Consider the following 56,558-nt stretch of genomic DNA (forward strand, 5'->3'; position numbering starts at 1 on the left):
AGTGGCGCGATCTCGGACGGTTTCAGCACGCAGGTGCAGCCCACCAGGAGCGCCGGGATCACCTTGAGCGTGACCTGGTTCATCGGCCAGTTCCACGGCGTGATCATGCCGACGACGCCGATGGGATCGTAGAGGATGCGGTCCTCGGGGGCGTGATCGCCAAGCATCCGCTCGTGCTCGAACGACTTGTACAGCTGGATGAACGTCTTGGTGTGCCCCGCGCCCGCGCCCCACTGGCTTTGCCGGGCCATGCCGATGGGCGCGCCCATCTCCATCGAGATTGCCTGCGCCATGTCTTCGGAGCGGGCCTTGTAGACGGCCAGGAAGCGTTCCAGCGCGGCGATGCGGTCGGCCTTGGACGTGCCGTAGGCCCAGCCCTCGAAAGCGGCGCGCGCGGCGGCGACGGCGGCGTCGGTGTCGGCCTGGCCCCCCAGCGAGATCGTCGCGCAGGCGTCTTCCGTCGAGGGGTCGATCACCGCGAGGTCATTGGGCGATGCGGGAGAAACCCAGGCTCCGTCGATGTAGAAATTGCGTGCGTTCTGCATGGCTGTCTCCCTGTGGCGTGGCGACACCTTGTCACCGGCCAATGGGGGCCGCAAGTAAGGGGAGAGCGGCGCGGGGTGACCCTGCGCCAAGGACCATCCGAGAAGGAGTTTCCCCATGGCACTTCGCATCAACGACACCATCCCCGACATGACCGTCCCGACGGACCAGGGCGAGATCCGCCTGCACGACTGGATCGGCGACAGCTGGGCGATCCTGTTCTCGCACCCCAAGGACTTCACGCCCGTCTGCACCACCGAGTTCGGCGCCGTGGCGCAGCTGGCCGAGGAATGGGAAAAGCGCGGCACCAAGGTGATGGGCATTTCCGTCGACGGCGTCGAGGACCACAAGAAATGGAAGGGCGACATCGAAAGCTTCGGCGGTGCGGCGGCGGGGTTCCCCATCGTGGCGGATGAGGATCTTGCGCTGTCCAAGGCCTTCGACATGCTGCCCGCCGAGGCCTATCTGCCGGACGGGCGCACGCCCAATGACACCGCGACGGTGCGCGTCGTCTACATCGTCGGGCCGGACAAGAAGCTGAAGCTGTCGATGACCTATCCGATGACCGTGGGGCGCAACTTTGCCGAGGTTCTGCGCGCGCTGGACGCGCTGCAGACATCGACCAAGCACGGCGTGGCGATGCCCGCCAACTGGGCGCAGGGCCAGGACGTCATCATTCCGGCCACCGTGTCGAACGAGGATGCGACCGCGAAGTTCGGCGAGTTCACGACCCACCTGCCCTATCTGCGGATGACCAAGCAGCCGAGCTGATCCGGGCCCCGCACGGCAAGGAAGGCCCGCCGCGATGGCGGGCCTTTTGCGTTCTCACGTCTGCGCCGCACGGCGGGATCGTGCCGGGTCTTGGGGGGCTTTCAGCAAGGCCCCGCCGACGGGTTTGCGGCGCTTGGGTGTGGCCAATAGCTGTTGGGGGACCGGGCGGATCCCCGCACGGCTTGAACCACAGACCCAGGAGGACTTCATGGAACTTCGCAAGACCGCCAGCGTGATGACCCTTGCCGCCCTGATGGCAGGCGCCGCCCCCGTGGCCGCCGTTGCCCAGATGCAGGACGGCGCGGCAGCAGGCGCCGAAGTATCCGACGGCGAGATCGACGCGTTCATCGTCGCCTACGAGGATGTGCTGGCCATCGACGAGGAATATGGCGCGCAGATGCAGCAAGTCTCGGATCAGGAAGAGATGCAGCGCCTTCAGGAAGAGGCGCAGATCCGGAAAGCGCAGGCCGTGGAAGCCGCGCCGGACATCGAGGTCGACCGCTATGTCGAGATCCTGACCATCGCGCAGAACGACCCGGACCTGACGGCGCGGATCGTGGAAGAGTTGCAGAACTGAGGCGCGTCGCGGGCCGCCACAGCCCTTTCAAGGACATGCCCCCGGCCCCCGTGATGCCCACGGGGCCGGGGGCTTTCAGTTGTTCGTGACTTTCGCCGCTGCAAGGTGCCTTTCTTCAAATCGTTACAAAGTCTACAAATAAAGTTTGCCCAGGATCACTAGCTACCGTTCGACGCGCCGACGCAGGCGCCGCCGGTGTACCCAGAATCATGATCCAGGGAGACGACCCATGAAAGACGATCAAACCCACCTGTCCGCAGACGATTGGGATGAACTGCACTTCCCGCGCCCCGAAGGAAACGAGTTCGACCGCGTGGTCGAGCGCGCGATCTCGCGCCGCGGCTTCCTTGGCGGCGCTCTTGCCTTCGGGTCCGGCGCGGCCGTGATGGGCACCGCGTTCCTAAAGGGCACGTCGGCGATTGCGCAGCAGGCCACGCGCTTTGCCTTCACGCCGATCGAAGCCCAGACCGACGACACCATTCACGTGCCCGAGGGCTACAGCTGGGACGTCCTTGTCCGCTGGGGCGATCCGCTGTTCTCGGACGCGCCCGCGTTCGACGCGACCAACGCCGTCCCCGCAGCGGGTTCGGACCGCGTGTTCGGCGAGAACACCGACGGCATGGAGCTGTTCAGCATCAACGGCCGTGAAATCCTCGTGGTGAACTCCGAGTACACCAACAACGCCATCAACCTGCCCCACACCGCAAAGGGCGTCCCGGAATCGGCCGAGGATGTCCTGACGCTGCAGAACATGCAGGGCGTTTCGGTGATGGAGGTCGCGGAAGGCGATGACGGCTGGTCGGTCGTGGTGGACAGCCCGTTCAACCGCCGCATCACCCACAACACCCCGATGCTGATCGACGGCCCCGCCGCCGGTCACGCGCTGTTGCAGACCGAGGCTGATCCGACCGGCACGCAGTCGCTTGGCACCTTCAACAACTGCGGTTCGGGCCGGACGCCCTGGGGCACCTACCTGACCTGCGAAGAGAACTTCAACGGCTACTTCGGCGCCACCGCAGAGGTCGCTGCGGATGAGATCGTGATGGAGCACTACCAGCGCTATGGCGTCTCCACCAAGGTCGATCCGGGCCGCTACAACTACCACGGCTTTGATGCGCGATTCGACGTGTCGAAGACCCCCAACGAGCCGCACCGCGCGGGCTACATCGTCGAGATCGACCCGTCCAACCCGGAGTCCACCCCGGTCAAGCGCACGGCGCTGGGGCGCTTCAAGCACGAGAACGCGGCATCCGCCGTTGCTCCTGACGGGCGCGTCATCGTCTACCTCGGCGACGACGAGCGCGGCGAGTTCATGTACAAGTGGGTGTCGCGCGACATCTACGTGCCGGGCGGCGACACCTCGACCCTGCTGTCCGAAGGCCAGCTGTTCGCCGCGAAGTTCAACGATGACATGACCGGCGAATGGCTGCCGCTCACCCCCGAGGCCACCGGCATGTCCGCCGCCGAGATCGCCATCTTCACCCGCACCGCAGCCTCGAACGTCGGCGCGACCACGATGGACCGTCCCGAGTGGATCGCCGTCAACCCGGTCGCGATCGAAGCCTATTGCTGCCTGACCAACAACAGCCGCCGCGGCGCGACCAATGACGACGGGTCGCTCCGCACCAACGCGGGTGGCGACGAGATGTCCGTCAACGCTCCGAACCCGCGCGAGACCAACAACTACGGCCAGATCGTGCGCTGGCGCCCCGAGAACGACGACCACGCCGCAAGCGGGTTCCAATGGGATCTCTACGTGATGGCGGGCAACCCGACCGTCGCCGACGGACCCTATGCCGGAAGCGAGAACATCAACGCGGGCAACCTGTTCAACTCGCCCGATGGCATGGTCATCGACTCGACCGGCCTGATCTGGATCCAGACCGACGGCGACGATTCCAACGAAGGCGAGTTCGCCGGAATGGGCAACAACCAGATGCTGGCAGGCGACCCCGTCACAGGCGAGATCCACCGCTTCCTGACCGGCCCGAACGGCAGCGAAGTGACGGGTCTGTGCTGGTCGTCGGATCGCCGTACGATGTTCGTCGGCATCCAGCATCCCGGCTCCAGCTGGCCGGACGGCGAAGGCATCCCGCGCTCGTCCGTGATCACCGTCAAGCGCGACGACGGCGCAATGGTCGGCTGACCGGCAGCGACAGACGAAAACGAAGGGCGCGCCGGATCGGCGCGCCCTTCTTCATGCCAAGCCGGTCAGGCCAGCTTTTCCGCAAAGAAGGCCAGCGTCCGGTCCCAGGCCAGCGTCGCCGCCGCCTCGTCGTAGCGGGGCGTCGTGTCGTTGTGGAAACCGTGGTTCACATCAGGGTAGAAGTGGACCGAGAATTCCTTGCCGTTCTCTTCCAGCGCGGCGCCATAGGCTTCCCACCCTGCGTTGATGCGCTCGTCCAGACCGGCGTAGTGGATCATCAACGGCGCCTGGATGGCGGGCACGTCGGCCACATCGGGCTGGCGTCCGTAGAACGGCACGCTTGCGGCGAGGTCCGGGTAGGCCACGGCAAGCGCATTGCAGACGCCGCCGCCATAGCAGAACCCCACGGCACCGACCTTGCCGGTCGATCCCTCATGGTCGCGCAGCACCTCGAAGGCGCGGAAGAAATCCTCCATCAGCTTCGCGCCGTCGATCTGGCCTTGCATCTCGCGGCCCTGCTCGTCAGTGCCGGGATATCCGCCAAGCGGCGACAACCCGTCGGGACCAAGCGCGAGGTATCCCGCCTTGGCCGCGCGGCGCACCACGTCTTCGATATAGGGGTTCAGGCCCCGGTTTTCGTGCACCACCAGAACGGCGGGCAAGGGGCCGGTCGCGCCCGCAGGCTTGGCCATCAGGCCGCTGATCTCGCCGTTGCCCTCGGGGCTGTCGTAGGAGAAGCGCATCGTCTCGATCTCGGGATCGTCCGGCGCGACCTGCTGCGCCCAGGCATAGTTCGGCTGAAGCTGTTCAAGGATCATCGCGCCGGTGACACCGGCGGCGGCATAGCGCCCGGCCTGCGCAATGAAGTCGCGTTTGGTGATCTTGCCGTGTACGTAGCCGTCAAAGATCTCGAGGATGCGAGGATCGAAGTCGCTCGCCTTCTTGCGGTTCGCGGTCATGTCTGGTCCCCCTGATGGACTGAGTCTTGCGACGCAAAGATTAGTGCCAGTTCCGGATAGGCATCTGACGATTGCGTGACCGCAGCCGCGCGCGGTTTCCCGCTTTCCCTTTCCGTGCGCTTTCGACACGATCCGCCCGATGAAAGATGACTCCCAGCAAGAGAAGGCCGCGATGCGCAAGCCGTTCGAGATCGGGACAGAGACCGTCGCCCCGGGCGAGCGCAGGACGGTGCAACTGCCCATTTCGGTGATGTCGGATCACACGCCGGTGACAATGGCTGCGCATGTGATCCACGGGCGCAAACCCGGGCCGGTGATGTTCATATCCGCCGCGATCCACGGCGACGAGGTGATCGGGGTCGAGATCGTGCGGCGGCTGCTGGCGTCCAAGCCACTGACGCGGCTGTCCGGCACGCTGATCGCCGTGCCGATCGTGAACACTTACGGTTTTCTTGCGAATTCGCGTTACCTGCCAGACCGGCGCGACCTGAACCGCTGCTTTCCGGGCAGCGTCGGCGGATCGCTTGCGTCACGTCTGGCGCAGATCTTTACCAACGAGATTCTCGCGCGATCGGACTATGGTATCGACCTGCATTCGGCGGCGGTCAAGCGCACCAACCTGCCGCAGATTCGTTTGTCGCCCAGGAATCCGCGACTTGCCGCGCTTGGCGATGCCTTTGCGCCGCCGGTGATCCTGACTTCGCCGATGCGCGAGGGATCGCTGCGTGAAACCGCCGAGAAGATGGGCGTCGACGTGTTGCTGTACGAGGCGGGTGAAGGGCTGCGGCTGGACGAGTTCAGCGCCCGCATCGGGGTGGCGGGCATCCTGCGGGTGATGGCTGCGCTGGACATGATCCCGCCGCGCGGCGTGCCCAAGCCGCGCGGGCCGTCGGTGAAATGCGGCCGGTCTTCATGGCTGCGGGCGCCGACGGGCGGGCTGTTCCGCAGCATGAAGGCCGAAGGCGACTGGGTGGACGCGGGCACGGTGCTGGGCGTGGTGTCGGACGCGCTGGGGCTGGAGGAACACATCATCCTCGCCGAGGAGCCGGGCATCATCATCGGCCGCTCGAAATTCCCCATCGTGAACGAGGGCGACGCGGTGTTCCACATCGCCGAGGTCCGTCAGGTCAAGCGCGCAGGCACCGACATCGAGGCGTCCACACACGAGAGCGAAAGCGCGCCGCTGTTCGACGAGGACGAGATCATCTGAGGGATCAGCGTGGCAGCGCCGGGTCGAGGCTGCGCAGGGTTGCGGAAATCTGCGCCAGATCGCCTTGGTCCTTCAGCCTTTTCATCTCCACCAGGAACAGAAGATCGCGGATCAGGGCAAGTCGCTCTTTCTCGCGGGTTTCAGCGCGGAGGGCGCGCGTCTGTTCCTGAACCTGCTCGACCTCGGCCAGACGCTTTTGCAGTTCGGCGGCTTCCTGCGCGGTGCGAAGCGTGGGGCGCCTGACAAAGGCATGAAGCGCCTCGAAGCCTTCGTCCCTGAACTGTCGCGCCTGTGTGACTACGGCTTCCTGCTGGCCATCGGTCAATGTGATGTCGGCAAGGCGGTCGAGAAACCCCTCGATCCGTTCAGACAGGACACGGGGCATGGTGACGGCTGCGGCTTCGGCCAGTTGTGCGTCTGTCAGGTCGTCGTTCTGCCCGTCGGCATGCTTGCGCTGAACGGCGACGAACACGCGCACGATCTGCTTGGTGACGGCCACGGCGCGATCGGTCTTGAGGACTGTCGCGCACATGATGACGCCTTCCTCGGTGTATAGGAACGGCGTGCGCAGGCGCGGTGCGTCAGGGTTCGAGGTCACAATTTGTGACCTCAGATCGCTGGTTTCGTCCAGCGTCGCCTGGAAGGCATAGCTTGGCGGAAAGCGGGTCTCGTTGCGCTTGCGCGCCTGGTTCAACGCCTTGGCGGTGGTCCCGAACAGATCTGCCACATCGCGGTCGAGCATGACGAGAAGCCCGCGCACGCGGTAGATCCTGTCCTCGTCCATCCCGGCCCCTCACAGCGTTGAGGTCACAGATTGTGACCTCAAATCCGGGCTAGGCGAGAAGGGTTAACGAAACCCTAACGAAAAACGCCCCGGCCTTTCCGGGCCGGGGCGCATCGTTCAGTCGCGAAAGGCGGGGATCACTCCTCGGCTTCGGCCTCTTCCTTGGACAGCTCTTCGCCCGTCGTCTGGTCGACCATCTTCATCGCAAGGCGCACCTTGCCGCGATCGTCGAAGCCCAACAGCTTGACCCAAACCTCCTGGCCTTCCTTCAGCGCATCCGACGGATGGTTCAGGCGGCGGTTCTCGATCTGGCTGACGTGCACAAGGCCGTCACGCTTGCCGAAGAAGTTCACGAAGGCGCCGAAATCGACGATCTTCACGACCTTGCCCTTGTAGACCTTGCCTTCTTCCGGCTCTGCCACGATCGAATAGATCATGTCATAGGCCTTCTGAATGGCATCGCCGTTCGGGCTGGCGATCTTGATGATGCCTTCGTCGTTGATGTCGACCTTGGCGCCCGACAGCTCGACGATCTCGCGGATCACCTTGCCGCCCGAGCCGATCACTTCACGGATCTTGTCGGTCGGGATCTGCATCGTCTCGATACGCGGTGCGTGGATCGAAAACTCCTGCGCGCCGGTGATCGCCTTGCTCATCTCGCCAAGGATGTGCATCCGGCCAGCCTTGGCCTGCGCCAGAGCCTTTTCCATGATCTCGGGCGTGATGCCCGCAACCTTGATGTCCATCTGCAGCGAGGTGATGCCTTCGGCGGTGCCCGCCACCTTGAAGTCCATGTCGCCGAGGTGATCCTCGTCGCCAAGGATGTCGGTCAGGATCGCGTAAGAGCCGTCATCTTCAAGGATGAGACCCATGGCGACACCGGCCACGGCCGATTTCAGCGGAACGCCCGCGTCCATCATCGACAGCGAACCGCCGCAGACCGACGCCATCGACGACGAGCCGTTGGATTCGGTGATCTCGGACACGACGCGGATGGTGTAGGGGAAATCGGTTGCGGGCGGCAGGACCGCCTGCAACGCGCGCCATGCCAGCTTGCCGTGGCCGATCTCGCGGCGTCCGGGCGGGCCGACACGCCCCGCTTCACCGACCGAGTAGGGCGGGAAGTTGTAGTGCAGCAGGAAGTTCGACTTGTAGGTGCCGTTCAGCGCGTCGATCATCTGCTCGTCGTCGCCGGTGCCAAGCGTGGTGACCACAAGGCCCTGCGTCTCGCCGCGGGTGAACAGCGCCGAGCCGTGGGTGCGCGGCAGGATGCCGGTCTCGCACACGATGTCGCGCACCTCGTCGGTGCGGCGTCCGTCGATGCGGCGGCCATTCTTGACCACGTCACCGCGCAGAACGCCCGACTCCAGCTTCTTGAGAGCCGAACCAAGGTTCGGGTCGGCAAGCTGGTCTTCGGTCAGGGTCGCCTTGATCGCGTCCTTGGCGGCGGACACGGCGTGCGTCCGCTCCTGCTTGTCGGTGATCGCGTAGGCGGCGCGCATCTTGTCTTCGCCCGCGGCCTTCACGGCGTCATAGAGCGCCGAGTAGTCGGGGGGCGAGAAGTCGAAGGGCTCTTTCGCGGCGTCTTCGGCCAGCGAGATGATCAGGTCGATCACCGGCTGGATCTGCTGGTGGGCAAAGTTCACCGCACCCAGCATCTCGGCCTCGGTCAGCTCATAGGCTTCCGATTCCACCATCATCACGGCGTCCTTGGTGCCCGCGACGACGAGATCGAGGCGCTGCTCGGGGTTCTCGCGCAGCTTGTGCATGTCATCGACAGCCGGGTTCAGTACGTATTCGCCGTTCGCAAAACCGACGCGGCAACCGGCAATCGGACCCATGAAGGGCGCGCCGGAAATCGTCAGAGCCGCCGAGGTTGCGATCATCGCGACCATGTCGGGGTCGTTCTCGAGGTCATGGCTGAGAACGGTGCACATCACCAGGACTTCGTTCTTGAAGCCGGGGACGAACAGCGGGCGGATCGGACGGTCGATCAGGCGTGCGGTCAGCGTTTCCTTTTCGGTCGGCCGCGCCTCGCGCTTGAAGAAGCCGCCGGGAACCTTGCCCGCGGCATAGTATTTTTCCTGGTAATGGACGGTGAGCGGGAAGAAGTCCTGCCCTTCCTTCGCCTGCTTGGCAAAGGTCACGTTGGCCATCACGCTGGTCTCGCCAAGCGTGGCGATGACCGAGCCGTCGGCCTGACGGGCAACCTTGCCCGTTTCCAGTGTAAGCGTTTCATCGCCCCACTGCATGGATTTCGTTGTCACGTTGAACATCTGTCGTATCCTGTCTGGAGGCACTCCCGCCCCTGCGGGTCCTCCGTTGTCATAGCGGCCCCATTGCCGCCGACCCCCTTATCATTCCATGCGCCGGGGTCAGGGCGTCACGTCTCAGATGGGGGCCGCGTATAGGAAAACCAGACCTTTGGGAACCCGGCGCGTGGGTCAGCGCGGTCAATGCCTCGGCATTCGGTGCGGATTGGGGTAGTCTGCCAAGGCAACCACAGGGAAAGCCCCATGATCGAAGAGCCGCGCATCGTCACGCAGGACAGCTTTCGCGCCGCCATGGTGCCGATCCGCGCCCCGGCCGAGCACATTCGCGACGAAATGCCAAAGGCGATCCGCGAGATCGTGGAAGCGATGCAGGCGCAGGGCACCATGCCAATCGGTCCGATGTTCGCCTTTCACGCGCATCCGCCCGGTGAGGTGTTCGATTTCGAACTTGGGTTTCCTGTCGCGGGCGACATGGCGTCCACCGGGCGGGTTCTGGGCGGCGAGTATCCGGCGCTGAAGGTGGTCCAGACCGTCTATTCCGGCCCGTATGAGGGACTACCGGACGCCTGGCTTGCCTTTGTCGAGACGCTTGAGGCACGCGATTTCCTTGCCCGCGCCGGTGTGGAACGCGATGGCCGGGTGCTGGAGAGATACCTCGCGGGGCCCGAACGCAGCGACGATCCCGCTGACTGGCGCACCGAACTCAATTTCCCGTTGCTCGGCGCATGAGCCCCTCAAACGCAAAACGCGCCCCAAGGGGGCGCGCTGCGTCTTCAATCCGGCGGCGGCTTAGCGGCGGATGCCCAGCTTGCCGATCAGGTCGAGATACTTCTGCTCGTTCTTTTTCTTTAGGTAGTCGAGCAGCTTGCGGCGCTGGGCCACCATCATCAGAAGGCCACGGCGCGAGTGGTTGTCCTTCTTGTGGGTCTTGAAATGCTCGGTCAGCGCGGTGATGCGCGTGGTCAGGATCGCGATCTGAACCTCGGGCGAGCCGGTGTCGCCTTCCTTCGTCGCGTAGTCCTTCATGATCTTTTGCTTGTTCTCGGCAGTGATCGACATCGGGGTCTCCTATCGGTTCAAGTGACAGCGCAAGCCGGGATGTCGTCCAGCAAGGCTCTTTGCCCACCACGTCAGGGCGGGATGCAGGCGTATAGGAGCAATCCCGCCCGATTGAAAGACCTTTTCCCGGCGCCGAACAGTCACATTGTTCGCAATGTGGCGCCTTTCGCGGAAAAGCCGCTGAAATGCCCAAGGCCCGTCAACGAATGCCCCCGCTTGAATGTTGATCTTGTCGATGGGACGCATCCTGGCGTTCCGCTGACAAGGACGTGTGATGTTCGCGCTGGGGTCCGCGCTTGCGATGCTTCTGGTTGGTCTTGGGGTCGATATGGCCGCCGTGGACCGATCCGCTGCGTCCAGCGGTCATGATAATGACGACGCCGCGCCGTCGGGCGACGGGTTGCAGGGCGCGCTGTCCCACGATGACGCGGAGTCTGCGTCTGGCGACGCGCCCGAAAACGCAGACGAACGCGCGGGCGAACGTGCGGACGGGTCCACCAGACAAGACGATCTGGCGCACAGGCCCACGGTTCAGGCTGCGGTTGATGTGCCGGATGCCGAGATGGATGCGCTCGTGCGCGAGATCGACGCATTCCTGGCCGAAGATCCTGCCCCGGCGGACCCAGCCGCCCGTGACACCGCAGAAGCTGCCCCCGCATCACCAGATGAGGCACCCGACGCGGAGACAGAAGCGGAAGCGTCCGGTTCCACTGACTTTCTTGCCTTCCTCGACGGGCCGGACGGGTTGTTCGATGACGAGGCCGGAACGCCCGAACCTCACGCGGCGGACGACCTGCAACCAAGGGACCTGCCGGGCGAGGACGATCTGGCCACGGCCTTCGACAATGACGAGTTGTTCGGAGAGCACAGCATAGACGCGTTGTTCGCCAAGGCAGAGGGCGGGCTGGAACCGGAACCCGAACTGGATATCGTTGATTACACCCCCGGCACCGAAAGGCTGGTGATGACCTACGATGATGATGGCACGGACGCGCCCGATCTGCAGGTCGTGAACCGGCAGGACGGAGAGACCCGCCTTGCGCTCATACAGGTCGGCGGCGAAACAGTCGCCCGCGTTGGCCTTGCGCCGGGCGCCCGCGACATGACGGCGGACGACATCGCCCTGTTCGCGGACGGCTGACGCCGGACACGCCGACGGTTGCCGATTCGTGGCGGCCCGTGCGGTATGCGCGGCCAGGCACCCCTGCTCTCTCCCATTCTTGAAAGACGGCGAAATGCGGCGTCGCTGGTCCGGCCTATTGCGGCGAAAATGCGGCACCGTCGCCAACGGGGAAACAGTTAACGGTGTATTGACCAGAACAGTTGACGTTCCCGCACCAGGGCCGAAAGGTAGCTGCAATCTGCCTGTGGGGGGTGGAACCAATTATTCTGGATTGCTGCCATGTTCGCCATTTTTGGTCTCTTCGCACTTGTCGGCTTGGGTTTTGCCTTTGACCTGTTCGGAGGTGACGACGACTCTGGCAATCAGGACTCTTCCGACACTGCGGAAAGCGGGTCTTCCGCCACCCAAGGCGACGATATCCTGAATGGCACGCCCCAGTCAGACATGATCGCCGGGCTTGGCGGCAACGACGTGATCCGGGGCCTTGGCAGCGGCGACACGTTGGAGGGCAACGACGGCGACGACCAGATCGAGGGCGGCGGCGGCCTTGACAGCATCGACGGCGGCCCGGGCAACGATGCGATGCTTGGCGGAACCGGCGGCGACGCGATCAGCGGGGGCGCGGGCAACGATACGATCGACGGAAATGCAGGCTTTGACATGCTGTCGGGCGGCATCGGGGACGACGAGATCTATGGCGGTCCTGGAGGCGATTCGATCAACGCTGGCGACGGCGACGATTTCGTCGATGCAGGCACCGGGTTCGACAACGTGGACGGCGGAGAGGGCGACGACTTCCTCTTTGGCGGCGGCGGCGGCGACACGTTGCGCGGCTGGATCGGCAATGACGAGATATACGGCGAGAACGGAGAGGACTTGCTGTTCGGTGAGAACGGCAACGACTACCTGAACGGCGGACGCGACGACGACTTCATGGACGGCGGAGCGGGCGACGACACGCTGGAAGGCGACGAGGGCGACGATGCGCTTCTGGGCGGAACCGGGTCGGATGGCCTGTTCGGTGGGGACGGGAATGACGCTCTCGACGGCAACGACGGCAACGACATCCTCGACGGTGGCGACGGCATCGACACTCTGCTTGGCGGTCCCGGGTCCGACCAGTTGTTCGGCGGCACCGGCGATGACACGCTGGACGGCGGACTTCAGAACGACGAACTGTTCGGCGGCGATGGCAACGACATCCTGATCGGCCAGAACGGTTCGGACATCCTGGATGGCGGCGCAGGCATCGACGATATGGATGGCGGCATCGGTCAGGATACGCTGCTGGGCGGCGCGGGCGCGGACATCATGCGCGGCGGATCGGGCGACGACCTCATGCGCGGCGGCGACGACAACGACCAGATGTCGGGCGGCAACGGTGACGACGCGATGTTTGGCGATCTGGGCAACGACACGATGTTCGGCAACCAGGGCGCCGACCGAATGGACGGCGGCGCGGGGACGGACGTGCTTGACGGCGGTGTCGATGCCGATGTGTTGTTCGTCAGCGGGGACGCGACGGCAGATACCGCAATCGGCGGCGCCGGGAACGACGATCTTGTCCTTGGGCAAGGCGACACGGGGACGGGCGGCGTCGGCAGCGACGACTTCTATCTCACCGAGTTCGGGGCGCTGTCGCAAGTGACCGATTTCAGTGCCGCAGACGACCGTGTTCTGGTCGGCTTCGACAGCGCGGGTCCGGCGCCGACGGTGACCGTGTCTACCGTGACACCCGGTGGCGGCGCGCCTTCGGTCAACACGATCTCGCTGAACGGAACCGCCGTGGCGACCGTCACCGGATCGCCGCTGACGGTGGGCGACATCGCCCTGATCCCGACCAGCGCCTTCCCGACCTAAGGCGCAAAGAACGGCACGAACGCGTCCAGCACCGCCTTTGGGTTCTCTTCCATCGCGAAGTGCCCGCTTTCGCAGCTTTCATCGGTGACCGTCTTTGCCCAGTCGCGCCAGATCGCGGCCGGATCGCCGGTCGAGGCGGGAAATCCGCCCTTCGCCCACAGGAAATGCACCGGCGCCGTGATCCTGCGCCCGGCTGCGCGGTCGGCCTCATCGAGCGCGCGGTCCGTGGTCGCCCCGGCGCGGTAATCGGCGCACATCGCGTGCAGCCGCACAGGGTCGGCGATCTGCCTGCGGTAGCTGTCCAGCGCGCCGGGCGTGAAGGCTTCGAGCGTTCTGGTTAAGCTCCAGCTTTTCAGGGTGTGGTCGAGATAGGCCACCGGATCGGCACCGATCATGCGTTCCGGCAGGGGATGCGGCTGCGCGAGGAAGGTCCAGTGATAGGCCTTGAGCGCGACATCGGCCGTCCAGCGATCCCAGAAAGCACCGGTCGGGATCACCTCGATGATGCCAAGCCGTCGGGTCCGTTCGGGATGGTCGAGCGCAAGGCGATAGGCCACGCGCGCGCCCCGGTCATGGCCCAGCACATGCGCGCGCGGGATGCCCAGGGCATCCATCAACCCGATGATATCATTTGCCATTTCACGCTTGGAATAGACGGTGTGGCCGGGATCGTCGGGCGGCGCGTCGCTGTCGCCATAGCCGCGCAGGTCGGGCGCGATCACTTCGAACCGCTCTGCCAGCGCGGGGGCGACGCGGCTCCAGGCGGCATGGGTCTGCGGATAGCCGTGCAGCAGGATCAGCGGCGCGCCCTGCCCGGCACGGTGCACCGACAGCGAGACCGAGCCTGTGTCGATCCGCGTCTGCGTGAAGCCTTCGATCATCGTCCCGTGTCCCTCGATCCTGGCCACTGCCACGTTAACCAACTGTTCTGAAAAGCAAAGCCCCGCATGCCCCGGAATGATACCTATGCCGCGGGGTACGTGGAGGGACGGCGATGCTGGCTGCATTGCTATTGCTGGGGTTTGTTCCGTTGGCCTTCTGGCCGGACGGCGACGAGGATCAGGTGGACGACGAAGACCAGGACGACGATCCTTCGGAGTCGTCCAGACGGGACATCGGCGACGATGCGCCCGACGAAGACGATGCGCCCGAAGACGCGCCAGACGATGATCCGCAAGACGATGACGCGCCGCAAGACGACGGCGAACCGGAGGCCTTCTGGCTGGAACCCGAGCTTGGCGATCACGAAATGCCGGAGTTCGATCCCGATGCGGACAGTTTGCAGCTCGACTTCAGCAACACCGACCTGCCGGACACGATGGAGTTGACCGAGACCGATGCTGGCGACGCGGACACGTCCCTGCGGCTGGGATTCGAAAGCGGCACCATGACGATCTCCTTCACCGGGCTGGGCAGCGTTCCAACCGACAACGTGTCGCTGTGGTTCGGGCCGGGAGATGGGCCAGACAGCGTGACGGTGGCCGAGGTGCTGGAGGTCTCGGACGCCGTCGATCCCGACGACCCCGGGATCGACCCGGTGGACCCTGATGCGCCCGATACGGATACGGGCGGCGAGGGCGGGCCGGGCATCGACCCCGAAGATCCCGACGACCCAAGCCTCGACCCTGTCGATCCGGATACACCAGACCAGCCGGAGGCGGTCGATGCGCCCGGCATCGATCCGGTGGACCCGGACCAGCCGGGCAATACCCCCGGCACCGATCCGGTGAACCCCGATGATCCGGATGCTGGCGAAGCGTCAAGTCTCGATCCGGTGGACCCCGATCAACCGGACGGCGCTTCGGGCACCGACCCGGCGGACCCCGATGATCCGGACGACCGCCCGCCGCAAGACAACGTTGGGCTGGCCCCCGCCGATCCCGACGCGCTCGTGGTAGAGTTGTCGGCGGACGGGCTGACCGAACCCGCGCACGTCTCCGGCTACGACCCGGCGACCCAACAGCTGCAGATCGACATCGAAAACGCGGGCGGCCACGTCTATGAGGTGTCGATTCGCGCCGATTCATGGGGCGAAGACGGGGTGATCCTGCTGGACGGGAACGTCGCCGTGGTGGTCGAAGGCGCGCCGCAGATCGATGCCGGCCATGTCCGTGTCAGCTATGTCTGACCTTCCGCGATCCACGGCTCTGGCTGGCGGTCGTAGCCGATGTAAAGCGGGTGTTTCGGTTGCCCGGCCTTGGTCAGTCCAAGGTGATACAGCGGGCGCCCGGTGCGGCGCAGCAGGGACTCGACTGCGCGGCCCCTGTCCAGATGCGCGCCGTGCGCGCCCCATCCGCAAATGATCTGATCCGCCCAGCCGCAGCTTTCCGCGATGGCCGCATCGTTCTCTGGCCCGACCGGATCGGCGGCGGCGCGCATCTTCTTGGGGTCCGTGTCGCGCCAGGCGAAGATGTTGGTGACGCGGAACGCGCCAAACCCCAGCGTCCGCGCGCGGCGCTCGCAACGTTCCACGGTCGGATCGTTCTGAACCTCGGTCGCGGTCGAGGGGTTCAGCATCACGAACAACGCCCGTTTGCCGCCTTCGTCCCAGACGCGGGTGAGAAGGTAACGATAGCGCTCGCAATCGGAATAGACGGCAACCGAGGGCGCGTCGCCCTTGGTGTGGGTTCTGGTGATCATGTTGTGCCTCTATTCCTCATGGCACAACATATCGATTCCAGTTTGAAATGTTCTTGTTTTGTGCAAGTCTTCTTCAGGTAGAATCATAGGAGGCCAGCATGGCCAAGAAGCAGTCCACATCGAAAGTTTCGTCGTTGGCATCGAGGGTCCTTTCCGGAAGCAAAAAAGCTTCTCCGAAAGAAGTAAAATCGCTAGCGGCATCCGTACTATCTCAAGACGAGAAAAAGGGACGTTAACCCAGATCACGCCTTGAAGACGCGGGTGGGGTGCAATTCCCCGGCGCGGTAGATGCCCACGGCCACGGCGCGGCCGTCGTAGCTGGCCCACGCCTCGTCGCCGTATTCAGCGTCCGACGACAGCACCCGGCCGGGGTTGCCGTTGCGCAGGCGGGTGACGCCGTCACTGGCACAGGGCAGTTCGGTCAGGTCCGCCAGCCCGACCTCCAGCGGCAGAAGATGCTCGTCCAGCGCCGGGTCCTTCGCCAGACGCTCGACTTCGTCCATGGTGATGCCGTCCGATGCCTCGAATGGCCCCGACCAGACACGGCGCAGGGTCACGACATGGCCAAGGCAGCCAAGCGCCTGCCCCAGATCGCGCGCGATGGACCGCACATAGCCGCCCTTGCCGCAGATCATCTCCAGAACGGCGGTGTCGGCGTCGGGGCGTTCCACCATCTCGAGGCTCTCGACGAACAGATCCCGCGCGGCAAGGTCCATCTCTTCGCCGTCTCTCGCCTTGGCATAGGCGCGCACGCCGTCGACCTTCACCGCAGAGAATTGCGGCGGCACCTGCCGGATGTCGCCGGTAAACGCGGGCAGCGCGGCGCGGATCGCGTCATCCGTCGGGCGCGTATCCGACGTGTCGATCACCTCGCCCTCGGCGTCGTCGGTGTTGGTCGCGGCGCCCCAGCGCACGGTGAAGCGGTAGGCCTTGAGAGCGTCGGTGATGTAGGGAACCGTCTTGGTCGCCTCGCCCAGCGCAACGGCCAGAACGCCCGTGGCTGCCGGATCAAGGGTGCCCGCATGGCCCGCCTTCTGTGCGCCAAAGGCCCAGCGCACCTTGTTGACAACAGCGGTCGAGGTGATGCCCGCGGGCTTGTCCACCACGAGCCATCCGGAAATGTCGCGTCCCGATTTGCGGCGTCCCATGGCGTCAGTCTTCTTTGTCGTCTGGCGTGTCGAGATCGCGGCGCACCTCGTCCGATCCGAACAGGCGGCGTGTGTCGTCCATCCGGTCAAAGGTCTCGTCGATCTGGAACCGCAGGTCGGGCGCGAACTTCAGCGTCATTTCCTTGGACACCGCGCGGCGCAATTCGCCCTTGTTGCGGGCCAGCGCCTGAATCGCCTCGTCGCGGTGATCGCCGCCCAGCGGCATCACGTAGACCGTCGCGACCTTGAGATCGGGCGATGTCCGCACCTCTCCCACGGTGATCGACAGACGGTTCAGGTCGGGATCGTGAATGTCGCCACGATTGAGCACGTCGGACAGGGTCCGCCGGATGAGTTCCCCCACGCGAAGTTGCCGCTGCGACGGACCGCCGCCAGTATCGAAGCGTTTTGCCATGCCGCGCGACATAGGCCCTGCGCGCAGAACCCGCAAGCGGGGGCTTTGCCAAGCGGGCGGCGTCACGCTATGGCGGGGCGGATTGATGGAGGGCGGGACATGACCCAAAGCGCAGGCGTTTGCATCACCGGGGTTTCGGGCCGGATGGGCCGGATGCTGGTCGAGACGGTAGAAGGCGACGCCCGGTTGCACGTCGCGGCGGCGCTGGAACGGGCCGGGCATGACTGGATCGGTCAGGATCTTGGCACGGCGATGGGCGGAACACCGCTGGGCGTGACGGTGACGGACGATCCGCGCGCGGCGATCGCGGCGGCGGAGGTGGTGATCGACTTCACCGCGCCGGATGCGACGGTGGAATTCGCCCGCATCGCCTGCGAGTTCGAAAAGGTGCATGTCATCGCCACGACGGGGTTCGAGGCCTCGCATCTGGACGCCATCGCCGCCGCCGGGGCGGGCGCGACGATCATCCGCGCAGGCAACATGAGCCTTGGGGTGAACCTTCTGGTGAAACTGACCCGCATGGTCGCCGCCGCGCTGGACGAGGATTTCGACATCGAGGTGATCGAGGCGCATCACAGCCGCAAGGTCGACGCACCGTCCGGCACCGCGCTGATGCTGGGCGAAGCCGCCGCAGAGGGGCGCGGTGTATCGCTGGACACCCATGCCGACCGGGGCCGCGACGGCATCACAGGGGCGCGCAAGGCGGGGCATATCGGGTTTCACGCGATCCGGGGCGGCGACATCATCGGCGAGCATGACGTGCTCTTCGCGGGGCCGGGCGAGCGGATCACGCTGCGCCATGTCGCCAGCGACCGGTCGCTGTTCGCCAAAGGGGCGATCAAGGCGGCGCTTTGGGGGTTGCGCCAGCCGGCGGGCGAATACGACATGCTCGACGTGCTGGGGCTGAACGAGGCGTAGATCCGCCCATCGTCTTGAAACCCGGCGCGAGCGCCTATCTTGCCGCCCATGCGCACCATGTTCCTGACCGCCCTTCTTGTCGCCCTTGCCTTGCCCGCAAGCGCCCAGACGACCGCCACCCGTGTCGCCGAGCGCGACCGCTTTGTCGCGCTGACCAACGGCAAGGCGCTGACTCGTTTCGCCATCCGGCTTGAGGTTGCGCCGAACGGCACCATCGGCGGGCGCGCCTTTGGCCGCGACGTCACGGGGCAATGGACCTGGGAAGACGGGTTCTTTTGCCGGGCGATGGAGGCGGGCAGCACCGTGCTGGAGCGGAACTGCCAGGCGGTCTACCTGATGGACGACGCGCTGCGCTTTGTCGCGGATCGCGGACAGGGCGACACCGCCGACCTCGCGATCCGCTGACGCCTAGAAATCGTAGGCGATGCCCTTCTTTTCCCAGTCGCCGTAGCGCACGGGTTCGGGCCCCTTGCGGCCGCCAAGCTCGGTCGGCAGGTCCAGCGCCTTTGCCTTGGCGCGGCGTTCCTCTGCTTCGGCCAACGCGCGGCGGGCGGCATCGGGAAGTTCATCTTGCGGAGTGTCGGTCATGTCGGCGGCTCCTTGTTGGCCGGTCCCGACTGATATACGCCGCTTCTCGTCTCTCGCAAGCAAGGCCGTTCCATGTCCAAACCGGGTCTCGCCCCGCGCCGCAGCGCATTGTTCCTTCTGGGCCGGGTGACCGTGCACGGGCAGCTTCTGTCCGAACTGCTGCCGGGTGCGGTAGAGCGGCTGGAACCTGCGGACCGCGCGCGGGCGCAGCGGCTGGCGACGGACACCCTGCGCTGGATGGACCGGGCCGACCGGCTGCTTGGCCCCTATCTGAAACGTCGCCCCAAGACCGAGGTGCTGAACGCGCTGCGCCTTGGCGTGACCGAAATCTGCGAAGACGGGGCCGCGCCGCACGGGGTCGTGGACGCGATGGTGACGCTGAGGCGCGAAGGCAAGCACACCGAAAGCGCGGCAGGGCTGGTCAACGCGGTGCTGCGCAAGGTGGGAACCGACGGCCCCGCGAAATGGGTGACGCTGCCGGTGCCGCGCCTGCCGAAATGGCTGCGCGCACCGTTGGTCGACGCCTGGGGCAAAGAAGCCGTCGCCGCGATGGAAGCGGCGCACGCGGCAGGTGCACAGCTCGACCTTACGCCGCGCGACGGTGACGCCGCGGCGCTGGCCGATCTGGTCAGCGGCATCGCGCTGCCCACGGGCAGCGTGCGGCTGGGCGATCCGGGGCAGGTAACGGCGCTTCCCGGCTATGCCGATGGTGCCTGGTGGGTGCAGGACGCCGCTGCTGCGATCCCGGCGCGCCTGCTGGACGCCCGCGCGGGCGAGCGCGTTCTGGACATGTGCGCCGCGCCCGGCGGCAAGACGATGCAACTTGCGGCCAGCGGCGCCGCCGTTACAGCGCTGGACCTGTCCGAAGGGCGGATGGCCCGCGTGGCCGAGAACCTTGCGCGCACGGGGTTGAAAGCAGAAATCGCCGTTGCCGACGCCCTGAGCTTTGACGCCGCGCCGTTCGACGCGATCCTTCTGGACGCGCCCTGTTCTGCCACTGGCACGCTGCGCCGCCACCCCGACCTGCCGCAGGCCAAGGACGGATCGGACTTCGGCGCGCTGTTCGCCTTGCAGGAGGCGATGATCGACCGGGCGCTGGCGCTGCTGAAACCCGGCGGACGTCTGGTCTATTGCACCTGCTCGCTGCTGCCGGACGAGGGCGAAGTCGCGGTGGAGGAGGCGCTGGCGCGGCACCCCTCGCTGGCGCTGGACACGGGCGCGCTGTGTCACGACTGGATCGAGGACGGCTGGCGCGGCGAGACCGGCCTGCGCCTGCGCCCCGATTTCTGGGCGGACCGGGGCGGCATGGACGGGTTCTATATCGCCTGCCTGCGGAAAACCGCAGGCTGACCGCCGCGCATCAGTCAATGACACATGCCCCGCATGTGCGTATGCTACTTCAAAAGAGGCGCAAAGGATGTGCCCGATTTGGACCGAGGCAAGGCAGAGCGTGTCCCGTAAGGAAAGCTGGACAGCGCGGAAAACGCGCTGGATGAACCGCTACCATGCGTGGCGGGCGTCCCGTGCGCGGGCTGCGGCGGGATTTGTCTATCAGCCTGAACCGCGCACCATTGGCCGCTTTGCCAAGGGTCGGCAGATCATCGGCGGGCAGTTCCTGTTCGCCGGGCACCTGATCGAGGCGCCGGGCGTGTCGATCTGGGACATCAAGTCGCCCGATCTTGCCTTCGAGACCGAGCTTCACAGCTTTGAATGGCTGGATGACCTGGCCGCCGTTGGCGATTCCGCCGCGCGGGGGCTTGCCCAGACCTGGACGCAAGAGTGGATCGCCCGCTTCGGCAAGGGACGCGGCATCGGCTGGACGCCCGATCTGACCGGGCGGCGCCTGATCCGCTGGATCAACCACGCGCTGTTTCTTCTCAACGGGCAGGGGCGCGAGGCGACGGAAGGCTATTACCAGTCGCTTGCCCATCAGACGACCTATCTTGGCCGCCGCTGGCACGTCGCCACGCCGGGCCTGCCACGCTTTGAGGCGCTGACCGGGCTGGTCTATTCCGGCCTTGCCCTTCTGGGGATGGAGCGGTCCATCGGCGAGGCGCTGGACGCGCTGGAGCGGGAATGCGCCGAACAGGTGGACGCGGGCGGCGGATTGCCGACGCGCAACCCCGAGGAACTGCTTGAGGTGTTCCAGCTTCTGAACTGGGCGGCGACCGCGCTGTCCGAGGCCGACAAGCGCATTCCGCCCGACCAGATCGCCGCGATGGACCGGATCGCGCCCACGCTGCGGGCGCTGCGCCATGCGGACGGCGGGCTGGCGCGGTTTCATGGCGGCGGGCGCGGGCTGGACGGACGGCTGGATACCGCGCTGGCGCAGTCGGGCATCCGCACCCCGCCGCGCGACGGTCTGGCGATGGGATTTGCGCGGCTGTCGGCGGCCCGCACCACTGTGATCGTCGATGCAGCGCCGCCGCCGCTTGGCCCGACCAGCCACAACGCCCACGCCTCGACGCTGGCGTTCGAGCTGACCTCGGGCCGCCGCCCGCTGATCGTGAACTGCGGATCGGGCAAGCCCTTTGGCGAGGCATGGCGCAGCGCGGGGCGGGCGACTCCGTCGCATTCCACGCTGATGATCGACGGCTATTCGTCGTCGCGGCTGGGCGGACGCCGGCGTATCGCGGGATATGACCGCGAATACCTGATCGAGACGCCCCGCGACGTGCGGCTGAAACAGATCGGCGACGAGGGCGGCACGGGACTGATCGCGGGCCATGACGGCTATGTCTCGACTCACGGGCTGACCCATGTGCGCGCGATCGACCTGTCCTCGAACGGGCGGGGCGTGGCGGGCGAGGATACGCTTGCCGTCGTCAACGACGAGGATCGCCCGCTGTTCAAGCGGGCGATGGATCGCAGCAAGCTGCAAGGCATCGCGTTCAAGGTGCGGTTTCACCTGCACCCCGAGGTCGATGCAGAGATCAACATGAAGGGCGCGGCGGTGTCGCTGGCGCTGAAATCCGGCGAGATCTGGGTGTTCCGGCATGACGGCGTCGCCACGCTGACGGTCGAGCCGTCGGTCTATCTGGAAAAGGGCCGGGTAAGGCCGCGCCCCAGCCAGCAGATCGTGCTGAGCCATGTCGCGCTCGAGGATGCGACGCGGGTGCGCTGGACTTTGGCCAAGGCCACCGATACCCCCGCCTACATCCGCGACATCGAGCGCGACGACGACCTGTATAGCTAAGGGACCCCGACCGCATGACCGATCTTGCTCCTGTGCGCCGCGCGCTGATTTCCGTGTCCGACAAGACCGGCCTCGTCGATCTGGCCAAGGCGCTGGCCGCGCGCGGGATCGAGCTGTTGTCGACCGGTGGCACGGCAAAGCTGCTGCGCGGCGAGGGGCTGGAGGTGCGGGACGTGTCCGAGGTGACGGGCTTCCCCGAGATGATGGACGGTCGGGTCAAGACGCTGCATCCTGGCGTGCATGGCGGGCTTCTGGCGCTGCGCAATGACGCCGCGCATCAGGCTTCGGCGTCCGAGCACGGCATCCCGATGATCGACCTGCTGGTGGTGAACCTCTACCCGTTCGAGGCGACGGTCGCGGCGGGTGCGGACCATGACACAGTGATCGAAAACATCGACATCGGCGGGCCGGCGATGATCCGTGCGGCGGCCAAGAATCACGCCTTTGTCAGCGTCGTGGTGGACGTCGAGGATTACGCGCCGCTTCTGGCGGAACTGGACGCGCAGGACGGGCAGACGACGCTGGCCTTTCGCCAGCGCCTTGCACAGACCGCCTATGCCCGCACCGGGGCCTATGATGCCGCCGTTTCCACGTGGATGGCGGGCGCCTTGGGTGATCCCGCGCCGCGCCGCCGCGTGGTGGCGGGAACGCTGGCCCAGACGCTGCGCTACGGCGAGAACCCGCACCAGTCGGCAGCCTTCTACCGCGACGGATCGCTCCGCCCCGGGGTCGCCACCGCGCGGCAGGTGCAGGGCAAGGAACTGAGCTACAACAACATCAACGACACCGACGCCGCGTTCGAGCTGGTGTCGGAATTTGCGCCCGGTGACGGCCCGGCCTGCGCGATCATCAAGCACGCCAATCCCTGCGGCGTGGCGCGCGGCGCCACCCTGCGCGAGGCTTATGGGCGCGCCTTTGATTGCGACCGGACGTCGGCCTTTGGCGGGATCATCGCGCTGAACCAGCCGCTGGACGGCGACACGGCAGAGGAAATCGCGGGCATCTTCACCGAAGTCATCATCGCTCCCGGCGCCGATGCAGCCGCGCGCGAGGTGCTGGCCCGCAAGAAGAACCTGCGGCTTCTGCTGACGGACGGGCTTGCCGATCCGGCCGCCGCGTCCCTGACGGTGCGGCAGGTGTCGGGCGGGATGCTGGTGCAGGACAAGGACAACGGCCACATCACCGCCGCCGATTTAAAGGTCGTGACCAAACGCCAGCCGACCGAGGCCGAGATCGCCGACCTTCTGTTCGCGTGGAAAGTGGCCAAGCACGTCAAGTCGAACGCCATCGTCTACGTGCGCGGTGGCGCCACCGTGGGCGTCGGCGCCGGGCAGATGAGCCGTGTCGACAGTTGCCGGATCGCCGCGCGCAAGGCCGAGGACATGGCCGAGGCGCTGGGTCTCGCAGATGTGCCGACAAAGGGCTCTGTCGTGGCGTCGGATGCGTTCTTTCCCTTTGCCGATGGCCTGCTGACCGCGGCCGAGGCGGGCGCGACGGCGGTGATCCAGCCCGGCGGGTCGATGCGCGACGACGAGGTGATCGCGGCGGCAGATGCGGCGGGTCTGGCGATGGTGCTGACCGGCATGCGGCATTTCCGGCACTGAGGGCGTGATGCGGTTGCTTGCCCTGACAACGGTGATCGTTTTCGCGCTGGACCAGGCTACGAAATACATCGTCGTCCACGCGATGAACCTGCGCACGCTGGGCGCCATTGACGTGCTGCCGCCCTATCTCAACCTGCGGATGGCGTGGAACTACGGCATCAACTTTGGCCTGATGTCGCGCGACAGCGACATGACCCGCTGGGTGCTGATCGGCATCGCTCTGGCAATCTCGGCCTGGGTCGTCTGGTGGGTGCGGCGCGAGGGAGGGCGCTGGAACCAGATCGCGGCGGGGCTGCTGGTGGGCGGCGCGCTGGGTAACATTCTCGACAGGCTCATTTACGGCGGCGTGGCGGATTTCCTCAACATGTCCTGCTGCGGCATCGCCAACCCCTATGCGTTCAACGTGGCCGACATCGCGATCTTCGCAGGCGCGGCGGGGCTGGTAATTGCCCCCTCGCAAGCCAAGAAGACCCCGTGACCTTCGGCGGGCGTTGGTCTAGAACGGGCAACAGAATGTCTTTGGGTAGGGAGCCAGCCATGCGGCTTTCCATGGGAAAATTGATCGGTGCGCTGCTTGCCGTGGCCACTCTGGCCGCCTGCGGCGAGGATCAGCCGGTTCTGATGAACGTGCGCTCGACCGGCGACGGGCCGGACGAATTCGCCATCGTTCCGAACAAGCCGCTTCAGGCGCCCGAGGATTTCGCCGCCCTGCCACCGCCCACGCCGGGCGGTGCGAACCGTGTCGACGCCACGCCCGAGGCGGATGCCATCGCGGCGCTGGGTGGCAACCCCGCCGCCGTCGCCCGCGCCGCTTCGCCGACTGAGGGCGCGCTGATCCAGTATGCCTCGCGCTTTGGCCGCGACGCCACGATCCGCCAGCGGCTGGCCGCCGAGGATCTCGAATACCGCCGCCGCAAGGACGGGCGGCTTCTGGAACGGCTGGCCAACGTGAACGTGTATTACCGCGCCTACGAGCCGCTGTCGCTGGACCAGTATGCCGAACTGGAACGGTTCCGCCGCATCGGCGTGCGCACGCCGTCGGCCCCGCCTGCCCCGCGCGAGTGATCGCACCGGCGCCGAGGCGCCCGTGAACCCTGACACCTTTGTCACATCCCTGTGCCCCGCCTTGACCGGGCGGGCCGAATGAACAGCTATGGGGCAACGGGATCAAGGGAGCCTTCATGAAACGGATTGCCGCCATTGCGCTTGCGCTGGTCGCCGCGCTGCCCGCCTGGGCCGCCGAGGTGACATCGTTCTCTCTGGACAACGGGATGGACGTGGTCGTGCTCGAGGATCACCGCGCGCCGGTGGTGGTGCACATGGTCTGGTATCGCGCAGGCGCGGCGGAAGAACCGCCCGGAAAGTCCGGCATCGCGCATTTCCTTGAACACCTGCTGTTCAAGGGCACAGACGACATGGCGCCGGGCGAGTTTTCCGACGTGGTCGCCCGCAACGGCGGATCGGACAACGCCTTTACCAGCCAGGATTACACCGCCTACTTCCAGCGCGTCGCCGCTGACCGGCTGGAAGACATGATGCGGATGGAAGCCGACCGGATGCGCGACCTGCAACTGTCCGAGGCGGATATCCTGACCGAACGACAGGTCATCATCGAGGAACGCAACCAGCGGGTCGAGAACAACCCCGGCGCCCTGTTCCAGGAACAGATGCGTGCGGCGCAGTATCTCAACCACCCCTACGGCATTCCAGTGATCGGCTGGCGGCACGAGATGGTTTCGCTGGGTCTTGAGGACGCGCTTGGCTACTACGAACGCTTCTACGCCCCCAACAACGCGATCCTGATCGTCGCGGGCGACACCACCCCCGACGAGGTGCGCGCGCTGGCCGAGACCTATTATGGCCCACTGGAGCCGACCGAAGGGCTTGGCCCGCGCATGCGCCCGCAAGAGCCGCCGCAAACCTCGCCGCGCCGGATGACCTTTGAGGATCCGCGCGTGTCGCAGCCCTATGTCAGCCGCAGCTACCTGGCCGAGCCGCGCCGCGCGGGCGCGCAAGAGGACGCCGCCGCGCTTCTGCTGCTGTCGGAAATCCTTGGCGGCGACAGCCAGACCAGTGTTCTGGCCCGCAAGCTGCAGTTCGACACCCAGACCGCGATCTATTCGGGCGCGTTCTATGACCCGACGTCGTATGACGACACGCTGTTTGGCGTGTCCGTGGTGCCCGCTCCCGGCGTGTCGCTGCAGGAGGCCGAGGACGCGATGGACCGCGCGATTGCCGAGTTCATCGAGGAAGGCGTTGACGCGGAACAGCTTGAGCGGATCAAGACCAGCATCCGCGCCAGCGAAATCTACGCCGAGGACAGCGTGCAGGGCCTTGCCCGCCGCTATGGCGCGGCCCTGACCAGCGGGCTGACCATCGACGACGTGGACAACTGGCGCAGCGTGCTGGAGGCGGTGACCGAGGACGACATCCTTGCCGCCGCCCGCGAGGTCTTAGATCCGGACCGGTCGGTGACCGGCTGGCTGATGACCCCCGGCATGGACGAGACCGGCGCGGCAGCGCAGCCGGGCGCACAGGAGGTGACCCAATGATGATGCGTTTCGCATTCGCCGCGCTGGCCGCTCTGGCCCTGGCCGGCCCCGCCCGCGCCGCGGTCGACATCAAGGAAGTCACCTCGCCCGGTGGCATCACCGCCTGGCTGGTCGAGGAACATTCGATCCCGTTCACCGCGCTGGAAATCCGCTTCAAAGGCGGCGCGTCGCTGGATGCCCCGGGCAAGCGCGGCGCGATCAACCTGATGACCGCCACGCTCGAGGAGGGCGCAGGCGATCTGGACGCGCGCGGCTTTGCCGAGGCGCGCGACGACCTGGCGGCCCGCTTTGGCTATGACGTCGGTGACGACGAGATGTCGATCTCGGCCCAGTTCCTGACCGAGAACCGCGACGAGGCGCTGGCGCTGCTCAAGACCTCGATACACGCGCCGCGCTTCGATCAGGATGCGGTCGACCGTGTGCGCCAGCAGGTCCTGTCGATCATCCGGTCGGAAAAGACAGACCCCAACGACATCGCGCAGGCCGAATTCGATGCCCGCGCCTTTGGCGATCACCCCTACGCCACGTCGCTGAACGGCACCGCCGAAAGCGTCGCCGCGCTGACCCCGGACGACCTGCGCGCTGCGAAGGACCGGGTGATGGCGCGCGACCGGGTGTTCGTCTCTGCCGTGGGCGACATCACCGAGGCCGAGCTAGGCGCGCTGCTGGACGATCTCTTGGGCGATCTGCCGGAGACCGGCGCCGAGATGCCCGGCCCCGCGCCCTTCGATCTGGAGCCGGGCGTGCATGTCGTGCCCTTCGAGACGCCGCAATCCGTGGCGATCTTCGGCCACGGGGGCATTGCCCGCGACGATCCCGATTTCTTCGCCGCCTATGTGCTGAACCAGATCCTTGGCGGCGGCAGCTTTACCTCGCGCCTGATGGAAGAGGTGCGCGAAAAGCGCGGGCTGACCTACGGCGTCTATTCCTACCTCGTGCCCAAGGAGCACGCCGACCTTTACCTGGGGCAGGTCGCCTCGGCCAATGACCGCATGGCGGAAGCCATCGAGGTGATCCGCGCGGAATGGCAGCGCATCCGGGACGAGGGTGTGACCGACGAGGAACTGGAGGACGCCAAGACCTACCTCACGGGCGCCTATCCCCTGCGTTTTGACGGCAACGCGCGCATCGCCGACATTCTTGTGGGCATGCAGGTCACCGGGCTTGACCGCGACTATGTCAACACCCGCAACGCCAAGGTCGAGGCGGTGACGCAAGACGACATTCGCCGCGTCGCCGAACGCCTGATCCAGCCGGAGGCGTTGTCCTTCGTCGTGGTCGGACAGCCTGCCGGACTTGTCGGATCGAACTGATCCGTCCCGCAAGGGGCATGGTCGAATCGGAACGCGGCATGCTACGTCTAGTGGCATGTCGCACCCCCACCCCAACATAAGCGCAGAGCGGCCGGTCATCCGGCAACTGGACGAGGCAGCGATCAACCGCATCGCCGCAGGCGAGGTGGTCGAGCGTCCGGCATCCGCAGTCAAGGAACTGGTGGAGAACGCGCTCGACGCGGGCGCGCGGCGGGTGGACGTGACCATCGCCGACGGCGGCAAGACCCTGATCCGCGTCACCGATGACGGCTGGGGGATCGCGGCGGGTGATCTGCCGCTCGCCCTGTCGCGCCACGCCACCTCCAAGATCGACGGTAACGACCTTCTGAACATCCACAGCTTCGGCTTCCGGGGCGAGGCCTTGCCGTCGCTCGGTGCCGTCGGGCGGCTGCGGATCACCAGCCGTGTGCCGGGCGAGGACGGCGCCGAGATCGCCGTGTCGGGCGGCCAGGCCCAGCCGGTGCGCCCCGCCGCCCTGAGCGCGGGCACCGTCGTCGAGTTGCGCGACCTGTTCTACGCCACGCCTGCACGGCTCAAGTTCCTGCGCACCGACCGCGCCGAGACGCAGGCGATCACCGACGTGGTCAAGCGTCTGGCGATGGCCTCGCCTTTCGTCGCCTTCCGGCTCGAGGACACGACCGGCGGCACTGCGCGCGTGATCTTCCGCGCCGATGCCGAGACGGGCGATCTGTTCGGCGCGCTGCATGGCCGCCTCGCACGTATTCTTGGCGCCGACTTCGCCGAGAACGCCTTGCGCATCGACGCCGAACGGGACGGCTTGCGCCTGTCCGGCTACGCCGCCCTGCCGACCTATTCGCGCGGCGCGGCGGTGGCGCAGTATCTCTTCGTCAACGGCCGCCCGGTGCGCGACAAGCTGCTGATCGGCGCTTTGCGCGGCGCCTATGCCGACGTGCTGTCGCGCGACCGGCACCCGGCGGCGGCACTGTTCCTCGACTGCGATCCGCACGGCGTCGATGTCAACGTGCACCCCGCCAAGGCCGAGGTGCGGTTCCGCGACCCCGGCACCGCGCGCGGGCTGATCGTCTCGGCGCTGCGCCACGCGCTGGCAGAGGCAGGGCACCGCGCGTCCTCGACGGTTGCCGGGGCAACCTTGGGCGCGCTTCGGCCCGAACCGCAGGGCGCCCGCATCTACCAGATGGACCGCCCGTCGCAACAGGCGCTGCGCAGCGCCCATGCCGCGCAGGCGCCCCAGACCGGATTCGCCGAGACCGCCCAACCTTTCGCCCGTGTGGAACCCGATGGGCCCGAAGCCCCTACAGACCGCCCCCTAGGCGCCGCCCGCGCGCAGGTGCATGAGACCTACATCATCGCCCAGACGGCAGACGGCATCGTCATCGTGGATCAACACGCGGCGCATGAACGCCTCGTCTATGAGAAGCTGAAACGCCAGATGGCGGAAAACGGCATCGCCGCTCAGGCGCTGCTGATCCCCGAGGTGGTCGAGATGTCGCCCGGCGATGCCGAGGCGCTGCTGGCCCACGCGGACGCGCTGCACAGGATGGGCCTTGCCATCGAGGCCTTCGGCCCCGGCGCCATTGCGGTGCGCGAGACCCCGGCGATCCTGGGCGAAGTCGACGCGCAGGCCCTGATCCGCGACATCCTCGACGAGATCGACGACCTGGGCCAATCGGACCTGGTGCAGGAGAGGATCGAGGCGATCCTGTCGCGGGTGTCCTGCCACGGCTCGATCCGCTCGGGCCGCTGGATGCGCGCCGAGGAAATGAACGCGCTCCTGCGCGAGATGGAGGCGACGCCGCTCTCGGGCCAGTGCAACCACGGGCGACCCACCTACGTCGAGCTGAAACTCCACGACATCGAAAGACTGTTCGGACGCACATGATCCAGATCGGCGACCAGATTTATTCCTTCTCCGACCCCGCCGTTCTTCTGGTGCTGGGCGGCATCGCCTTTGCGCTGGTCGTCCTGTGGCTGCTGGTGACGACAGTGCGTGCCGCAGCACGGTCAGCGCAGATGACCGAACCGCTGGCGCGGCAGATCGGGCAGCTGGGGCACGACCTCAACACCCTGTCGTCCAACCAGCACGCCCTGTCGGGCGGGCTGACGCATGTGGCCGAGGCGCAGGCAGCCAGCCAGTCGAACATGATGCGGATCATGGAGGAACGGCTGGCCGAGGTTACGCGCCACATGACCGAGAACCTGCACGGCTCGGCCAATCGCACGGCGCGCAGCTTGGGCGAGTTGCAAGAACGCCTGCTGGCCATCGACAAGGCACAGGACAATATCCAGAAGCTGTCAGGCGACGTGCTGTCGCTGCAGGACATCCTGTCGAACAAGCAGCGGCGCGGCGCCTTCGGCGAGATCCAGCTGCATGACATCGTGTCCAAGGCGCTGCCCGCCGACAGCTACACATGGCAGGCGACCCTGCCCAACGGCGCGCGCGCCGATTGCCTGATCCACCTGCCGAACCCGCCCGGCCCCATCGTGGTGGATGCCAAGTTCCCCCTGGAAGCCTATGAGGCCTATGTCGCCGCCGAGACGAAAGAGGCCGCCGCCCGGGCCCTGACCGGCCTTGGGCAAGCGGTGAAGAAGCACATCAAGGACATCTCGGAACGCTACATCCTCGACGGCGACACCGCAGACGGCGCGCTGATGTTCCTGCCCTCCGAAGCGGTCTATGCAGAGCTTCACGCGCGCCTGCCCCACATCGTGCGCGAAGGCTTTGCCGCGCGGGTCTGGATCGTGTCGCCGACCACCTGCATGGCGACCCTGAACACCATGCGCGCGATCCTGAAAGACGCGCGCATGCGCGAACAGGCGGGCGCGATCCGCAAGGAACTGGCGCTGCTCTACGCCGATGTCGACCGGCTCGGCACCCGCGTCGAGAACCTCGACCGCCATTTCGGCCAGGCCGCAAAGGACATCGCCGAAATCCGCACCTCAGCCGACAAGGCCGGCCGCCGCGCCCGCCGCCTCGACAACTTCGACTTTGAGGAACTCGCCCCCGATACCGAGCCCGGCACGGTCGTGCGCCTCACCTCTGGCGACGGCTGATCCAAAGGGGCGCGCTGCGCGCGCATTCGATATTTGCGCGCCCTCCGGGCGCGGTGCCTCCGGCGGGAGGTATTTTCAGACCAAAGATGAACAGAAACACTTTCACATCTTTGGTCTGAAAGTACCTCTGGGGGGTGAATTGGCCGCAGGCCAAGAGGGGGGCAAAGCCCCCCTGCCCCCGCGACGCGCAAGGCGCGGCGCAAGTCCTCAGCCCTGTTCGGGCACCAGGATCTCGCGCTTGCCGACGTGGTTGGATGGCGACACCAGCCCGTTCTCCTCCATCTGCTCGACCAGCCGCGCGGCCTTGTTGTAGCCGATGGCCAGCTTGCGCTGGATGTAGGAGGTCGAGCATTTGCGGTCTTTCAGCACGATCGCCACCGCCTGGTCATATAGAGCATCCTCGCCGTCGGTGTTGCCGCCGGTGTTCAGGCCCAGCACCGCGTCGATGTCGCTTTCGGAATCCTCATCCGGCCCTTCGACGACGCCGCCGACGTAGGACGGCGGGCCGTAGGATTTCAGGTAGCTGACGATTTCCTCGACCTCTTCGTCAGACACGAAGGGGCCGTGGACGCGGGTGATCCGGCTGCCGCCCGCCATGTAAAGCATGTCGCCCATGCCCAGAAGCTGCTCGGCGCCCTGTTCGCCCAGGATGGTGCGCGAATCGATCTTGGACGTGACCTGGAACGAGATCCGGGTGGGGAAGTTCGCCTTGATCGTGCCGGTGATGACATCGACCGACGGGCGCTGCGTGGCCATGATCAGGTGGATGCCGGACGCCCGCGCCATCTGCGCAAGGCGCTGGATGCAGGCCTCGATCTCCTTGCCTGCGACCATCATGAGGTCGGCCATCTCGTCGACGACGACAACGATGTAGGGCAGCGACTGCGGCGCGAATTCCTCGGTCTCGAAGATCGGCTCGCCGGTGTCCTCGTCGAACCCGGTCTGAACCGTGCGCTTGAACATCTCGCCTTTGGCGAGCGCGTCCTTCACCCGGCCGTTGAAGCCGTCGATGTTGCGCACGCCCATCTTGGACATCTTGCGGTAGCGGTCTTCCATCTCGCCGACGACCCATTTCAGGGCGACGACCGCTTTCTTGGGGTCGGTGACGACGGGCGACAGCAGGTGCGGGATGCCGTCATAGACCGACAGTTCCAGCATCTTGGGGTCGATCATGATGAGGCGGCATTCCTCGGGCGACAGCTTGTAGAGCAGCGACAGGATCATCGTGTTGATCGCCACAGACTTGCCCGACCCGGTGGTGCCCGCGATCAGCAGGTGCGGCATCTTGGCGAGGTTGGCCACCACGGGATCGCCGCCGATGTCCTTGCCCAGCGCCAGCGGCAGTTTCTGGTTGCCGTCGCCGTAGTCGCGGCTGGACAGGATTTCGCGGAAACAGACCATTTCGCGGTTTTCGTTGGGCAGCTCGATCCCGATCACGCTGCGCCCCGGCACGGTGGACACGCGCGCCGACAGTGCCGACATCGACCGTGCGATGTCGTCGGCCAGGCCGATTACCCGGCTGGCCTTGAGGCCCGGTGCCGGTTCCAGTTCGTACATCGTGACCACGGGACCGGGGCGGACGCTGACGATCTCTCCCTTGACGCCATAGTCGTCGAGCACGGTTTCCAGCATCCGCGCGTTTTCTTCCAGCGCCTCGTCAGACAGGTGGTGACGCTCCACCTCGGAGGGGTTCATCAGCAGCGACAGTGGCGGCAGTTCGTATTCAACGGCGCGGTCCTCGAACCGCAGCGAAGGCTGCGCCTCGGCCTGCGCGCGGCGCGAGGTCTGGAGCGCCTTGCGCGGCGAGGTCTGCACGACGCGGCGCGCCTCGGGCGTGGCGGAGACGGGCGGGCGCGGCGGCATCTCGGGGCGCGGCGCGGCGTTGAACGCGGTGTCCTGCGCGTCGAAATCGCCAATGTCCGCCTCGTCGTCCTCTTCGATCAGATCCGGGGCGGGCGGGATAAACCCGCCGCGAAGGAGAGGTTCAGCGGCGGCCGCGGGCACCGTGTCGCCAGCGGTCTCGGCCGCAGCGCGTGCGCGCGCCTCGATATCCTTCAGGACCATCGGCTGCGGGCCGCGTCCGCGCGTCAGGCTCGGCTCGAAGCGGGGTGCTTCGGGCTGGATCATGCCGGGACGCATCCGCGACTTGATGGCGCCCGCGATCTTGGCCTTGATCCGGTCGTCCCCGGTCAGGTCCTCGTCATAGGGTTCGGGCTCCCAGGTTTGCGGTGCGGGGTCTTCGGCGCGCTTCAACAGGCCCGGCAAGCGCAGGCCCAGCGGGCCTTTCTGCTGTGCAGGGGCAGGTTCGGGCGCAGGCGGCATCGATGAGGCCGTACGCGGCGGCGGATCGGCGCGCAGGATCGGGGTTGCGCGCGGCGCGGCGGCACGGCCGTAGGAGGAGCCATCGAAGGGATCATCCTCGCCGGGATCCTCGGCGCCAGAGCGCCGGGCGGCCATCCAGCCTTGTGCATTGCCCGCCGCATGCCCGGCGACCTTGACGCCGCCAACGACACCGGCGCCCAGCCCGGCCCGGATTGCCGCATAGAACAGCACGGCCCCGCCCAGCATCAACGCGGTCAGCGCGCGCAATTCGGACGGCACGAAGCCCAGCACGAACAGTACGAGCACAAGCTCGAACACCGCGACGAAGAACGCCAGCACCTTGAGGCCAAGCGCGGTATCGACCGGCAGCACGCCCAGGATCGCGCCCAGCACGGTGTCACCGAACAGCCCGCCAAGGCCGAAGGAATGCGTCCAGTCGGACGAAGGCACATGCGTCGAGGCGTAGACCGACAGAAGCGCAACAGCGAGCGGCAGGAACACGATCCGCGACATGAAGCGTCCCGCGCCGGCGTGCAGCACAAAGCGCAGGCCCCAGGCGAGCAATCCCGCCGCGAAGGCCCAGCAGCCGAAGCCGACGATGATGTAGAGCGGCGAGGCGACCGAGGCGCCGAAGCGGCCCAGCGCGTTCTGCGCGGGCGTGTCCGTCACCGAAAGCCAGCTTGGATCGTCGACGGAATAGGTGCCAAGGATCAGCGACAGCGCCACGCCGCAGGTCAGCAGCACCAGCCCGATCAACTCGCGCCCGCGCTTTTCGATCACTTCCTGCGTCGAGCTGTCGAACAGACGCTCGCGTTGCCGGACCTGATAGGATGCCATGAACCCTGCTCCTTACCCGTATAGACACTTGCGGAGCCTGGTCAGCCCGCCCGTCATCTCGTCTTGCGGCGCAACAAGCGCCACCCGCACATATCCTGCCCCCGGATTGCCGCCTGCCGTGTCGCGGCTGAGATAGGCGCCGGGCAGCACCCGCACGCCGGTCTCTGTCCAGACCCGTAGAGCGGCCTCCTCGCCGTCCGGCACAGGCAGCCACAGGAAGAACCCCGCTTGCGGTGGCGCATAGCCCGGCACGCCCGCGAACACCTCGTCGGCGGCGGCGTACTTGGCCTGATACAGCGCGCGGTTTTCCTCGACATGGGTCTCGTCGGCCCAGCAGGCTTCGGCCACGCGTTGCAGCGGCAGGGGCAGCGGTGCCCCGGCATAGGCGCGCAGGCGCTTGATTTCGGCGATGGTGCGCGGGCCACCGGCGATGAAACCTGACCGAAGGCCGGGCAGGTTCGACCGCTTGGACAACGAATGAAAGATCACCACGCGTTCAGGGTCGGCCCCGATTTCCGCCGCGACCTCAAGCGCGCCGGGGGGCGGCGTGTCGCGGTAAAGCTCGGAATAGCATTCGTCGGCGAAGATGATGAAATCGTGCTTTTCGGCCAGCCGGATCAGGTCGGCCCAATAGGCGCGGTCCGCCACCACGCCCTGCGGGTTCGCGGGCGAGCACAGGTAGGCGATGCGCGTGCGGTTCAGCACCTCGGCGGGCAGCGCGGCGTAGTCGGGCAGAAACCCGGTCTCGGCGGTGGCGGGCACATAGACAGGTTCCGCGCCTACGGCCAGCGCGGCGACGGCATAGACCTGGTAGAACGGATTTGGCGTCAGGATCACCGGGCGCCCATCCTCGGGACACAGCGCAAGCGCGGCGTTGAACAGCCCTTCGCGCGTGCCGTTCAGCGCCATCACCTGCGTGTCCGCATCGACGCGCACCCCGTAGCGGCGCAGGGTCCAGTCGGCGATGGCGCCGCGCAGTTCCGGCGTGCCCTCGTTCGGGGGATACTTGGCGAAGCCGTCGACATGATCGGCAAGGATCTGCGCCACGAAGGGCGGGAACGGGTGGCGCGGTTCGCCAATGGTCATGTGCACGACATCGCCGCACGGCGAATGCCGGTCGAGCAGCGCCCGAAGGCGCGGAAACGCGTAATCTGGCAGGTTCGAAAACCGCTCGGGGAGCTTCATGTGCCCACTATGTCTGCCTCAGGGTGCCGGGGTCGTTATCGGTCATTTTTCGCCCCGTTTGGTGCAGGTTAGCAGGGTGCCCGCCCCCCGGTCCAGTGAAACGGCAGGCCGGGCGCGGCAACGTCCGCGCCCGTGTGGCATTTAGGCAAGCGCCGCCTCGGCCGCCGCGCCCAGCCGCAGCAGCCGGTGTTCGGTCATCGGCGGCGTCATCAGCATGATCCCGGTGCCCGGAACGCCCGTCGGCAGGGTCAGAGCGGCCAGCCCCATCAGGTTGCCGATTCGTGTGTTGCGCAGGGTCATCAGGTTCTCGGTGACGTAATACTCGCCGCCCTCGGCCAGCCGGTCCAGTTTCGGCGGCAGGTTGGGTGCAGTCGGCAGAATCACCGCATCGTATCCCGCCGTCGCCTCGGCCCAAGCCGCACGGTGGCGGCGCAGCGCCTGCCAGCCCTGGATGAATGCCCGCGCCGGGGTGTCGCGCCCGGTCCGAAAGCGGTTGAGGATCTCTGGGAACATCTTGTCCGGTGCCGCCTCGATCTCGGTTTCCCATGTGGCATAAGCCTCGGGGGCGAACAGCGTCGGCGACAGCGCATGCGCGTCGGCGACGAAGGGCAATTCGCGCCGCTCGATCACGGCCCCGGCGGCAGTCAGGGCATCGACGGCCCGCGCGAATCCTCCCGCCGGTTCCGGGCGCAGACCCTCCATCGCAACCGTCTCGACGATCAGCAGGCGCACGCCCTTCAGCGTCGCGCCGGTCAGGTCGGGCGCGGCCGTGCCTTCCAGCGCGGCCAGCATCAGCGCGGCATCCTCGACGCTGCGGCACAGGGGCCCGACGGTGTCAAAGCTTTCGCAAAGCGGCACGACGCCCTCCAGCGACAGCCGCCCCGATGTGGTCTTGAGCCCCACCAGATCGTTCCAGACCGCAGGCACCCGCACCGATCCGCCGGTGTCCGACCCGACCGCAGCCGCCGCCAGCCCGAAGGCCACCGACGCCGCTGCGCCAGACGACGATCCGCCCGCCACGGCCTCTGAGTCCGTCACGGATGGCGGCGTTTCCGTCACCGGGTTGTAGCCCAGCCCCGAGAAGGCCAACTCGCTCATGTGGGTCTTTCCAAGGCAGACCAGCCCGGCCATCGTCGCAGCGCGCAAGACCGCCGCATCGCGCGCGGGCACACGGCCCGCCAGCAGCGCCGATCCCGCCTCGGTCGCCACGCCAGCGGTGTCGAACAGGTCCTTCCAGCTGACAGGCACCCCGTCGAGTGAGCCGCGCCGTTGCCCCGCAGCAGCGCGCGCCGCCGCCGCCCGCGCCTCGGACAGCGCGCGGTCCTCGGTCATCCGGGCATAGATTCGGGGCGAACGCGCATGCGAACGCGCGGCCTCGAGGTAAGTCTCGCACAACGCGACCGGGTCGATCTCGCCCCGTGCGATGCCGCGCCCCAGATCGCCTGCCGTGCTCCAAAGCCAGTCCGTCGCCATCGCGCATTCTCCCGCTGCCTGCGGCAGGACGCTAGCGACACCCGCGCGCATGGACAATCCCGCCGCTCCGGCCATATGTCGGAGCATGGACAGCACGGATGTCATCATCGTCGGAGGCGGGCTGAACGGCTCGGCGCTTGCGCTCGCGCTCGGGGATGCCGGGCTGCGCGTGACGCTGGTCGACCGGCTGGCGGCTTCGGTGCGCGACAGCGACAGCTTCGACGGGCGCAGCTATGCGCTGGCGCATGGCTCGTTCCGGCTCTTGAAGGCGATCGGCCTAGGGCCCGCGCTGGACGGCAAGACCCAGCCGATCCTCGGGATCAAGGTCAGCGACGGTCGCGCGGGCGAAGGCGCATCGCCGCTGCACCTCGTCTTCGATCATGCCGAGATCGAGGAAGGACCGATGGGCTGGATGGTCGAGGATCGCCACCTGCGGCAAGCCTTCCTGGCGCGCATCGACGGCCACCCCCGCATCACGCAGATCGAGGGCACCGTGACCGACCATGCCGCGGCGGGGAACGCCGCGTCCGTCACCCTGTCGGACGGCACAGCGCTGCACGCCGCGATGCTGGTCGCTGCGGACGGCGTGGGATCCCCCACGGCGCGCCGGGCCGGGATCACGCGGCAGGGCTGGCGCTATGGCCAGACCGCGCTGGTGTGCGCCATCGAGCATGACCAGCCCCACGGCGGCATCGCGCACCAGTTCTTCATGCCGCCCGGCCCGCTGGCGATCCTGCCGCTGCCCGGCAACCGGTCCTCGATCGTCTGGACGGAACGCGACGCCGAGGCGGCGCGGATACAGGCGCTGGATGACGCGGGCTACCTTGCGCACCTGCGCCCCCGCTTCGGCAGCTTCCTTGGCGACATCGCGCTGGCGGGCGCGCGCTTTACCTATCCGCTGGAGCTGTCGCTTGCGCGCAGCTTCACCGGCGCGCGGCTGGCGCTGGTCGGTGATGCCGCGCACCGGGTCCATCCCATCGCGGGGCAGGGACTGAACGCCGGGCTCAAGGATGTGGCCGCGCTGGCCGAGGTGCTGGTGGACGCCCGCCGCCGGGGCGAAGATATCGGCCGCGCCGACGTACTGGACCGCTACCAGCGCTGGCGCCGCTTCGACACCGCGACGCTCGCTCTTGCCACCGACAGCATCAACAGGCTGTTCTCGAACGACAATCCGCTTGTTCGCGCGGCGCGTGACATCGGCCTTGGCGTGGTCGGCGCCCTGCCGGGCCTGCGCCGGGGCCTAATCCGCGAGGCAGCCGGTCTGACCGGCGATCTGCCGCGCCTTCTGCAGGGCCGCGTTCTGTGACCCCGCGCGAGACGCTGCCCTATCGCCCCTGCGCCGGGGTGGTGCTGGTGAACGCGCAAGGATTGGTGTTCGCGGGCCAGCGCCTCGACAGCGAGGTGCCCGCCTGGCAAATGCCGCAAGGCGGCATCGACAAGGGCGAGACCCCCCGGGAGGCCGCGCTGCGCGAGCTGTGGGAAGAAACCGGCGTGCGCCCCGAGCTGGTGAGGATCGAGGCCGAGACCTCCGACTGGGTGACCTACGATCTGCCGGACCACCTGCTGGGCAAGGTCTGGAAGGGTCGGTTTCGCGGGCAGAAGCAGATGTGGGTGCTGATGCGCTTTCACGGCACCGACGCGGATATCGACATCGCTTCGGGACATCCCGAATTCTCGGAATGGCGCTGGCTTACGGCCTCGGAGATCATCGACGCCATCGTGCCGTTCAAGCGGGCGGTCTATGCAGAGGTGTTCCGGCAGTTCGAGGGCCACCTGGCCTGAGAGGGGCTGCGCCGTCATTGCCGAGGATTTGCGCCGCCTTCGGCGTCATTGCTGAGGATTTGCGCCGCCTTCGGCGTCGCGGGGAAAGGGGGGCTTTGCCCCCCTCTTGGCCTGCGGCCAATTCACCCCCCAGAGGTATTTTCAGACCAAAGATGCGAACGCCCCGGCTGCAGGTCGCAAGCCGGGGCACCATCTTCGGTCACGGTCATCGGCTCTCCAGCCTGTACCGTGGCATCAGTGGTATCCGAGGATGCGTTAACACCGTCTTTCCATCTTTGGTCCCAAGATACTCTCGCCGAAGGCGCCAGCGCGCAAGGCGCGCTTCCCCTTGCTTGACCTTGCCCCGGCGCATGGCAGAGTCGATGTAGAACAAATAGTGAACATCAACTGAGTCGCCATGGCATTCGCCGAGCTTGACGCCATTTCCAACTTTACCTTCCTCACCGGCGGATCGCACCCCGAGGAGTACATGATCCGTGCGGCAGAGCTGGGCATCGAGGCCCTCGCCATCGCCGACATCAATTCGGTCGCGGGCATCGTGCGGGCGCATGTGGCGGCGCGCGAGATCGCGCGCGGGGTGGAGGAGTGGCACAGCGTCCCGCGGGCGGGCCCGCCGCGCCCGGCGCATGTCCCGCCCGCGCCCTGCGCGCTGAGCGACACCGTGCCCCTGCTGATCCCCGGCGCGCGCATCGTCTGCAAGGACGGGCCGAGCGTTACCGCCCTGCCCCGCGACCGCGCCGCCTGGGGGCGGTTGTCGCGGCTGATCTCTCTGGGGCGGTTGCGGGCGGGCAAGGGCGACTGCCATCTGCGGCTGGACGACCTCATGGACTGGGGCAAGGGGATGGAGCTTGTGCTGCATCCGCCAGAGGCGCCGATGGTCAAGGGCGGCGCGGGCGCGTGGCGGACACAGGCGGAGCGGTTGACGCGCCGCTTTCCCGGACAGGTGTCGCTGTGCATGGCCCCCGCCTATGACGGGCAGGACAGCCGCCGCTTTGCGCGGCTGACGCGGATGGCGGCGCGGCTGGGCATCCCCACCGTCGCCTCGGCGGCGCCGGTCATGCACCACGGCGCGCGGCGCAAGCTGACCGACGTTCTGACCGCGATCCGGCTGGGCTGCCGCGTCGATGATCTGGGGCGCGGCGCGTTGGCCAATGCCGAACAGCGGCTGCGGTCCGAGGCCGAGATGCGGCGGCTGTTCGAGGGTTTCGAGGAGGCCGTGGACCGCAGCGCCGAGATCGCCGCGCGCTGCACCTTTGCGCTGGACGAATTGCGCTATGAATATCCGTCCGAGATCGAGGACGGCGAGATGCCGACGGACCGGCTGCGGCGGCTGGCGCTGGAGGGGCTGGACTGGCGCTATCCGGCGGGGGCGCCCCAAAAGGTGCGCGACATGCTGGAGCATGAACTTCAGCTGATCGCCAAGCTGCGCTACGAGCCGTATTTCCTGACGGTGCGCGACATCGTCGCCTTTGCCCGCGCGCGGAACATCCTGTGCCAGGGGCGCGGGTCGGCGGCGAATTCGGTCGTCTGTTTCTGCCTTGGCGTCACCAGCGTCTCGCCTGAGATCGGCACCATGGTGTTCGAGCGTTTCGTGTCGGAAGCCCGCGACGAGCCACCCGACATCGACGTCGATTTCGAGCATGAGCGGCGCGAAGAGGTGATCCAGCACATCTATGACCGCTATGGCCGCCACCGCGCGGGGCTCTGCGCCACCGTCATCCACTATCGCGGCAAGCGGGCGATCCGCGAGGTCGGGCGCGCGATGGGCCTGACCGAGGACACCATCGGCGCGCTCAGCTCGCAGCTTTGGGGGTTCTTCTCGACCGCCGGGCTGGAGGCGCACCGGATGCGCGAGATCGGGCTTGATCCCACCGACCGCCGCCTGGCGCAGACCATGGCTCTGGTGCACGAGATCATCGGCTTTCCGCGCCACCTGTCGCAGCATGTCGGTGGCTTCATCATCACCGAGGGGCGGCTGGACGAGTTGTGCCCGGTCGAGAACGCCTCGATGGAGGATCGCACGGTGATCCCGTGGGACAAGGACGACATCGACGCGCTGGGCATCCTCAAGGTCGATATTCTTGCGCTCGGCATGCTGACCTGCATCCGCAAGGCGTTCGAGTTGATCCGGCAGCACCACCGCACCGACTATACGCTGGCCACCCTGCCGCCCGAGGACCCGGCGACCTATGACATGCTGTGCCGTGCGGATTCGCTTGGTGTGTTCCAGGTGGAAAGCCGGGCGCAGATGAATTTCCTGCCCAGGATGCGGCCACGCTGTTTCTACGATCTGGTGATCGAGGTGGCGATCATCCGGCCCGGCCCGATCCAGGGCGACATGGTGCATCCCTACCTGCGCCGCCGCAACGGCGAAGAGGCGGTGCAGTTTCCATCGGACGCGCTGGGGCAGGTCTTGGGCAAGACGCTGGGCGTGCCGCTGTTCCAGGAACAGGCGATGCAGATCGCGATCATCGGCGCGGGGTTCACCCCGACCGAGGCCGACCGCCTGCGCCGGTCGCTCGCCACCTTCAAGAAGCACGGCAACGTGTCGGAATTCCGGGGCCGGTTCCTGCGGGGGATGGCGGCGAACGGCTATGACGAGGATTTCGCCGAGCGCTGTTTCGGGCAGATCGAGGGGTTCGGGTCCTACGGGTTTCCGGAAAGCCACGCCGCCAGCTTTGCGCTGCTGGTCTATGCCTCGGCCTGGATCAAGCGGCACCATCCGGGCATCTTCGCCTGCGCCCTGCTGAATGCGCAGCCAATGGGGTTCTATGCGCCCGCTCAGATCGTGCGCGACGCGCGCGAACACGGGGTCGAGGTGCGCCCGGTGGATATCAACGCCAGCTACCGCGACAACGTGATGGAGCCCGACGGGCGCGGCGGGCTGGCGCTGCGGCTGGGGTTCCGGCAGATCAAGGCGCTGTCCGAGGACGACGGCGACTGGCTGCTGGCCGCGCGGCAGAACGGCTATCGCTCGGTCGAGGACGTGTGGCGGCGCGCGGGCGTGTCGAAGAAGGCGCTGCGCCTTCTGGCCGAGGCCGACACCTTCGCCAGCCTCGGGTTGTCCCGCCGCGATGCGCTTTGGGCCGCTGCCGCGCTGGGCGGGGAACGGCCCTTGCCGCTGTTCGGCGGCGATATCGACGGCGAGGGGATCGTGGAGCCTGCGGTGACGCTGCCCGCGATGACCTTGGGTGAGGAGGTGGTCGAGGATTACGTCGCCTTCCGCCTGACGTTGCGCGCGCATCCCCTCGCGCTGCTGCGTCACCGGCTCACGCCGCCAGAGGGCGCGCCGATGGTGCCTGTATCGTCCCCGGTATCGTCACCTACAAGGCTGACGCGGCCCCCCTGACATCTTTGGTCTGCAAATACTCTCGCCGAAGGCGTCGGCGCCCGCAGGGCGCCAGAAAACAGCGCGCGCGCCAGCGCGCCCCGCTCTACTAACGCAGCCGCCGCAGCGTGTCGGCCGAGGCATAACCATCGGGCACCAGCCCGATACTGCCCTGCCACGCCTTTACCGCCGCGATCGTGTTCGGGCCGATGATCCCGTCGGTTCCGTCGGTGTCAAAGCCAAGCGCGGTCAGCAGGCGCTGCATCTCGATCTTCTGGTCGAAGGACAGCGGCTTGTCATCGCGTGGCCAGCCGTGACGGATCGGATCGCCTCCGACCAGCCGGTCGGACAGATGCCCCACACCGATCACGTAGGCGTCGGCGGTGTTGTAGGTTTCCAGGACGTGGAAATTGTCGAAGATCATGAAGGCGGCGCCGCGATGGCCGGCGGGCAGCAGAATCGACGCGCGCCCGTGGTCGGGAACGGGTTTACCGCGCGTGTCGGTGATGCCAAGGCCGGTCCAGAAGCCTACGGGTTTCTTCACCCGCTCGCTGGTCAGGTCATAGTCGAACCCTTCGGGCAGCGTCACCTCGACGCCCCAGGGCTGTCCCTTGGTCCAGCCGTTGCGCGACAGGTAGGCCGCCGTCAGCGCCAGCGCGTCGGCGGGATCGTCGCCCCAGATGTTGCAGCGCCCATCACCGTCGAAATCATGCGCAAAGGCCAGATAGCTGGACGGCATGAACTGGGTGTGGCCCATCGCGCCCGCCCAGCTTCCGCGCATGTCGGCGGTTTGGACTTGCCCGTCCTGAAGGATGCGCAGGGCGTTCAGAAGCTCGGCCTCGAAAAAGGCCGAACGGCGGCTGTCGCTGGCCAATGTTGCCAAAGCGGAAACAATAGGAACCGAGCCACGGAAGGTGCCATAAGCGCTTTCCAGCCCCCAAACGGCTGCGACAACCTCTTTCTCGACGCCGTAGCGCGCCTCGATCCGGGTCAGCAGGGCGTCCCGCTTTTTCAGCGCGGCGCGCCCGTTCGTCACCCTCTCGCGCGAGACGGCGGAGTCGAGATAGTCCCAGATCGGCTTGGTGAATTCGGACTGGTTGCGATCCTTCTTGATGACATCCGGCAGGAACGTGGCATCCGACAAAGCGCCGTCGAAGACATCGGCGCGGATGCCCTGGGCAAGCGCGCGGCCCCGGAACTGGGCGATCCAGTCGGTGAAGGGAGACACTTCATTGACGGGGCGCGGGATCGGGCGGGGCGGCGTAGCAGACGTGGACATGGCGACAGGCTCCGGCCGCGGGATCGGGAACAGCGACCGTTCCACGGCCGACTGGGCCATCGCGGCCCCTGCGACGGTGCCGAGCACAAGGGTCAGGATCAACCGATTCATCGCCACACCTTCTTCGCGTCCCTGTGGATAGACTACAGCGATTGTTTCCCAACAAAAAGGAAACGGATGTGTGATCGGCGGTCGATTGCTAGCGCCGGGTGCGTTTGACCTTGCGTTTCACCTTGTCGCCCTTGCGCTTGGCCAGTGCGGGCTTGCGCGCGCCGGGCTTGCCTCGCGCGCGCGACGGACCGCGCGCGACGGGATCACCCTCGACCTCCAGCAGGTCCAGCATCAGCCCGCCGGTCACGGGCACCGCCTCGGCCAGCCGCACCGTGACGCGCTGGCCAACGCCCAGCGTCATGCCGGTGTCGGACCCCATCAGCGTCTGCGCATCGGGGTCGAAATGGAAGTATTCGCGCCCGATGGACCGGATCGGGATCAGGCCATCGGCGCCGGTTTCTGTCAGCTTGACGAAGGCGCCGAAGCGCTGGATGCCGCTGATCCGGCCCGTCATCTCGGTCCCGACCCGTTCCGACAGGAACGACGCGAGGTAGCGGTCGGTGGTGTCGCGCTCGGCAGTCATCGAGCGGCGTTCGGTTTCCGAGATGTGACGCGCGGTTTCCTCAAGCGTTTCGATCTCGGACTCGGACAGACCGTCCTTGCCCCAGCCATGCCCCGAGATCAGCGCGCGGTGGACGACCAGATCGGCATAGCGCCGGATCGGCGAGGTGAAATGCGCGTAGGATTGCAGGGCGAGGCCGAAGTGCCCGAAATTCTGCGGGAAATAATACGCCTGCGTCATCGACCGCAGCGTCGAGATGTTGATGAGTTCGTCGAAATCGGTGCCCTCGGCCTGGCTCAGCAGGCGGTTGAGGTGGCTGGTCTGCAGCACCTGCCCCTTGGCCAACGTAAAGCCCGACGCCTCGGCCACCTCGCGCAGCGCATCCATCTTGTCGGCGGCAGGTTCCTCATGAACGCGGAACAGCAGCGGGCGCTTGCGCTTGAACAGTTCCTCGGCGGCGGCGACGTTGGCGAGGATCATGAATTCCTCGATCAGCTTGTGCGCATCCAGCCGGTCCTTGAAGTTCACCGATTTCACGCGGCCATCCTCGGCCAGTTCGATCCTCCGCTCGGGAAGGTCGAGATCCAGCGGCTGACGGCGTTCGCGCGCGGCCTTGGCGGCCTCGTAGGCGGAATAAAGCGGCGCGATCACATCGGCCATCAGCGGGCCGGTGCGCTCGTTGGGGTCGCCGTCCTGTGCCGACTGCACTTCCTCGTAGTGCAGCGAGGCGGCGGATTGCATCAGCCCGCGCACAAACCGGTGGTCGATCTTGTTGCCTTCGGCATCCAGCCGCATCCGCACCGCAAGGCAGGCGCGCGGCACACCTTCGTGCAGCGAACACAGATCGCCCGACAACCGGTCGGGCAGCATCGGCACAACGCGGTCCGGGAAATAGGTGGAATTGCCCCGGTGCCGCGCCTCGCGGTCCAGCGCAGAGCCGGGCGTGACGTAATGGGCGACATCGGCGATGGCGACCCAGACGACATGGCCGCCGGGGTTCTTCGGGTCATTGTCCGGCATCGCCAGCACCGCGTCGTCGTGGTCGCGGGCATCGGACGGGTCGATCGTGACCAGCGGCAGGTCGCGCAGGTCTTCGCGGCCCTTGAGACCGGCGGGCTTCATCGCGTCGGCCTCGGCGATCACGTCGTCGGGGAAGGCGTCGGGGATGCCGTGCTGGTGGATCGCGATCAGCGACACCGCCTTGGGCGCGGACGGATCACCCAGCCGGGTAATGATGCGCGCAGGCGGCAGCCCCATGCGGCCCCGTGGTCCGGCGATCTCCGCCTCGACCAGCTCGCCGTCCTTGGCCCCGTGGGTGTCGCCGGGGCGCACGCGCCATTCCTTGTCGGCACCCTTGTCAATGGGCACGATGCGCCCGCCTTCGGCCCCGGTGCGGTAGACGCCCAGCAAGCGCTTGGGGTTCATGCCGATCTTGCGGATCAGCCGCGCCTCGTAGGCGTGATCGTCCGCCTTCACCTCGGTCAGGCGCGCAAGGATGCGGTCGCCGCCGCTCATCGCCGGGTCACTGTCGCGCGGGATCAGCAGGATCGCAGGCTCCGGCCCGTCGCCGTGCCATTCCAGCGGCTTGGCGAACAGATCGCCGTCGCGGTTCGGCTCCAGCACTTGCAGCACCGACACCGGGGGCAGCTTTTCGGGGTCGCGGTAGGTCTTGTGCCGCTTTTCCAGGTGCCCGCCTTCCTCAAGCTCCTTCAGGATACGCTTGAGGTCGATCCGCGCCGCGCCCTTGATGCCGAAGGCCTTGGCGATGTCGCGTTTCGCGGTGAGTGTGGGGTTGTCCGAAATCCACTGGAGGATCTCGTCCTTGGTCGGGATGCTGCTCATGTGTGCTGCCTATCATGGGGCCCAAGGCCCGTCATTCCGATTCCAGATCGGGGCGCGGGGCGATCAGGCGAAGTAGTCGCGCAGGATACGGCCATAGACACGCTTCAACGTCTCGATCTGCGCAACCTCTACCCGTTCGTCGACCTGGTGCATCGTCTGGCCGACCAGCCCGAATTCGACCACGGGACAGTGATCCTTGACGAAGCGCGCGTCGGACGTGCCGCCCGTGGTGGACAGCACCGGGGTCTCGCCGGTTTCCGCCTGAACGGCCTGCGCGACAAGATCGGACAGCGGGCCGGGCGGTGTGAGGAACGCCTCGCCCGAGACCTTCACCGTCATGTCGATGGCGATGCCGGTCTCGGACGCCACACGATCCGCCTCAGCGCGCAGCCAATCCGTCAGCGACGCGCCGGAATGGGTGTCGTTGAAGCGGATGTTCACCGTCGCGCGGGCCATCGCGGGGATCACGTTGGTTGCCGGGTTGCCCACGTCGATCGTGGTCGCGGCCAGCGTCGAGGCATCGAAATGCTCGGTGCCTTCGTCCAGCACATGCGACGACAACCGGTCGATCAGCCGCGCGATGGCGGGCACGGGGTTCTTCGCGCGGTGCGGATAGGCGGAATGGCCCTGCACACCTTGCGCCGTAAACCACGCGGTCATCGACCCGCGCCGCCCGATCTTCATCATCTCGCCCATCACGTTCGGGCAGGTCGGTTCGCCCACAAGGCAGACCGACATCGCCTCGCCTTCCCGTGCCATCCAGTCGAGCAGTGCGACGGTGCCGTCCACCGCGTCGCCCTCTTCATCGCCGGTGATCGCAAGGATCACGGCGCCGCCCGGGGGTGTCTGCGTCACGAAGTCGATGGCGGCCGAGGCGAAGGCGGCGACGCCGGATTTCATGTCGGTCGCGCCGCGCCCGTACATCCAGCCGTCGCGGATCTCGGCCCCAAAGGGATCGGCGGTCCAGGCCGACAGATCGCCCACCGGCACCACGTCGGTATGCCCGTTGAACCCAAAGCTGCGCGCCGCGCCCTTCGCCCCCCAGCGGGCATAGAGATTGGCGACCCCGCTCCGGTCGACGCGGGTGCAGTCGAACCCCGCAGCCGACAGGTCCCCGGCAAGAACGTCCAGCGCACCGCCATCTTCGGGCGTGACAGAGCGGCAGCGTATCAACCGTGAGGTGAGTTCAACCGGATCAGACATGGCGATGTCCTCTTGAGCAACCTGTATCAAAGGTAAATCTGTTGCAAACCCGGAACACAAGGCGGCTCACCAGCGCCTTCCCCGGCGGAAAGTTATCCACACGCCGCCTGCGATACGGCATTCTTGCAGCAACAAGAAGAACTGAGGCAGACACCGGCCCGCACCAGAGGCCGGACAGGCAGACGATGCTCCTGCGGGACCGATGGGGCGGCTTTCCGACGCTTGAACGATGTCTGCCCGAATGGGGCAAGGCGTGTATGTGTGCAAAGGTCGATCCGGCCTGTAAGACGAGTGTGGCGGTGCTGTTGCCGGGTCGCGCGGTGCGTGCCGCCGGGCGGCGCGTTCCTGGCAAAGAACTCGGTGCGGCGCGATGAACTGGATCGGGCTGCGCTTTGACGAACAGATCATGCGTCTGCCGCAGGCGGTGGATGCCTTCGGGCAGATCCGCCTCGCCACCGGCAGCATCGTTCTGGAACTCGACACGGCTGAACTGGACGCGCCCTTCGTTGACCTGCTGGATTATCGCGACCCTGTGGACTGGGCGCATTCGATCCGCGTCCGGCTTGCCACGTCCGGGCATCTGAGCGTCGAATTCCAGGACGGCCCCCACAGCTTTGGCGCCGAGTTGTCGTTTTCGCCACTGGATGAGCCCACCACGGTGCGCGTCACCCTGGCCTGGGACTGCCAGCATGCGCGCGGATACATCGGTCTGTGCCTGCCTGCGCTTGGCCGCTGGCATGACACCGAGATGACGCCGACCTTTGCCCCAGCCTATGCCGACCTTGCGGCGATGCTCGATTCCAACGTCCACTGGGGCATTCATCCCGCCGTGCAGCTTGTCGGCCTGTCCAGGGCGATGGAACCGATCGGCGTGCTTCCAGGGATCTGCGCGGGCACACCCGTCGCCACGGCGCGCGGCCCGGTGCCTATCGAGGACATCGTGCGGGGCGATCTGGTGATGACCGCCGAACATGGGCTTCAGCCGGTGCGCTGCGCTGTCGCGCGCGTGCTGCCGACCTTTGGCTGGTGCGCCCCGGTGCTGGTGCCCGCCCCGAACTTCGGCCTGACACGGAACATGCTGGTGATGCCCGAGCACAGGTTCCTGATCGATTCGGCCGAGTCCGAGTACCTGTTCGGCATCGCCCGCGTTCTTGTCCGTGCGGACATGCTGCGTGGCATATCGCTTGGGCGGCCGCCCGTCGCGGCGCGGACGGCCAGCTATCACCAACTGGTCTTCGACCGTCACGAGTTGATCGGCACCGCCGGATGCTGGACCGAAAGCCTGTTCACCGGTGAGCTTGGTGGAACCGAGCAAAGACTTCGCAATACCGTCCTGGACCCTGCCCGCGTCGGGCCGGTGCCGATTCACAAGGAAATGGCCAGCCCGTGTCTCAAGGATTTCGAGGCTTCGGTGCTGGTGGCCGAGATGTGCGCCTGAAGGCTATTCGTCGTAGAACGGCGTGACCTGCGCGACGATCACCGCGTTCTCGGACAGCGCCTGATCCATCAGAGCAAGTTCTTCCTCGGACAGGTCATGCCCTTCGGCAAGGCGTTCCTCGCGGGTGCCGTAGCCAGACACGTCGAGCGGGTTCATCTCGGCCTGTTTCAGGATCGCCACCGTCTCGCGCACCGCTTCGGCCTCGTCGATGCCGCTGGCATAGCACATCAGCGCCGCGCCGGTCGCGCCCTTGGGCAGCCCGTCGCCGTCCATCCGGCCAACCTCGACCAGCAGGGTATAGACCTGCTGCGGTTTCTTCACCTTGTCCATCCGGGCACCTCCTGCGCGCTACATGGGCGAGGCGGCGGCGTTCGTCCAGCACCCATCAACGGTTTCTAAACGCGGCTGCCCGATGCTGCGCAAGGCTGGCAGGAGGCGCGGGATGCCGCAGGACTGGACAATCGGGGCAGGCGGATTGGCGGCGGGCACGATGATCGGCACGCCGCAAGGTGCGCGTCCGGTCGAGGATCTGGCGCCGGGCGATGCGGTGAAGGTGGACGGCCTGCGCGCCTACCCTGTCCTGTGGTGCGGCTGCCTGCCGGGCGTCCCCGTCTTTCGGTTGGTGCAGGCTGGGCGCACGCCGCTGTGGCTGGCCGCGTCTCACCACATCGTGCTTGAGGATGCGGTCGTGCAGCTGCAGTTCGGCATGGACGCGGTGCTGGCCGAGGCGGGGCTTGTCGGTGGCACCCCCGCACCCGCCCGCGCCGTCCATGTCCTGTGCCTTGAGCGTCACGCCACCGTCGAGGCGAACGGCTGGCCGGTCGAAACCCTGTTCCTGACGGCAGAGATCGCCGAACGCATCACGCACGCAGGCGGCCCGAGGATCGAACCGCACCGGCAAGCGTGCCTGCCGACGCTCTACCCGGATGAAATCGCGCTGTGGCGGCAGGTTTCTGGTCCGGTCCAGCGCCCGAAAGCCGCCTGAGGCGTCAGTCGCGCAAAAGCTCGTTGATCCCGGTCTTGGACCGCGTCCGCGCGTCCACACGCTTGACGATCACGGCGCAATAGAGGTTCAGGTTGTTCCGCGTCGGCATCGATCCCGACACGACCACCGAATAGGGCGGCACTTCGCCGATGAAGACCTCGCCCGTCTCGCGGTCGACGATCTTGGTGGACTGGCCGATGTAGACACCCATGCCCAGCACCGATCCCTCGCGGACGATCACGCCCTCGACGACCTCGGACCGCGCGCCGATGAAACAGTTGTCCTCGATGATCGTCGGCCCCGCCTGCATCGGTTCCAGCACGCCGCCGATGCCGACGCCGCCCGACAGGTGCACGCCCTTGCCGATCTGCGCGCAGCTGCCCACCGTCGCCCAGGTGTCGACCATCGTGCCCTCGTCCACATAGGCGCCAAGGTTCACGAAGGACGGCATCAGCACGACGCCCTTGGCGATATACGCCGACTTGCGCACCACGCAGCTCGGCACCGCGCGAAAGCCTGCCGTGCGCCAGTCGTCCTCGGCCCAGCCCTTGAACTTGCTGTCCACCTTGTCCCACCAGCCGCCGCCCTGCGGCCCGCCGGTCTGGATTTCCATGTCCTTGATGCGAAAGCCCAGCAGCACCGCCTTCTTGGCCCACTGGTTGACGTGCCAGGTGCCGTCATCGCCGCGTTCCGCCACCCGCAGCTTGCCCGAATCGAGTGCCTCCAGCGTCGCCTCGATAGCGTCGCGCGTCTCGCCGGTGGTGGCGGGCGTGATCGTGTCGCGCGCATCCCATGCGGCTTCGATGGCGGTCTCAAGCTGGGCGTTGGACATTGGGCGGCTCCGAATGGCTGGTTTCGTGTTGCGCAAGGCTATAGTCGGGGGGGACGCCCCGCGCAATCAGCCGAGACCGACATGACCGATCACCCCCGCCGCCGCACGTTCCCCGATGCGCATTCCGACATCGAGACCGCGCGCGGCACTCCCGACACGCCGCAGACGCGCAGCCCGGCGTATCGGCTGGCCTTCAACGATCCCGATTTCCTGTGCCGCGACGAATTGCGCCCGGTGCGGCTTCAGCTTGAATTGCTGAAGCCCGAGATGCTGATGACCGAATACGGCATCAATTCCACCATCGTGCTGTTCGGAGGCGCGCGTATTCCCGATCCGGTGAACCGGGACACCGCGCGCACGAAGACGCTGGCGGAGTTGACGGAATACTATGACGAGGCGCGCACCTTCGCCCGCAAGATGACCGAGCGAAGCCTTGGCTCAGGCGGGCACGACGACATCATCGTCACCGGCGGCGGGCCGGGCGTGATGGAGGCAGGCAATCGCGGCGCGCACGAGGCGGGCGGCATTTCCATCGGTCTCAACATCGTTCTGCCGCACGAACAGTCGCCGAATGAATACGTCACGCCGGACCTGTGCTTCAACTTCCACTACTTCGGCATCCGCAAGATGCACTTCCTGATGCGCGCGCGGGCCGTCGCCACGTTCCCGGGCGGTTTCGGCACGCTGGACGAGCTGTTCGAGACGCTGACGCTGATCCAGACGGGGCGGATGAACCGCGTGCCCGTCCTGCTGTTCGGCGAAGCGTTCTGGCGCAGCATCATCAACTGGGACGCGCTGGCCGAAGCCGGCACCATCGCCGAGGCGGACCTGGAGCTGTTCCGTTTCGTCGAGACCGCCGATCAGGCGATCGAGGCCATCGACACCTGGCACGGCGCAGGCACCAAGCGCAGCGACATTCCCGGCCGCTGAGCCGTCAGATCACTCGCAAAGCTCGGCCGGCAGGGTGCAGATCGGCTTGCCGTGGTAGAGCGCCGTGATGTTCTGCCCGTCGATGCCAAGGCCAAGGCCCCGCAGCCGGAACTGCCATTCCCGCTTTGACAGCGAGCGCGCGCGCTCGGCGGCGACCATCATGCGGATTTCGTCGAAATGCGACGGATCGTTCATCTTCAGTCGGGTCATGTCCAAATCTCCCCAAATCAAAGTTTTGTTGACACTCAGGAAACTGCACGGCGTTTGAGGCGCGATTTCTGCGGTTCCGGGGCGATTTGACGAAGGGGAAGGCGCAAATGTGTCGGGTCGGCGGCGCATTTGTCCATTCCCGGTGGAACAACATGGGCGCGACTCCCGTTGCGTCAGCGAAGCTCACGCCAAAGGAGATTTGAGATGCTTGGACTTGGATTGATCGGCTTTCTGATCATCGGCCTGCTTGCCGGCTGGATCGCCGAAAAGATCATGAACCGCAACCACGGGCTCTTGATGAACCTCGTGGTCGGCGTGGTCGGCGCCTACATCGGCGGCTGGCTGTTCGCGCTGGTCGGCCTGAACACCATGGGGGTCATCGGCTCGCTGATCGCCGCCGTGGTCGGCGCGGTCGTTCTGTTGTGGATCGTCGGCAAGGTCCGCAAGACCGCCTGAGCGGGACGCGCAGCAAAGGGGCGGCCTTCGGGGCCGCCCTTTTTCACACCGGGCCTTGCGCGCCCGTCCCGGTTTCCGCCGCGATTTCCTTGCGCGACTTGCGCGCCCGCTCGGTCGCGGATTTCAGCTGCCCGCAGGCTGCCATGATATCCTCACCCCGCGGCGTACGGATCGGCGAGGCATAGCCCGCCTTGTAAACGATGTCGGCAAAGCTCTCGATCCGGTCCCAGTCCGACCGCTCATAGGGGGCACCGGGCCATTCGTTGAACGGGATCAGGTTGATCTTGGCCGGAATGCCCCGGATCAGCTGCACCAGCCGCCGCGCGTCGGCGTCGCTGTCGTTCACACCCTTCAGCATGACATACTCGAAGGTGATCCGCTCGGAATTCGACAGCTTGGGGTAATCGCGCAGCGCGCCCAGCAGCGTCTCGATGTTCCACTTCTTGTTGATCGGCACCAGCCCGTCGCGCACCTCGTCGGTGGTGGCATGGAACGACACCGCCAGCAGACAGCCGATTTCCTCGGCGGTCCTGGCAATTTCGGGCACCACGCCGCTGGTCGACAGGGTGATCCGCCGCCGCGACAGGGCGATGCCCTCACCGTCCATGGTGATCTTCATCGCGTCGCGGACGTTGTCGAAATTGTAAAGCGGCTCGCCCATGCCCATCAGCACGACGTTGGACAGAAGGCGCGGACGCTCGCCCATCGCCTCTCCCGGCTTGACCCATTCGCCAAGATCGTCCCGCGCCACCATGATCTGACCGACGATTTCTCCGGCGGTCAGGTTGCGCACAAGGCGCTGCGTGCCGGTGTGGCAGAACGAACAGGTCAGCGTGCAGCCGACCTGGGACGAGATGCACAGGGTGCCGCGATCGGTCTCGGGGATATAGACGGTTTCCACCTCGTGCCCGCCTGCGATCCGCATCAGGTACTTGCGCGTGCCGTCGGCGGACACCTGCTTTGACACCACTTCCGGCAACGCGATCACGAAGCGTTCGGCCAGAAGCGCGCGGTAATCCTTGGACAGGTTGGTCATCTGCGCGAAATCACGCACGCCCCGGTGATAGATCCATTGCCAGATCTGCCCGCAGCGCATCTTGGCCTGCCGCTCGGGCGTGCCCGCGTCGACCAGCGCCGCCTGCATGGCCGTGCGGGTAAGGCCCACAAGGTTCAACGGCCCCTCCGGCAATTTCCGGGGGATCGTCACAAGGTCCTGCGTGATCGGGGCGCTGGTGGTCATGTCTCAATAGGTCCGGTCTGTCGGGAAGCCCCCGACATAAGCGAATGACGCGCCGAATCCTAGCCCCGGCGCGTCGCTGCCTGTGCGGCCAGCCGCGATCACTCGGTGCAGCGCTGCGCCGCTTCCTCGACCGCCGCCGTGAACCCGTAGAGCGAGAAGGTGTCCTTGGTCTGCGTGCCGCGCGACGACTCTGCCGTCAGTACGGCGTCCGCGCCGCGCTTCATCGCCGCGACGATCTCGACATCGTCCTCGGGCGAGGCGGACCACGCCATCTCGCCGTCCGTGAACAGATCGAAGGTCGATCCGCCGACTTCCAGCGACACGGTCGATCCGTCCCGGAACGGGTAGCCGCCGGTGAACGACACCTGGCCCGCAACCTCTTCGCCCGGAATGTAGGAGACGAACAGAAGGATATCACCGCGCCGGACAGCGACGACGCGCCCGTCGCGGGTGTTCACGGTCTCCTCGGGGCTGGACACGCTCCAGCATTGCTTGGGGTCGGTTTCCTCGAACACCGACCAAGCGGTGAACGCCTCGACCCGGTTGGTCGACTGTTCGGGGGCCTGGTCCTGCGCCTGGGCTGTCCCCGCCAGAACCAGAAGGGCGACGGCGGCTGCCCCGCGCCGAAGATAAGAAGTCATCTGTGCAGCCTCCAGCTGTCTCTGCCTCGTCCGCGTCTTCCCCGACGTTGGGGCGGACCTTACCGGCCCGTCGACGCTTTTCAATCCGCGCCCGCTAGATTAGCGGAAGGGAAGGCGATTAAGGAAGCCCCCCGGGCGGAAAATCGCGCAAGCGTTATGGAAGGCGAGCAGCATGAGTGCAGTCGAACTGGTCGAAGTCTGGCGCGGCGACATGATCGAATCCCGCCACAGGGGCCACGCCGTGATCTGCGGCCCCACCGGAGAGATCGAAGAAGCCTGGGGCGACCCCGACGCCATCATCTACCCGCGATCGTCCTGCAAGATGCTGCAGGCGCTGCCGCTCATCGAATCGGGCGCCGCCGATGCCCACGGCCTGACCACGAAACAGCTCGCGCTCGCTTGCGCCTCGCACCAGGGCGCCGCGATCCATTCAGAGCATGTGACGCGCTGGCTGTCGGACCTCGGCCTGTCGGACGACGACCTGCGCTGCGGCCCCGAAGACCCCCGCGACCGGTCCGCCCGCGACGCGCTGATCCGGGACGGCGGCACTCCGTGCCAATATCACAACAACTGTTCAGGCAAGCATTGCGGCTTCCTGACCCTCACACGCCACCTCGGCGCCGGACCAGAGTATGTCGCGCTGGATCACCCGGTCCAGCAGGCCGCCAGGGACGCCTTCGAGGCGATGACGGGCATGGACAGCCCCGGCCACGGCATCGACGGCTGCTCGGCACCGAACTTCGCCACGTCCTTGCACGGGCTGGCGCGCGCGATGGCCCGCTTTGCCGCCGCGACCGAGGATGGCACGTCGGCGCGCAACCGCGCCGCCGCGCGCCTGACCACCGCGATGGCCATGCACCCCGAGCTTGTCGCTGGCGAGGGGCGCGCCTGCACCAGCCTGATGCGCGCGATGGGCGGGCGCGCCGCTGTCAAGACCGGGGCCGAGGCTTTCTTTATCGCCATCCTGCCCGACCTCAAGAAGGGCATCGCAGTGAAGATCGAGGATGGCGCCACCCGCGCCTCCGAAGCGGTGATCGCCGCCCTGCTTGCCCGCGTCGGCGCCATCGAGGCCGATCACCCCGCGATACAGGCGCTCACCGACGCCCCCCTCGTCAACCGCCGAGGCGTTACCGCCGGGCATGTGCGCGCCGCACAGACCCTGAGGGCCTGACGCTTCCATCTTTGGTCCGGCAATACTCCGGAGAGTGTGAGAGGCAGCGCCTCTCACAGGCCGCTCTTGGGGGCTCGATGCCCCCAAAGCGGCCTCCCCCCGCTCAGGTCACGAATTCGGCGCGGGTGTAGCCTTGCAGAAACAGCAGCGCCGTCAGGTCGCCGTGGTTGATGCGGATCTCCGCCTGCGCCTGCACCGACGGCTTGGCGTGCAGCGCGACGCCTGCACCTGCGATCTCCAGCATGCCCAGATCGTTCGCGCCGTCGCCGACCGCGATCACCTCTTGCGGCACGGTGCCCAGCCGCACGGTGATCTCGTGCAGCGCGGCGACCTTGGCCTCCCGCCCCAGAATCGGCTCGGCCACGGCCCCGGTCAGGACCTCGTTCTCGATCATCAGCGTGTTGGCCCGGTGCTCGTCAAAGCCCAGCCGCTCGGCGATCACCTCGGTGAAGGCGGTGAAGCCGCCCGACACCAGCGCGGTGTGGCTGCCGTGTGCGCGCATCGTCGCCACCAGTTCCCGCCCGCCGGGGGCAAGCGTGATGCGCGACGCCAGCACCTGCGCTATCACGCCCGCATTCAGCCCGGCCAGAAGCCCGACCCGTTCGCGCAGCGCGCCCTCGAAATCCAGCTCGCCGTTCATCGCCCGGGCGGTGATCTCCGCCACGCGCGGCCCGACCCCCGCTTCCGCAGCCAGCTCGTCGATGCATTCCTGCTCGATCATCGTGGAATCCATGTCGGCCAGCAGCATCCGGCGCGGGCCGCCGTTGCGCTGCATCGCAAGGTCTATTCCCATCTCCTGCAGGTCTTCCCAGACAGTCCAGAAGTTCCCCGGCGCCTCGGCCACCGGGAACTCCGCCGCCTCGTCCGGCGACAGCCAGTCGGCAGCCCCGCCGCCCCAGGCATTGCGAATCGAGTCGACCAGCGCAGGGTCGAGATTGCGGCGGGCGGGCGAGGCGATCAGCGAGACCATGGGCATGGGGGCGGTTCCGGGGCAGGTTTCCGATAGTGGACGGGCCGCGTCGCAAATGGCCCTTCAAGCGGCGCTATAGCCCCGTTTTGTGACTTGTGGAACCCGTTCGCCGCCGTTACGTCCGACAGTGGGACACCCCTCCCCAACGAGGGGCTTTTGCCTGGAAGGGTACCATGACCGATTTCACGACCCCGGCCGCGCGGCCGGTCAATCCGCGCTTTTCCTCCGGCCCCTGCGCCAAACCCCCTGCATTTTCGCTCGACGCGCTCAAGGGCGCTCCGCTTGGCCGGTCGCACCGCGCCGCCGTCGGCAAGTCCAAACTGCTGGACGCGATCGAGATCACGCGCGAGATCCTCGGCGTGCCCGCCGACTACAAGATCGGCATCGTTCCCGCCTCGGACACCGGCGCCTACGAGATGGCGATGTGGACCATGCTGGGCCAGCGCCCGGTCGAGATGGTCGCCTGGGAATCCTTCGGCGCGGGCTGGGTCACTGACGCGGTCAAGCAGCTGAAACTCGACGCCCGCATTCACGAAGCGCCCTATGGCGAGATCGTCGACATGGCCGCGCTCGATTACGACCGCGACGTCTGCTGCACCTGGAACGGCACCACTTCTGGCGTGCGGATGCCGAACGGCGATGCGATCCCGGCGGACCGCGGCGGCCTGACGCTCTGCGATGCCACCTCGGCGGCCTTCGCGATGGACCTGCCCTGGGACAAGCTCGATGTGACCACCTTCTCCTGGCAGAAGGTGCTGGGCGGCGAAGCGGCGCATGGCATGCTGATCCTCAGCCCCCGCGCCGTCGAGCGGCTGGAAAGCTACACCCCCACCTGGCCGCTGCCCAAGATCTTCCGCCTGACCAAGGGCGGCAAGCTGAACGAGGGTATCTTCAAGGGCGAGACGATCAACACGCCGTCGATGCTGTGCGTCGAGGATTACCTTCTTGCGCTGGACTGGGCCAAGTCGGCCGGCGGGCTGAAGGGACTGATCGACCGGACGAACGCCAACTTCTCCGCCGTCGAGGCGTTCGTGGATGCGAACGACTGGATCGCCTTCCTCGCGGAAGACCCAGCGATTCGGTCGACC

General features: G+C 66.8%; 50 protein-coding genes (2 of these 50 cut by a window edge). 28 read left to right on the forward strand and 22 right to left on the reverse strand.

What is annotated here, in order from left to right; translation table 11 throughout:
- Nucleotides 1-545, reverse strand: partial view of an aldehyde dehydrogenase family protein gene (locus tag KTJ87_RS13225; protein WP_267139594.1) — the start only. 895 nt of this gene lie to the left of the window's left edge; 545 of the gene's 1,440 nt are visible here — the first part of the coding sequence; the start codon lies at nt 543-545; its stop codon lies beyond the left edge, outside the window.
- Between the two features lie 115 nt (nt 546-660).
- Here KTJ87_RS13225 and KTJ87_RS13230 point away from each other — a divergent pair, with 115 nt between their 5' ends.
- From KTJ87_RS13230 to KTJ87_RS13240, 3 genes are all read left to right on the forward strand, one after another.
- The gene (locus tag KTJ87_RS13230; RefSeq protein WP_267139595.1) at nt 661-1,314 is read left to right on the forward strand and encodes a peroxiredoxin; all 654 of its coding nucleotides are present in this window, start codon (nt 661-663) and stop codon (nt 1,312-1,314) included.
- Nucleotides 1,315-1,522: 208 nt separating this feature from the next.
- Nucleotides 1,523-1,891 carry a DUF4168 domain-containing protein gene (locus KTJ87_RS13235; protein ID WP_267139596.1) on the forward strand — a complete coding sequence of 123 codons (369 nt, stop codon included), beginning with the start codon at nt 1,523-1,525 and terminating at the stop codon, nt 1,889-1,891.
- 229 nt (nt 1,892-2,120) lie between these two features.
- A complete protein-coding gene (locus KTJ87_RS13240) occupies nt 2,121-4,037 on the forward strand; it encodes a PhoX family protein (protein WP_267139597.1) in 1,917 nt (638 codons plus the stop codon).
- Between the two features lie 65 nt (nt 4,038-4,102).
- Here the strand turns inward: KTJ87_RS13240 and yghX are convergent, their stop codons facing one another.
- Nucleotides 4,103-4,996, reverse strand: coding sequence for a YghX family hydrolase (yghX, locus tag KTJ87_RS13245; protein ID WP_267139598.1), 894 nt, complete (start codon nt 4,994-4,996; stop codon nt 4,103-4,105).
- A 139-nt stretch (nt 4,997-5,135) separates the two neighbouring features.
- Here yghX and KTJ87_RS13250 point away from each other — a divergent pair, with 139 nt between their 5' ends.
- On the forward strand, nt 5,136-6,206 hold the full coding sequence (locus KTJ87_RS13250) for a succinylglutamate desuccinylase/aspartoacylase family protein (protein ID WP_267139599.1): 1,071 nt from the start codon (nt 5,136-5,138) through the stop codon (nt 6,204-6,206).
- Nucleotides 6,207-6,210: 4 nt separating this feature from the next.
- Here the strand turns inward: KTJ87_RS13250 and KTJ87_RS13255 are convergent, their stop codons facing one another.
- Both KTJ87_RS13255 and pnp read right to left on the reverse strand, forming a co-directional pair.
- The gene (locus KTJ87_RS13255) at nt 6,211-6,990 is read right to left on the reverse strand and encodes an ORF6N domain-containing protein (RefSeq protein ID WP_267139600.1); all 780 of its coding nucleotides are present in this window, start codon (nt 6,988-6,990) and stop codon (nt 6,211-6,213) included.
- A gap of 137 nt (nt 6,991-7,127) precedes the next feature.
- A complete protein-coding gene (gene pnp / locus KTJ87_RS13260; RefSeq protein WP_267139601.1) occupies nt 7,128-9,266 on the reverse strand; it encodes a polyribonucleotide nucleotidyltransferase in 2,139 nt (712 codons plus the stop codon).
- A gap of 240 nt (nt 9,267-9,506) precedes the next feature.
- On the opposite strand from pnp, the gene KTJ87_RS13265 reads away from it, so the two are divergent.
- Nucleotides 9,507-9,992 (forward strand): GyrI-like domain-containing protein, encoded by a 486-nt coding sequence (locus KTJ87_RS13265; RefSeq protein WP_267139602.1) that lies wholly within the window; start codon nt 9,507-9,509, stop codon nt 9,990-9,992.
- Nucleotides 9,993-10,052: 60 nt separating this feature from the next.
- Here the strand turns inward: KTJ87_RS13265 and rpsO are convergent, their stop codons facing one another.
- A complete protein-coding gene (gene rpsO, locus KTJ87_RS13270; protein WP_267139603.1) occupies nt 10,053-10,322 on the reverse strand; it encodes a 30S ribosomal protein S15 in 270 nt (89 codons plus the stop codon).
- A 274-nt stretch (nt 10,323-10,596) separates the two neighbouring features.
- Between rpsO and KTJ87_RS13275 the strand changes: the two genes are divergently transcribed.
- Nucleotides 10,597-11,463, forward strand: a complete 867-nt coding sequence (locus tag KTJ87_RS13275; RefSeq protein WP_267139604.1) for a hypothetical protein — start codon at nt 10,597-10,599, stop codon at nt 11,461-11,463.
- 261 nt (nt 11,464-11,724) lie between these two features.
- A complete protein-coding gene (locus KTJ87_RS13280; protein WP_267139605.1) occupies nt 11,725-13,305 on the forward strand; it encodes a calcium-binding protein in 1,581 nt (526 codons plus the stop codon).
- Here the strand turns inward: KTJ87_RS13280 and KTJ87_RS13285 are convergent.
- The gene (locus KTJ87_RS13285; protein WP_267139606.1) at nt 13,302-14,186 is read right to left on the reverse strand and encodes an alpha/beta fold hydrolase; all 885 of its coding nucleotides are present in this window, start codon (nt 14,184-14,186) and stop codon (nt 13,302-13,304) included. The genes KTJ87_RS13280 and KTJ87_RS13285 overlap by 4 nt on opposite strands.
- A gap of 113 nt (nt 14,187-14,299) precedes the next feature.
- On the opposite strand from KTJ87_RS13285, the gene KTJ87_RS13290 reads away from it, so the two are divergent.
- Entirely contained in the window at nt 14,300-15,433 is a 1,134-nt protein-coding gene (locus KTJ87_RS13290) for a hypothetical protein (protein ID WP_267139607.1), read from the forward strand.
- Here the strand turns inward: KTJ87_RS13290 and KTJ87_RS13295 are convergent.
- The 3 genes from KTJ87_RS13295 to rbfA form a co-directional block, all read right to left on the reverse strand.
- A complete protein-coding gene (locus KTJ87_RS13295) occupies nt 15,424-15,945 on the reverse strand; it encodes a DUF1643 domain-containing protein (RefSeq protein ID WP_267139608.1) in 522 nt (173 codons plus the stop codon). The genes KTJ87_RS13290 and KTJ87_RS13295 overlap by 10 nt on opposite strands.
- A 242-nt stretch (nt 15,946-16,187) precedes the next feature.
- On the reverse strand, nt 16,188-17,093 hold the full coding sequence (gene truB, locus KTJ87_RS13300) for a tRNA pseudouridine(55) synthase TruB (protein WP_267139609.1): 906 nt from the start codon (nt 17,091-17,093) through the stop codon (nt 16,188-16,190).
- Nucleotides 17,094-17,097: 4 nt separating this feature from the next.
- On the reverse strand, nt 17,098-17,508 hold the full coding sequence (gene rbfA, locus KTJ87_RS13305; protein ID WP_267139610.1) for a 30S ribosome-binding factor RbfA: 411 nt from the start codon (nt 17,506-17,508) through the stop codon (nt 17,098-17,100).
- A 99-nt stretch (nt 17,509-17,607) separates the two neighbouring features.
- Between rbfA and dapB the strand changes: the two genes are divergently transcribed.
- On the forward strand, nt 17,608-18,426 hold the full coding sequence (dapB, locus tag KTJ87_RS13310) for a 4-hydroxy-tetrahydrodipicolinate reductase (protein ID WP_267139611.1): 819 nt from the start codon (nt 17,608-17,610) through the stop codon (nt 18,424-18,426).
- Between the two features lie 57 nt (nt 18,427-18,483).
- Nucleotides 18,484-18,831 carry a dihydrodipicolinate reductase gene (locus tag KTJ87_RS13315; RefSeq protein ID WP_267139612.1) on the forward strand — a complete coding sequence of 116 codons (348 nt, stop codon included), beginning with the start codon at nt 18,484-18,486 and terminating at the stop codon, nt 18,829-18,831.
- Nucleotides 18,832-18,834: 3 nt separating this feature from the next.
- On the opposite strand, the gene KTJ87_RS13320 is transcribed toward KTJ87_RS13315, so the two are convergent.
- Nucleotides 18,835-19,014 carry a DUF1674 domain-containing protein gene (locus KTJ87_RS13320; RefSeq protein WP_267139613.1) on the reverse strand — a complete coding sequence of 60 codons (180 nt, stop codon included), beginning with the start codon at nt 19,012-19,014 and terminating at the stop codon, nt 18,835-18,837.
- 72 nt (nt 19,015-19,086) lie between these two features.
- Here KTJ87_RS13320 and KTJ87_RS13325 point away from each other — a divergent pair, with 72 nt between their 5' ends.
- The 9 genes from KTJ87_RS13325 (at nt 19,087) to KTJ87_RS13365 (ending at nt 30,733) form a co-directional block, all read left to right on the forward strand.
- The gene (locus KTJ87_RS13325) at nt 19,087-20,364 is read left to right on the forward strand and encodes an RsmB/NOP family class I SAM-dependent RNA methyltransferase (protein WP_267139614.1); all 1,278 of its coding nucleotides are present in this window, start codon (nt 19,087-19,089) and stop codon (nt 20,362-20,364) included.
- Nucleotides 20,365-20,506: 142 nt separating this feature from the next.
- Nucleotides 20,507-22,210: a heparinase II/III family protein gene (locus KTJ87_RS13330; protein ID WP_267139615.1), complete on the forward strand. Its 1,704-nt coding sequence runs from the start codon at nt 20,507-20,509 to the stop codon at nt 22,208-22,210.
- 14 nt (nt 22,211-22,224) lie between these two features.
- A complete protein-coding gene (purH, locus tag KTJ87_RS13335; RefSeq protein WP_267139616.1) occupies nt 22,225-23,814 on the forward strand; it encodes a bifunctional phosphoribosylaminoimidazolecarboxamide formyltransferase/IMP cyclohydrolase in 1,590 nt (529 codons plus the stop codon).
- A gap of 7 nt (nt 23,815-23,821) precedes the next feature.
- Nucleotides 23,822-24,292 (forward strand): signal peptidase II, encoded by a 471-nt coding sequence (gene lspA / locus KTJ87_RS13340; RefSeq protein ID WP_267139617.1) that lies wholly within the window; start codon nt 23,822-23,824, stop codon nt 24,290-24,292.
- 59 nt (nt 24,293-24,351) lie between these two features.
- A complete protein-coding gene (locus tag KTJ87_RS13345; protein ID WP_267139618.1) occupies nt 24,352-24,879 on the forward strand; it encodes a DUF3035 domain-containing protein in 528 nt (175 codons plus the stop codon).
- A 116-nt stretch (nt 24,880-24,995) separates the two neighbouring features.
- Nucleotides 24,996-26,366 (forward strand): M16 family metallopeptidase, encoded by a 1,371-nt coding sequence (locus KTJ87_RS13350; RefSeq protein ID WP_267139619.1) that lies wholly within the window; start codon nt 24,996-24,998, stop codon nt 26,364-26,366.
- A complete protein-coding gene (locus KTJ87_RS13355) occupies nt 26,366-27,679 on the forward strand; it encodes a M16 family metallopeptidase (protein ID WP_267139663.1) in 1,314 nt (437 codons plus the stop codon). The genes KTJ87_RS13350 and KTJ87_RS13355 overlap by 1 nt, the downstream gene beginning before the upstream one ends.
- A gap of 55 nt (nt 27,680-27,734) precedes the next feature.
- Nucleotides 27,735-29,561, forward strand: coding sequence for a DNA mismatch repair endonuclease MutL (mutL, locus tag KTJ87_RS13360; RefSeq protein ID WP_267139620.1), 1,827 nt, complete (start codon nt 27,735-27,737; stop codon nt 29,559-29,561).
- Nucleotides 29,558-30,733 (forward strand): DNA recombination protein RmuC, encoded by a 1,176-nt coding sequence (locus tag KTJ87_RS13365; RefSeq protein WP_267139621.1) that lies wholly within the window; start codon nt 29,558-29,560, stop codon nt 30,731-30,733. Before mutL ends, KTJ87_RS13365 begins: the two co-directional genes overlap by 4 nt.
- Before the next feature lie 207 nt (nt 30,734-30,940).
- Here KTJ87_RS13365 and KTJ87_RS13370 read toward each other — a convergent pair whose 3' ends face one another.
- From KTJ87_RS13370 to KTJ87_RS13380, 3 genes are all read right to left on the reverse strand, one after another.
- Nucleotides 30,941-33,892, reverse strand: a complete 2,952-nt coding sequence (locus tag KTJ87_RS13370) for a DNA translocase FtsK (protein ID WP_267139622.1) — start codon at nt 33,890-33,892, stop codon at nt 30,941-30,943.
- A gap of 12 nt (nt 33,893-33,904) precedes the next feature.
- On the reverse strand, nt 33,905-35,077 hold the full coding sequence (locus tag KTJ87_RS13375; protein ID WP_267139623.1) for an aminotransferase class I/II-fold pyridoxal phosphate-dependent enzyme: 1,173 nt from the start codon (nt 35,075-35,077) through the stop codon (nt 33,905-33,907).
- A 141-nt stretch (nt 35,078-35,218) separates the two neighbouring features.
- Complete coding sequence (locus KTJ87_RS13380) at nt 35,219-36,550, reverse strand: amidase (protein ID WP_267139624.1); 1,332 nt, start codon at nt 36,548-36,550, stop codon at nt 35,219-35,221.
- Between the two features lie 49 nt (nt 36,551-36,599).
- Between KTJ87_RS13380 and KTJ87_RS13385 the strand changes: the two genes are divergently transcribed.
- From KTJ87_RS13385 to KTJ87_RS13395, 3 genes are all read left to right on the forward strand, one after another.
- On the forward strand, nt 36,600-37,856 hold the full coding sequence (locus KTJ87_RS13385; protein ID WP_267139625.1) for an FAD-dependent monooxygenase: 1,257 nt from the start codon (nt 36,600-36,602) through the stop codon (nt 37,854-37,856).
- On the forward strand, nt 37,853-38,332 hold the full coding sequence (locus KTJ87_RS13390; RefSeq protein WP_267139626.1) for an RNA pyrophosphohydrolase: 480 nt from the start codon (nt 37,853-37,855) through the stop codon (nt 38,330-38,332). The genes KTJ87_RS13385 and KTJ87_RS13390 overlap by 4 nt, the downstream gene beginning before the upstream one ends.
- A gap of 397 nt (nt 38,333-38,729) precedes the next feature.
- The gene (locus KTJ87_RS13395; RefSeq protein ID WP_267139627.1) at nt 38,730-41,681 is read left to right on the forward strand and encodes an error-prone DNA polymerase; all 2,952 of its coding nucleotides are present in this window, start codon (nt 38,730-38,732) and stop codon (nt 41,679-41,681) included.
- A gap of 88 nt (nt 41,682-41,769) precedes the next feature.
- On the opposite strand, the gene KTJ87_RS13400 is transcribed toward KTJ87_RS13395, so the two are convergent.
- From KTJ87_RS13400 to dapE, 3 genes are all read right to left on the reverse strand, one after another.
- The gene (locus KTJ87_RS13400) at nt 41,770-43,050 is read right to left on the reverse strand and encodes a lytic murein transglycosylase (RefSeq protein WP_267139628.1); all 1,281 of its coding nucleotides are present in this window, start codon (nt 43,048-43,050) and stop codon (nt 41,770-41,772) included.
- A gap of 88 nt (nt 43,051-43,138) precedes the next feature.
- The gene (gene rnr / locus KTJ87_RS13405; RefSeq protein WP_267139629.1) at nt 43,139-45,394 is read right to left on the reverse strand and encodes a ribonuclease R; all 2,256 of its coding nucleotides are present in this window, start codon (nt 45,392-45,394) and stop codon (nt 43,139-43,141) included.
- Nucleotides 45,395-45,457: 63 nt separating this feature from the next.
- Nucleotides 45,458-46,597 (reverse strand): succinyl-diaminopimelate desuccinylase, encoded by a 1,140-nt coding sequence (gene dapE, locus KTJ87_RS13410; RefSeq protein WP_267139630.1) that lies wholly within the window; start codon nt 46,595-46,597, stop codon nt 45,458-45,460.
- Between the two features lie 370 nt (nt 46,598-46,967).
- Between dapE and KTJ87_RS13415 the strand changes: the two genes are divergently transcribed.
- On the forward strand, nt 46,968-48,035 hold the full coding sequence (locus KTJ87_RS13415) for a Hint domain-containing protein (RefSeq protein WP_267139631.1): 1,068 nt from the start codon (nt 46,968-46,970) through the stop codon (nt 48,033-48,035).
- 3 nt (nt 48,036-48,038) lie between these two features.
- Here the strand turns inward: KTJ87_RS13415 and KTJ87_RS13420 are convergent, their stop codons facing one another.
- Nucleotides 48,039-48,365 (reverse strand): hypothetical protein, encoded by a 327-nt coding sequence (locus KTJ87_RS13420; protein ID WP_267139632.1) that lies wholly within the window; start codon nt 48,363-48,365, stop codon nt 48,039-48,041.
- A gap of 112 nt (nt 48,366-48,477) precedes the next feature.
- Here KTJ87_RS13420 and KTJ87_RS13425 point away from each other — a divergent pair, with 112 nt between their 5' ends.
- Complete coding sequence (locus KTJ87_RS13425) at nt 48,478-49,020, forward strand: Hint domain-containing protein (RefSeq protein ID WP_267139633.1); 543 nt, start codon at nt 48,478-48,480, stop codon at nt 49,018-49,020.
- A gap of 4 nt (nt 49,021-49,024) precedes the next feature.
- Here KTJ87_RS13425 and dapD read toward each other — a convergent pair whose 3' ends face one another.
- On the reverse strand, nt 49,025-49,852 hold the full coding sequence (gene dapD / locus KTJ87_RS13430) for a 2,3,4,5-tetrahydropyridine-2,6-dicarboxylate N-succinyltransferase (RefSeq protein WP_267139634.1): 828 nt from the start codon (nt 49,850-49,852) through the stop codon (nt 49,025-49,027).
- 81 nt (nt 49,853-49,933) lie between these two features.
- Here dapD and KTJ87_RS13435 point away from each other — a divergent pair, with 81 nt between their 5' ends.
- On the forward strand, nt 49,934-50,782 hold the full coding sequence (locus KTJ87_RS13435) for an LOG family protein (RefSeq protein ID WP_267139635.1): 849 nt from the start codon (nt 49,934-49,936) through the stop codon (nt 50,780-50,782).
- 9 nt (nt 50,783-50,791) lie between these two features.
- Here the strand turns inward: KTJ87_RS13435 and KTJ87_RS13440 are convergent, their stop codons facing one another.
- On the reverse strand, nt 50,792-50,992 hold the full coding sequence (locus tag KTJ87_RS13440) for a hypothetical protein (protein ID WP_267139636.1): 201 nt from the start codon (nt 50,990-50,992) through the stop codon (nt 50,792-50,794).
- A 204-nt stretch (nt 50,993-51,196) separates the two neighbouring features.
- Between KTJ87_RS13440 and KTJ87_RS13445 the strand changes: the two genes are divergently transcribed.
- On the forward strand, nt 51,197-51,448 hold the full coding sequence (locus KTJ87_RS13445) for a GlsB/YeaQ/YmgE family stress response membrane protein (RefSeq protein ID WP_267139637.1): 252 nt from the start codon (nt 51,197-51,199) through the stop codon (nt 51,446-51,448).
- 43 nt (nt 51,449-51,491) lie between these two features.
- On the opposite strand, the gene rlmN is transcribed toward KTJ87_RS13445, so the two are convergent.
- Together rlmN and KTJ87_RS13455 are read right to left on the reverse strand one after the other, a co-directional pair.
- A complete protein-coding gene (gene rlmN, locus KTJ87_RS13450; protein WP_267139638.1) occupies nt 51,492-52,688 on the reverse strand; it encodes a 23S rRNA (adenine(2503)-C(2))-methyltransferase RlmN in 1,197 nt (398 codons plus the stop codon).
- A 98-nt stretch (nt 52,689-52,786) separates the two neighbouring features.
- Nucleotides 52,787-53,329 carry an invasion associated locus B family protein gene (locus KTJ87_RS13455; RefSeq protein WP_267139639.1) on the reverse strand — a complete coding sequence of 181 codons (543 nt, stop codon included), beginning with the start codon at nt 53,327-53,329 and terminating at the stop codon, nt 52,787-52,789.
- A gap of 172 nt (nt 53,330-53,501) precedes the next feature.
- On the opposite strand from KTJ87_RS13455, the gene KTJ87_RS13460 reads away from it, so the two are divergent.
- Entirely contained in the window at nt 53,502-54,500 is a 999-nt protein-coding gene (locus tag KTJ87_RS13460) for an asparaginase (protein ID WP_267139640.1), read from the forward strand.
- 103 nt (nt 54,501-54,603) lie between these two features.
- On the opposite strand, the gene serB is transcribed toward KTJ87_RS13460, so the two are convergent.
- Complete coding sequence (gene serB / locus KTJ87_RS13465; RefSeq protein ID WP_267139641.1) at nt 54,604-55,476, reverse strand: phosphoserine phosphatase SerB; 873 nt, start codon at nt 55,474-55,476, stop codon at nt 54,604-54,606.
- Between the two features lie 167 nt (nt 55,477-55,643).
- On the opposite strand from serB, the gene KTJ87_RS13470 reads away from it, so the two are divergent.
- Nucleotides 55,644-56,558, forward strand: partial view of a phosphoserine transaminase gene (locus KTJ87_RS13470; RefSeq protein WP_267139642.1) — the 5' portion only. 243 nt of this gene lie beyond the right edge of the window; only the first 915 of its 1,158 coding nucleotides appear in the window; its start codon is at nt 55,644-55,646; its stop codon lies beyond the right edge, outside the window.

The organism is Anianabacter salinae (assembly GCF_019061145.1).
In the GTDB taxonomy this organism is placed as follows: Bacteria; Pseudomonadota; Alphaproteobacteria; order Rhodobacterales; family Rhodobacteraceae; genus Anianibacter; species Anianibacter salinarum.

Bases quoted from the DNA above. Each gene is read 5' to 3' on its own strand.
- KTJ87_RS13230 (WP_267139595.1), top strand. From the start codon at position 661: ATGGCACTTCGCATCAACGACACCATCCCCGACATGACCGTCCCGACG.
- KTJ87_RS13235 (WP_267139596.1), top strand. From the start codon at position 1,523: ATGGAACTTCGCAAGACCGCCAGCGTGATGACCCTTGCCGCCCTGATG.
- KTJ87_RS13240 (WP_267139597.1), top strand. From the start codon at position 2,121: ATGAAAGACGATCAAACCCACCTGTCCGCAGACGATTGGGATGAACTG.
- yghX (WP_267139598.1), bottom strand. From the start codon at position 4,996: ATGACCGCGAACCGCAAGAAGGCGAGCGACTTCGATCCTCGCATCCTC.
- KTJ87_RS13250 (WP_267139599.1), top strand. From the start codon at position 5,136: ATGAAAGATGACTCCCAGCAAGAGAAGGCCGCGATGCGCAAGCCGTTC.
- KTJ87_RS13255 (WP_267139600.1), bottom strand. From the start codon at position 6,990: ATGGACGAGGACAGGATCTACCGCGTGCGCGGGCTTCTCGTCATGCTC.
- pnp (WP_267139601.1), bottom strand. From the start codon at position 9,266: ATGTTCAACGTGACAACGAAATCCATGCAGTGGGGCGATGAAACGCTT.
- KTJ87_RS13265 (WP_267139602.1), top strand. From the start codon at position 9,507: ATGATCGAAGAGCCGCGCATCGTCACGCAGGACAGCTTTCGCGCCGCC.
- rpsO (WP_267139603.1), bottom strand. From the start codon at position 10,322: ATGTCGATCACTGCCGAGAACAAGCAAAAGATCATGAAGGACTACGCG.
- KTJ87_RS13275 (WP_267139604.1), top strand. From the start codon at position 10,597: ATGTTCGCGCTGGGGTCCGCGCTTGCGATGCTTCTGGTTGGTCTTGGG.
- KTJ87_RS13280 (WP_267139605.1), top strand. From the start codon at position 11,725: ATGTTCGCCATTTTTGGTCTCTTCGCACTTGTCGGCTTGGGTTTTGCC.
- KTJ87_RS13285 (WP_267139606.1), bottom strand. From the start codon at position 14,186: ATGATCGAAGGCTTCACGCAGACGCGGATCGACACAGGCTCGGTCTCG.
- KTJ87_RS13290 (WP_267139607.1), top strand. From the start codon at position 14,300: ATGCTGGCTGCATTGCTATTGCTGGGGTTTGTTCCGTTGGCCTTCTGG.
- KTJ87_RS13295 (WP_267139608.1), bottom strand. From the start codon at position 15,945: ATGATCACCAGAACCCACACCAAGGGCGACGCGCCCTCGGTTGCCGTC.
- truB (WP_267139609.1), bottom strand. From the start codon at position 17,093: ATGGGACGCCGCAAATCGGGACGCGACATTTCCGGATGGCTCGTGGTG.
- rbfA (WP_267139610.1), bottom strand. From the start codon at position 17,508: ATGGCAAAACGCTTCGATACTGGCGGCGGTCCGTCGCAGCGGCAACTT.
- dapB (WP_267139611.1), top strand. From the start codon at position 17,608: ATGACCCAAAGCGCAGGCGTTTGCATCACCGGGGTTTCGGGCCGGATG.
- KTJ87_RS13315 (WP_267139612.1), top strand. From the start codon at position 18,484: ATGTTCCTGACCGCCCTTCTTGTCGCCCTTGCCTTGCCCGCAAGCGCC.
- KTJ87_RS13320 (WP_267139613.1), bottom strand. From the start codon at position 19,014: ATGACCGACACTCCGCAAGATGAACTTCCCGATGCCGCCCGCCGCGCG.
- KTJ87_RS13325 (WP_267139614.1), top strand. From the start codon at position 19,087: ATGTCCAAACCGGGTCTCGCCCCGCGCCGCAGCGCATTGTTCCTTCTG.
- KTJ87_RS13330 (WP_267139615.1), top strand. From the start codon at position 20,507: ATGAACCGCTACCATGCGTGGCGGGCGTCCCGTGCGCGGGCTGCGGCG.
- purH (WP_267139616.1), top strand. From the start codon at position 22,225: ATGACCGATCTTGCTCCTGTGCGCCGCGCGCTGATTTCCGTGTCCGAC.
- lspA (WP_267139617.1), top strand. From the start codon at position 23,822: ATGCGGTTGCTTGCCCTGACAACGGTGATCGTTTTCGCGCTGGACCAG.
- KTJ87_RS13345 (WP_267139618.1), top strand. From the start codon at position 24,352: ATGCGGCTTTCCATGGGAAAATTGATCGGTGCGCTGCTTGCCGTGGCC.
- KTJ87_RS13350 (WP_267139619.1), top strand. From the start codon at position 24,996: ATGAAACGGATTGCCGCCATTGCGCTTGCGCTGGTCGCCGCGCTGCCC.
- KTJ87_RS13355 (WP_267139663.1), top strand. From the start codon at position 26,366: ATGATGCGTTTCGCATTCGCCGCGCTGGCCGCTCTGGCCCTGGCCGGC.
- mutL (WP_267139620.1), top strand. From the start codon at position 27,735: ATGTCGCACCCCCACCCCAACATAAGCGCAGAGCGGCCGGTCATCCGG.
- KTJ87_RS13365 (WP_267139621.1), top strand. From the start codon at position 29,558: ATGATCCAGATCGGCGACCAGATTTATTCCTTCTCCGACCCCGCCGTT.
- KTJ87_RS13370 (WP_267139622.1), bottom strand. From the start codon at position 33,892: ATGGCATCCTATCAGGTCCGGCAACGCGAGCGTCTGTTCGACAGCTCG.
- KTJ87_RS13375 (WP_267139623.1), bottom strand. From the start codon at position 35,077: ATGAAGCTCCCCGAGCGGTTTTCGAACCTGCCAGATTACGCGTTTCCG.
- KTJ87_RS13380 (WP_267139624.1), bottom strand. From the start codon at position 36,550: ATGGCGACGGACTGGCTTTGGAGCACGGCAGGCGATCTGGGGCGCGGC.
- KTJ87_RS13385 (WP_267139625.1), top strand. From the start codon at position 36,600: ATGGACAATCCCGCCGCTCCGGCCATATGTCGGAGCATGGACAGCACG.
- KTJ87_RS13395 (WP_267139627.1), top strand. From the start codon at position 38,730: ATGGCATTCGCCGAGCTTGACGCCATTTCCAACTTTACCTTCCTCACC.
- KTJ87_RS13400 (WP_267139628.1), bottom strand. From the start codon at position 43,050: ATGAATCGGTTGATCCTGACCCTTGTGCTCGGCACCGTCGCAGGGGCC.
- rnr (WP_267139629.1), bottom strand. From the start codon at position 45,394: ATGAGCAGCATCCCGACCAAGGACGAGATCCTCCAGTGGATTTCGGAC.
- dapE (WP_267139630.1), bottom strand. From the start codon at position 46,597: ATGTCTGATCCGGTTGAACTCACCTCACGGTTGATACGCTGCCGCTCT.
- KTJ87_RS13415 (WP_267139631.1), top strand. From the start codon at position 46,968: ATGAACTGGATCGGGCTGCGCTTTGACGAACAGATCATGCGTCTGCCG.
- KTJ87_RS13420 (WP_267139632.1), bottom strand. From the start codon at position 48,365: ATGGACAAGGTGAAGAAACCGCAGCAGGTCTATACCCTGCTGGTCGAG.
- KTJ87_RS13425 (WP_267139633.1), top strand. From the start codon at position 48,478: ATGCCGCAGGACTGGACAATCGGGGCAGGCGGATTGGCGGCGGGCACG.
- dapD (WP_267139634.1), bottom strand. From the start codon at position 49,852: ATGTCCAACGCCCAGCTTGAGACCGCCATCGAAGCCGCATGGGATGCG.
- KTJ87_RS13435 (WP_267139635.1), top strand. From the start codon at position 49,934: ATGACCGATCACCCCCGCCGCCGCACGTTCCCCGATGCGCATTCCGAC.
- KTJ87_RS13440 (WP_267139636.1), bottom strand. From the start codon at position 50,992: ATGACCCGACTGAAGATGAACGATCCGTCGCATTTCGACGAAATCCGC.
- KTJ87_RS13445 (WP_267139637.1), top strand. From the start codon at position 51,197: ATGCTTGGACTTGGATTGATCGGCTTTCTGATCATCGGCCTGCTTGCC.
- rlmN (WP_267139638.1), bottom strand. From the start codon at position 52,688: ATGACCACCAGCGCCCCGATCACGCAGGACCTTGTGACGATCCCCCGG.
- KTJ87_RS13455 (WP_267139639.1), bottom strand. From the start codon at position 53,329: ATGACTTCTTATCTTCGGCGCGGGGCAGCCGCCGTCGCCCTTCTGGTT.
- KTJ87_RS13460 (WP_267139640.1), top strand. From the start codon at position 53,502: ATGAGTGCAGTCGAACTGGTCGAAGTCTGGCGCGGCGACATGATCGAA.
- serB (WP_267139641.1), bottom strand. From the start codon at position 55,476: ATGCCCATGGTCTCGCTGATCGCCTCGCCCGCCCGCCGCAATCTCGAC.